The organism is Streptomyces chumphonensis, assembly GCF_014779715.1.
Classification (GTDB): Bacteria; Actinomycetota; Actinomycetes; order Streptomycetales; family Streptomycetaceae; genus Streptomyces; species Streptomyces chumphonensis.
The window spans coordinates 1-56821 of the sequence record NZ_JACXYU010000008.1 but is presented as its reverse complement, the minus strand read 5'-3'; the positions used below and the strand labels follow the sequence as shown (position 1 = coordinate 56821).

52 protein-coding genes, 1 tRNA gene, 1 pseudogene and 1 riboswitch (1 of these 55 cut by a window edge) are annotated in these 56821 nt (G+C 72.8%); of the genes and pseudogenes, 19 read left to right on the top strand and 35 right to left on the bottom strand.

The features are described 5' to 3' along the window. Both lpdA and IF129_RS16250 read right to left on the bottom strand, forming a co-directional pair. On the bottom strand, positions 1 to 640 hold the start of the coding sequence (lpdA, locus tag IF129_RS16255; protein WP_191210395.1) for a dihydrolipoyl dehydrogenase. The gene continues 764 nt to the left of window position 1, outside the view; 640 of the gene's 1404 nt are visible here — the first part of the coding sequence; it begins with the start codon at positions 638 to 640; the stop codon falls past the left edge of the window. Between the two features lie 94 nt (positions 641 to 734). Then, positions 735 to 1313 carry an HhH-GPD-type base excision DNA repair protein gene (locus IF129_RS16250; RefSeq protein WP_191210394.1) on the bottom strand — a complete coding sequence of 193 codons (579 nt, stop codon included), beginning with the start codon at positions 1311 to 1313 and terminating at the stop codon, positions 735 to 737. A gap of 209 nt (positions 1314 to 1522) precedes the next feature. Here IF129_RS16250 and IF129_RS16245 point away from each other — a divergent pair, with 209 nt between their 5' ends. Then, positions 1523 to 3577 carry a TerD family protein gene (locus IF129_RS16245; protein WP_191210393.1) on the top strand — a complete coding sequence of 685 codons (2055 nt, stop codon included), beginning with the start codon at positions 1523 to 1525 and terminating at the stop codon, positions 3575 to 3577. A gap of 215 nt (positions 3578 to 3792) precedes the next feature. Here IF129_RS16245 and IF129_RS16240 read toward each other — a convergent pair whose 3' ends face one another. The 5 genes from IF129_RS16240 to IF129_RS16220 all read right to left on the bottom strand — a co-directional run bounded on the left by IF129_RS16240 (position 3793) and on the right by IF129_RS16220 (position 8141). Further along, a complete protein-coding gene (locus IF129_RS16240; protein ID WP_191210392.1) occupies positions 3793 to 4356 on the bottom strand; it encodes a GNAT family N-acetyltransferase in 564 nt (187 codons plus the stop codon). 123 nt (positions 4357 to 4479) lie between these two features. After that, complete coding sequence (locus IF129_RS16235) at positions 4480 to 5649, bottom strand: FAD-dependent monooxygenase (RefSeq protein WP_191210391.1); 1170 nt, start codon at positions 5647 to 5649, stop codon at positions 4480 to 4482. Positions 5650 to 5689: 40 nt separating this feature from the next. Then, a complete protein-coding gene (locus IF129_RS16230) occupies positions 5690 to 6256 on the bottom strand; it encodes a TetR/AcrR family transcriptional regulator (RefSeq protein ID WP_191210390.1) in 567 nt (188 codons plus the stop codon). Between the two features lie 171 nt (positions 6257 to 6427). Next, positions 6428 to 7081: an NAD(P)-dependent oxidoreductase gene (locus tag IF129_RS16225; RefSeq protein WP_191210389.1), complete on the bottom strand. Its 654-nt coding sequence runs from the start codon at positions 7079 to 7081 to the stop codon at positions 6428 to 6430. A 91-nt stretch (positions 7082 to 7172) separates the two neighbouring features. Continuing rightward, the gene (locus IF129_RS16220) at positions 7173 to 8141 is read right to left on the bottom strand and encodes an EamA family transporter (RefSeq protein ID WP_191210388.1); all 969 of its coding nucleotides are present in this window, start codon (positions 8139 to 8141) and stop codon (positions 7173 to 7175) included. Between the two features lie 137 nt (positions 8142 to 8278). On the opposite strand from IF129_RS16220, the gene IF129_RS16215 reads away from it, so the two are divergent. Further along, positions 8279 to 8776 carry a MarR family winged helix-turn-helix transcriptional regulator gene (locus IF129_RS16215; RefSeq protein WP_191210387.1) on the top strand — a complete coding sequence of 166 codons (498 nt, stop codon included), beginning with the start codon at positions 8279 to 8281 and terminating at the stop codon, positions 8774 to 8776. A gap of 93 nt (positions 8777 to 8869) precedes the next feature. On the opposite strand, the gene IF129_RS26975 is transcribed toward IF129_RS16215, so the two are convergent. Further along, entirely contained in the window at positions 8870 to 10144 is a 1275-nt protein-coding gene (locus tag IF129_RS26975; protein WP_318153779.1) for a PucR family transcriptional regulator, read from the bottom strand. A gap of 140 nt (positions 10145 to 10284) precedes the next feature. Here IF129_RS26975 and IF129_RS16205 point away from each other — a divergent pair, with 140 nt between their 5' ends. From IF129_RS16205 to IF129_RS16195, 3 genes are all read left to right on the top strand, one after another. Continuing rightward, a complete protein-coding gene (locus IF129_RS16205; RefSeq protein ID WP_191210385.1) occupies positions 10285 to 10677 on the top strand; it encodes a DUF6153 family protein in 393 nt (130 codons plus the stop codon). 87 nt (positions 10678 to 10764) lie between these two features. Next, a complete protein-coding gene (locus IF129_RS16200; protein ID WP_191210384.1) occupies positions 10765 to 11403 on the top strand; it encodes a DUF305 domain-containing protein in 639 nt (212 codons plus the stop codon). 127 nt (positions 11404 to 11530) lie between these two features. Then, positions 11531 to 12280 (top strand): TSUP family transporter, encoded by a 750-nt coding sequence (locus IF129_RS16195; protein WP_191210538.1) that lies wholly within the window; start codon positions 11531 to 11533, stop codon positions 12278 to 12280. Between the two features lie 18 nt (positions 12281 to 12298). Here the strand turns inward: IF129_RS16195 and IF129_RS16190 are convergent, their stop codons facing one another. Further along, a complete protein-coding gene (locus IF129_RS16190) occupies positions 12299 to 12943 on the bottom strand; it encodes a hypothetical protein (protein WP_191210383.1) in 645 nt (214 codons plus the stop codon). 168 nt (positions 12944 to 13111) lie between these two features. On the opposite strand from IF129_RS16190, the gene IF129_RS16185 reads away from it, so the two are divergent. After that, positions 13112 to 14638: a helix-turn-helix domain-containing protein gene (locus IF129_RS16185; RefSeq protein WP_191210382.1), complete on the top strand. Its 1527-nt coding sequence runs from the start codon at positions 13112 to 13114 to the stop codon at positions 14636 to 14638. A gap of 133 nt (positions 14639 to 14771) precedes the next feature. On the opposite strand, the gene IF129_RS16180 is transcribed toward IF129_RS16185, so the two are convergent. Further along, entirely contained in the window at positions 14772 to 15215 is a 444-nt protein-coding gene (locus tag IF129_RS16180; protein ID WP_191210381.1) for a subtilase-type protease inhibitor, read from the bottom strand. Positions 15216 to 15611: 396 nt separating this feature from the next. Here IF129_RS16180 and IF129_RS16175 point away from each other — a divergent pair, with 396 nt between their 5' ends. After that, complete coding sequence (locus IF129_RS16175) at positions 15612 to 16463, top strand: amidohydrolase family protein (protein WP_224755090.1); 852 nt, start codon at positions 15612 to 15614, stop codon at positions 16461 to 16463. A 64-nt stretch (positions 16464 to 16527) separates the two neighbouring features. Here IF129_RS16175 and IF129_RS16170 read toward each other — a convergent pair whose 3' ends face one another. Next, positions 16528 to 17511: a helix-turn-helix transcriptional regulator gene (locus IF129_RS16170; RefSeq protein ID WP_191210379.1), complete on the bottom strand. Its 984-nt coding sequence runs from the start codon at positions 17509 to 17511 to the stop codon at positions 16528 to 16530. A gap of 142 nt (positions 17512 to 17653) precedes the next feature. On the opposite strand from IF129_RS16170, the gene IF129_RS16165 reads away from it, so the two are divergent. After that, positions 17654 to 18049 (top strand): RidA family protein, encoded by a 396-nt coding sequence (locus tag IF129_RS16165; protein WP_191210537.1) that lies wholly within the window; start codon positions 17654 to 17656, stop codon positions 18047 to 18049. Here the strand turns inward: IF129_RS16165 and IF129_RS16160 are convergent. Next, a pseudogene (locus IF129_RS16160) lies at positions 18013 to 19664 on the bottom strand (MDR family MFS transporter). The gene IF129_RS16165 and the pseudogene IF129_RS16160 sit on opposite strands and share 37 nt — an antisense overlap. A gap of 264 nt (positions 19665 to 19928) precedes the next feature. On the opposite strand from IF129_RS16160, the gene IF129_RS16155 reads away from it, so the two are divergent. Further along, positions 19929 to 20138 (top strand): hypothetical protein, encoded by a 210-nt coding sequence (locus IF129_RS16155; protein WP_191210377.1) that lies wholly within the window; start codon positions 19929 to 19931, stop codon positions 20136 to 20138. A gap of 146 nt (positions 20139 to 20284) precedes the next feature. Here the strand turns inward: IF129_RS16155 and IF129_RS16150 are convergent, their stop codons facing one another. The 7 genes from IF129_RS16150 to IF129_RS16120 all read right to left on the bottom strand — a co-directional run bounded on the left by IF129_RS16150 (position 20285) and on the right by IF129_RS16120 (position 24525). After that, the gene (locus IF129_RS16150; RefSeq protein WP_191210376.1) at positions 20285 to 21178 is read right to left on the bottom strand and encodes an RNA polymerase sigma factor SigF; all 894 of its coding nucleotides are present in this window, start codon (positions 21176 to 21178) and stop codon (positions 20285 to 20287) included. A 199-nt stretch (positions 21179 to 21377) separates the two neighbouring features. Continuing rightward, positions 21378 to 22187, bottom strand: a complete 810-nt coding sequence (locus IF129_RS16145; protein WP_318153778.1) for an RNA polymerase sigma factor SigF — start codon at positions 22185 to 22187, stop codon at positions 21378 to 21380. A gap of 139 nt (positions 22188 to 22326) precedes the next feature. Beyond that, positions 22327 to 22488, bottom strand: coding sequence for a hypothetical protein (locus IF129_RS16140; protein WP_191210374.1), 162 nt, complete (start codon positions 22486 to 22488; stop codon positions 22327 to 22329). A 326-nt stretch (positions 22489 to 22814) separates the two neighbouring features. Further along, positions 22815 to 22901 (bottom strand) — tRNA-Ser (locus tag IF129_RS16135). 10 nt (positions 22902 to 22911) lie between these two features. Beyond that, a complete protein-coding gene (tadA, locus tag IF129_RS16130; protein ID WP_191210373.1) occupies positions 22912 to 23427 on the bottom strand; it encodes a tRNA adenosine(34) deaminase TadA in 516 nt (171 codons plus the stop codon). 57 nt (positions 23428 to 23484) lie between these two features. After that, positions 23485 to 24015, bottom strand: a complete 531-nt coding sequence (locus tag IF129_RS16125; protein ID WP_191210372.1) for a tRNA adenosine deaminase-associated protein — start codon at positions 24013 to 24015, stop codon at positions 23485 to 23487. A 210-nt stretch (positions 24016 to 24225) separates the two neighbouring features. Next, the gene (locus IF129_RS16120; RefSeq protein ID WP_224755070.1) at positions 24226 to 24525 is read right to left on the bottom strand and encodes a hypothetical protein; all 300 of its coding nucleotides are present in this window, start codon (positions 24523 to 24525) and stop codon (positions 24226 to 24228) included. Positions 24526 to 24597: 72 nt separating this feature from the next. Here IF129_RS16120 and upp point away from each other — a divergent pair, with 72 nt between their 5' ends. After that, positions 24598 to 25233 (top strand): uracil phosphoribosyltransferase, encoded by a 636-nt coding sequence (gene upp, locus IF129_RS16115; RefSeq protein WP_191210371.1) that lies wholly within the window; start codon positions 24598 to 24600, stop codon positions 25231 to 25233. Positions 25234 to 25285: 52 nt separating this feature from the next. On the opposite strand, the gene IF129_RS16110 is transcribed toward upp, so the two are convergent. From IF129_RS16110 to IF129_RS16100, 3 genes are all read right to left on the bottom strand, one after another. Further along, on the bottom strand, positions 25286 to 25951 hold the full coding sequence (locus IF129_RS16110; RefSeq protein ID WP_191210370.1) for a LytR C-terminal domain-containing protein: 666 nt from the start codon (positions 25949 to 25951) through the stop codon (positions 25286 to 25288). Between the two features lie 150 nt (positions 25952 to 26101). Then, positions 26102 to 26398: a type II toxin-antitoxin system VapB family antitoxin gene (locus tag IF129_RS16105; protein ID WP_071268372.1), complete on the bottom strand. Its 297-nt coding sequence runs from the start codon at positions 26396 to 26398 to the stop codon at positions 26102 to 26104. Between the two features lie 196 nt (positions 26399 to 26594). Continuing rightward, positions 26595 to 28184 carry a M28 family metallopeptidase gene (locus IF129_RS16100; protein WP_224755087.1) on the bottom strand — a complete coding sequence of 530 codons (1590 nt, stop codon included), beginning with the start codon at positions 28182 to 28184 and terminating at the stop codon, positions 26595 to 26597. A 678-nt stretch (positions 28185 to 28862) separates the two neighbouring features. Here IF129_RS16100 and IF129_RS16095 point away from each other — a divergent pair. Continuing rightward, entirely contained in the window at positions 28863 to 29597 is a 735-nt protein-coding gene (locus IF129_RS16095; RefSeq protein ID WP_191210369.1) for a DedA family protein, read from the top strand. An 11-nt stretch (positions 29598 to 29608) separates the two neighbouring features. Here IF129_RS16095 and IF129_RS16090 read toward each other — a convergent pair whose 3' ends face one another. Then, positions 29609 to 30418 (bottom strand): ABC transporter permease, encoded by an 810-nt coding sequence (locus IF129_RS16090; RefSeq protein ID WP_191210368.1) that lies wholly within the window; start codon positions 30416 to 30418, stop codon positions 29609 to 29611. Continuing rightward, the gene (locus tag IF129_RS16085) at positions 30415 to 31428 is read right to left on the bottom strand and encodes an ATP-binding cassette domain-containing protein (protein WP_191210367.1); all 1014 of its coding nucleotides are present in this window, start codon (positions 31426 to 31428) and stop codon (positions 30415 to 30417) included. The genes IF129_RS16090 and IF129_RS16085 overlap by 4 nt, the downstream gene beginning before the upstream one ends. Before the next feature lie 186 nt (positions 31429 to 31614). Between IF129_RS16085 and IF129_RS16080 the strand changes: the two genes are divergently transcribed. Both IF129_RS16080 and IF129_RS16075 read left to right on the top strand, forming a co-directional pair. Next, a complete protein-coding gene (locus IF129_RS16080; protein WP_318153777.1) occupies positions 31615 to 32817 on the top strand; it encodes a PP2C family protein-serine/threonine phosphatase in 1203 nt (400 codons plus the stop codon). Between the two features lie 255 nt (positions 32818 to 33072). Further along, positions 33073 to 33204: riboswitch (cyclic di-AMP (ydaO/yuaA leader) on the top strand. A gap of 11 nt (positions 33205 to 33215) precedes the next feature. Continuing rightward, complete coding sequence (locus IF129_RS16075) at positions 33216 to 34268, top strand: M23 family metallopeptidase (protein WP_191210365.1); 1053 nt, start codon at positions 33216 to 33218, stop codon at positions 34266 to 34268. A 151-nt stretch (positions 34269 to 34419) separates the two neighbouring features. Here the strand turns inward: IF129_RS16075 and IF129_RS16070 are convergent, their stop codons facing one another. Further along, entirely contained in the window at positions 34420 to 35004 is a 585-nt protein-coding gene (locus tag IF129_RS16070; protein WP_318153776.1) for a TetR/AcrR family transcriptional regulator, read from the bottom strand. Between the two features lie 100 nt (positions 35005 to 35104). Between IF129_RS16070 and IF129_RS16065 the strand changes: the two genes are divergently transcribed. Both IF129_RS16065 and IF129_RS16060 read left to right on the top strand, forming a co-directional pair. After that, entirely contained in the window at positions 35105 to 35680 is a 576-nt protein-coding gene (locus IF129_RS16065; RefSeq protein WP_191210364.1) for a dihydrofolate reductase family protein, read from the top strand. A gap of 202 nt (positions 35681 to 35882) precedes the next feature. Beyond that, complete coding sequence (locus IF129_RS16060; RefSeq protein WP_191210363.1) at positions 35883 to 36626, top strand: DUF4097 family beta strand repeat-containing protein; 744 nt, start codon at positions 35883 to 35885, stop codon at positions 36624 to 36626. 54 nt (positions 36627 to 36680) lie between these two features. Here IF129_RS16060 and IF129_RS16055 read toward each other — a convergent pair whose 3' ends face one another. The 7 genes from IF129_RS16055 to IF129_RS16025 form a co-directional block, all read right to left on the bottom strand. Then, positions 36681 to 37250, bottom strand: a complete 570-nt coding sequence (locus tag IF129_RS16055) for a DM13 domain-containing protein (protein ID WP_191210362.1) — start codon at positions 37248 to 37250, stop codon at positions 36681 to 36683. Between the two features lie 89 nt (positions 37251 to 37339). After that, positions 37340 to 38056 (bottom strand): hypothetical protein, encoded by a 717-nt coding sequence (locus tag IF129_RS16050; protein ID WP_191210361.1) that lies wholly within the window; start codon positions 38054 to 38056, stop codon positions 37340 to 37342. 263 nt (positions 38057 to 38319) lie between these two features. Next, positions 38320 to 39279 carry an HNH endonuclease gene (locus IF129_RS16045; RefSeq protein WP_191210360.1) on the bottom strand — a complete coding sequence of 320 codons (960 nt, stop codon included), beginning with the start codon at positions 39277 to 39279 and terminating at the stop codon, positions 38320 to 38322. 123 nt (positions 39280 to 39402) lie between these two features. Beyond that, positions 39403 to 40701, bottom strand: coding sequence for a PrsW family intramembrane metalloprotease (locus IF129_RS16040; protein ID WP_318153775.1), 1299 nt, complete (start codon positions 40699 to 40701; stop codon positions 39403 to 39405). A gap of 41 nt (positions 40702 to 40742) precedes the next feature. Continuing rightward, positions 40743 to 41534: a tRNA (guanosine(46)-N7)-methyltransferase TrmB gene (gene trmB / locus IF129_RS16035; protein WP_381480523.1), complete on the bottom strand. Its 792-nt coding sequence runs from the start codon at positions 41532 to 41534 to the stop codon at positions 40743 to 40745. Between the two features lie 35 nt (positions 41535 to 41569). Then, positions 41570 to 42841: an L-2-hydroxyglutarate oxidase gene (gene lhgO / locus IF129_RS16030; protein ID WP_191210531.1), complete on the bottom strand. Its 1272-nt coding sequence runs from the start codon at positions 42839 to 42841 to the stop codon at positions 41570 to 41572. Between the two features lie 129 nt (positions 42842 to 42970). Then, positions 42971 to 44416, bottom strand: coding sequence for an MFS transporter (locus IF129_RS16025; protein ID WP_191210359.1), 1446 nt, complete (start codon positions 44414 to 44416; stop codon positions 42971 to 42973). A gap of 813 nt (positions 44417 to 45229) precedes the next feature. Here IF129_RS16025 and IF129_RS16020 point away from each other — a divergent pair. Further along, positions 45230 to 47410 carry an asparagine synthase-related protein gene (locus tag IF129_RS16020; protein WP_191210358.1) on the top strand — a complete coding sequence of 727 codons (2181 nt, stop codon included), beginning with the start codon at positions 45230 to 45232 and terminating at the stop codon, positions 47408 to 47410. A 43-nt stretch (positions 47411 to 47453) separates the two neighbouring features. Here IF129_RS16020 and IF129_RS16015 read toward each other — a convergent pair whose 3' ends face one another. Both IF129_RS16015 and IF129_RS16010 read right to left on the bottom strand, forming a co-directional pair. Beyond that, complete coding sequence (locus IF129_RS16015) at positions 47454 to 49349, bottom strand: sigma-70 family RNA polymerase sigma factor (RefSeq protein WP_318153773.1); 1896 nt, start codon at positions 49347 to 49349, stop codon at positions 47454 to 47456. Between the two features lie 411 nt (positions 49350 to 49760). Beyond that, positions 49761 to 50648 (bottom strand): TetR/AcrR family transcriptional regulator, encoded by an 888-nt coding sequence (locus tag IF129_RS16010; RefSeq protein ID WP_191210530.1) that lies wholly within the window; start codon positions 50646 to 50648, stop codon positions 49761 to 49763. Between the two features lie 544 nt (positions 50649 to 51192). Here IF129_RS16010 and IF129_RS16005 point away from each other — a divergent pair. Both IF129_RS16005 and IF129_RS16000 read left to right on the top strand, forming a co-directional pair. Continuing rightward, complete coding sequence (locus IF129_RS16005; RefSeq protein ID WP_381480512.1) at positions 51193 to 52566, top strand: NAD(P)/FAD-dependent oxidoreductase; 1374 nt, start codon at positions 51193 to 51195, stop codon at positions 52564 to 52566. A 241-nt stretch (positions 52567 to 52807) separates the two neighbouring features. Further along, complete coding sequence (locus IF129_RS16000; RefSeq protein ID WP_191210356.1) at positions 52808 to 54529, top strand: ATP-binding SpoIIE family protein phosphatase; 1722 nt, start codon at positions 52808 to 52810, stop codon at positions 54527 to 54529. A gap of 12 nt (positions 54530 to 54541) precedes the next feature. On the opposite strand, the gene IF129_RS15995 is transcribed toward IF129_RS16000, so the two are convergent. After that, on the bottom strand, positions 54542 to 55861 hold the full coding sequence (locus IF129_RS15995) for an MFS transporter (RefSeq protein ID WP_191210355.1): 1320 nt from the start codon (positions 55859 to 55861) through the stop codon (positions 54542 to 54544). Between the two features lie 181 nt (positions 55862 to 56042). On the opposite strand from IF129_RS15995, the gene IF129_RS15990 reads away from it, so the two are divergent. Then, positions 56043 to 56546, top strand: a complete 504-nt coding sequence (locus IF129_RS15990) for a MarR family winged helix-turn-helix transcriptional regulator (RefSeq protein ID WP_191210354.1) — start codon at positions 56043 to 56045, stop codon at positions 56544 to 56546. Positions 56547 to 56821: the final 275 nt, after the last annotated feature.

Here is a 56821-nt window from a genome sequence, read left to right as displayed (position 1 = left end):
CCTCCAGCGGCAGCATGCGGTCGAGGTACTCCACGACGGTGACCTTCACGCCGTAGTGGTGCATCACGTAGGCGAACTCCACGCCGATGGCGCCCGCGCCCGCGATGACGACGGACCGCGGGAGCTCCTCGGTCAGGATCTGCTCCTCGTACGTCACGACGCGCTCGCTGAGGCGTGTGCCGGGCAGCAGCCGGGGCGTCGCGCCGGTGGCGATGACGCAGTTCTCGAAGCCGAGGGTCGTGCTGCCGCCGTCGGTGTGCTCGACGCGCAGCGTGTGGGCGTCCACGAAGACCCCGCGCCCGTCGAACTCGGTGATCTTGTTCTTCTTCATCAGGAAGTGGACGCCCTTGGCCCGCCCGTCCGCCACCTTGCGGCTGCGCTGGAACGCCGCGCCGTAGTCGAGCGTGATCCCGCCCTCGGCGCGGATGCCGTACGTCTTCGCCTCGTGGGTGAGGAGATGGGCGAGTTCGGCGTTGCGCAGCAGGGCCTTGGTGGGGATGCAACCGACGTTCAGGCAGACGCCGCCCCAGTACTTCTGCTCCACGACGGCGACGCGCTTGCCCAGCTGCGCCGCCCGGATCGCGGCGACGTAGCCGCCGGGCCCAGCGCCGAGCACGACGACGTCGAAGCGCTCATCCATCGGTAGTCCTCTCCACGGTGCGGATGGCCGGATACGCCGATCATGCACCTTCGCGGGCCCGGCGCTGCGGTCTCCTCCCGGCGCTCCGCCGGTTTCAGGACTTCTTCGCCGCCCGCTTCATCTCCTGCTTGTACGCCCGCACTTGCTGGAGGGACTCGGGCCCGGTGATGTCGGCCACCGACCGGTGCGCCCCCTCCTCGCCGTAGCCGCCCGCCGCCTCCCGCCAACCGTCCGGCGTGACGCCGAGCTGCTTGCCGAGCAGGGCGAGGAAGATCTGCGCCTTCTGCTTCCCGAAGCCCGGCAGGTCGTTCAGCCGCTTCAGCAGCTCCCTGCCGCTGTCGGCGTCCCGCCAGAGCGCGGTGACGTCGCCGTCATAGTGCTCCACGAGGTACTGGCACAGCTTCTGCACCCGCCCGGCCATCGACGCCGGGTAGCGGTGCACGGCGGGCTTGGCGGCGAGCAGCTCGGCGAACGCCTCCGGGTCCTGCGCGGCGATCCGGTGCGCGTCGAGGTCGTCGTCGCCCATCCGCTGGGCGATCGTCCACGGGCCGTTGAACGCCCACTCCATGGGGACCTGCTGGTCGAGCAGCATGCCGACGAGGGCGGCGAGCGGGCTGCGGCTCAGCAGCGCGTCGGCGTCCGGCTGCTGGGCGAGGCGAAGCGACACATCCATCCCCCGATCATGCCCCCGCACCCCCACCCCCCGCACCCGGGGCCCCGTCCGGTGACTGCGAAGTGCTGCCCGACCCTTACGCAGCGTTGATCGGTGACGCTACGCTCTCCGTCACGCAGCGTGCGGGCTGTGTGATCCGATCGTGAACGGCGACGGGCCTCCGGTGTGCCCCGGGGTGGCCCGCATTCTTGGGGGGCACAGTGCGCGAGATGGTCAAAGGCGCGAACGTCGGCCTGGACGAGCTGAGCGAAAGCGTCGACGCGGTGGTCGTCCACCTCGGATGGAGCAGCGAGTCGGGTGAGGCCGATGCGGACGCCTCCGTGCTGCTCCTGGACGGAAACGGCAAGGTGCGCGGCGATGCCGACTTCTACTTCTACAACAACCCCACGGCCCCTGACGGGTCCGTGCAGCTTCTGGGGAAGCGACCGACGGACGACGGCAACGAGGACCGGGTCAGTCTGGACCTGGCGGCCATGCCCGGTGACGTGGAGCGCATCGCCATCGCGGCGAGCCGGTACGGCGAGGACTGCTTCGGGGACCTGAGCGCTCTGCGGCTGACCGTCACCGACCCCTCGGGCGAGGCGCTGCTGGAGTTCTCGATCCCCGACGCCGGGGTGGAGCGGGCGTTCGTCTTCGGCGAGTTCTACCGCCGCGACGGCCGGTGGAAGTTCCGGGCGGTCGCTCAGGGGTATGCCTCCGGCCTCGCGGGGTTGGCCATCGACTTCGGCATCGACGTCGACGAGGCCGAGGAGGCCGACGACGAGTCGGCGGACGGCACGGACGTCCCCTCTGCGGAAAGCGAGGTCGTCGCCGGGAGCGTGCCGGCCCGGGCCCCGGTGGAAAGCGGTGCGCCCGTACCCCCGCAACGTCGGCCCGAAGCGGCGCCTTCCTCCGTCACGACGGAGGAAGGCGAGGAACGCCCTGCCCGACGGCGGCCGCGTACCGCGAAGAAGAAGGTGACACTGCCCAAGGTCGCCAAGAAGTCGCTTGCCGAGAACGAGGCGTGGCGGCAGGCACGGTTGTTTCCCGCGTCGAGCCTGAAGAACGACCGAGAGCGCGAGATGCGCGCCACCTCCGTCCTGCTGTCGGTGATGACGCAGGTGCCCGAGTTCGGCCGTCGGCTCACGGCGGGCTTCGGAGCACCGGCCGGTCGGATGGAAACCTTCACCGAGGTCTCGCTTCCGCACGGCGACGCGCCGAAGCGACCCGACGGGGTCATCCGGGTGGAACGGGCGGGGCGCCTGTGGACGGCACTCGTCGAGACGAAGACGAACGGGAGCCCGCTGCGGGCGGAGCAGGTCCAGGACTACGTGGATGTGGCGGCCCGGAGGGGCTATGAAGCCGTGATCACGCTCTCCAACGACGTAGCGCTCGACGGCGGACCGCTGGGGGACGTCAAGATCGATCGCAGGCGGAAGCACCGGGTCACGCTCTGGCACCTCTCCTGGGCCGAGGTGACGCACCAGGCCCAGATGCTGATTCGGCACGAGGGTGTGGGCAACGCCGCTCACGCCTGGCTGCTCCAGGAGCTGCTGCACTATCTGCGGCACGACAACTCCGGCTGCCACGGGTTCCAGAACATGGGGCCCGCGTGGGTGCCGGTGCGCAACGGCATCGACACGGAGACGCTGTGCCACGGCGACCAGCGGGCCGTGGAGGTCGTCGAAAGCTGGGAGCGGCTGATCCGTCAAGTGTGCCTGCGGTTGGGGGGAGAGCTGGGGCAGCGGGCGCTGCCTGTCCAGCGCGTCCGCCGCAACAGCGACGCGGGGGCCCGTCGCGCCGCCCTCGCGGACCGGCTGTGCGCGGACGGTCGCCTGGAGGCCGAAGTACGGGTGGAGGGTGCTCCGGGGACCCTGGTCATCGTCGCGGACCTGCGCACCGGGAAGTTGCGGACGTCCATGGAGATTCCCCCCGCCGAGAGCGGCTACCCCCTCACCTGGGCGAAGCGCCTGATCCGCCAACTCTCCGACGCTCCGGCCGACCTGCACGTCGAGACGCTCCTCGAAGGCCGACCGAACGGTCCGCGGGGAACGCTCGAGCGGTTGCGACCCGAACCCGGCGACCTTCTCCCCCAGGAGTCCGACGTCCGGATCACGGGCTTCAAGCTGTCTCTCTTCAAGGGGATGGGCAGCTCACGCGGTCATGCCGAGACGGGCTTCATCCGCAGCGTGTACGACTCGGTGGACCGCTTCTGGAGCTCGGTGGTCGTGCCGCTGGAACGCCGTCCGCGACGCCGGGCCGCCGCAGGGTCCCGCGAGGACTGACAGCGAGGATGTGACGTGGCTTCTCCGACGGGCCTGACTCACGGACTGACCCGACGTCTCGACGGTCTTGTCCGGGATGTGTCGATCCGCACGGAGGAGCCGCCTCGCAGGCGACCGGACGGGCGTCCGTGACCTGATGGAGGCTCGGTCAAGAAGCCCCGCCACTCCGGCGTCCCCATGCGACCCCTGGACCGTCGAACCGGGTCGGTGGGGGATCACGCCTCGTAGGCGTCGGCGTCCCGTACGTACCGGCGTCCGGTGAGAGAGACGTGGGCGAGTTCGCCTTCGCCGGCGTCCCGCTCCACAGGCCCGCGGTCCTGGAAGCCCAGCTTCTCCAGCACACGCAGCGACGGCTGGTTGTCAGTGGTGACGTCCGCCCGAACCGAGGTGACACCGGGCAGCGCGAAGAGGTACGCGAGCAGCAGCTGTACGGCACCGGTGGCCAGGCCACGCCCCTGCTCGCCGGGGATGACCGTGTAGTAGATCTCCACCACCCCGTCCGTGTCCGTGGCGGTGCCCCCGATCGAGCCCAGGTACGAGTCGTCTGCCGCGTCCGCGATCGTCAGGGACAGCACCTCGTGATCGGAGCCGTAGGCGGAGATCACGTAGTCGAGCATGTCCTGCGCACCCTGCGGGGTCTTCTGCTCCGCCGTGAAGGCCATGTGGCGGGTGGCCTCGGGGTCGGTGAGGAAGGCCGCGAACGCCTCTCGGTCAGCGGGGCGGTGCCGGCGCAGGTTGAAGCCCTCGCCGGGCAGCAGTTCCGGACAGGGCAACGGCATGGTGACTCCACGAAGAACGAGCACGGGCGGACACGGTCTCAACGACTCCGAAGGGTACGTGCCACGCCCGCCACCCCAGCGGTACGTCCTGTCCGCTCAGCCGTGTGACCTCCAGAGGAGCGTCTACCGGGGAGTGGGGAGGGGGGTGGGTTTGCCGACGAGGGCGGTGGAGAGGACACGGTCGGCGCCGGGGAGGGCGGAGGCGCGCAGGAGGAGGCGTCGGACGCGGAGCTGCCAGGCGGACTCCGGCAGGAACCAGCGGGCGGCCTTGCGGGCGACGCGCTGCTTCTCCGTCACCACGGGACGCCAGGCGCGTTCGTAGCGGGCCAGCGCGTCGGTGACGGAGGGGGCGCGGTCCAGTTCCTCCGCGAGGAGGTAGGCGCCCGCGATGCCGAGGGAGGCGCCCTGGCCGGCGAGGAGCGAGACGGCGCCGCAGGCGTCGCCGACGAGGGTGACGCGGCCGTGCGTCCAGCGGTCCATCTCGATCTGGGCCACCTGGTCGTAGTACACCGCGTCGGCCGGCGGGCAGCGGTCGAGGGCGCGCGGCGCCCACCAGCCGAGGGTGCCGTAGGCGTGGCGGAGAGCGGCGCGCGGGTCCTCGGGGAGGGAGTCGGCGTCGGTGCGGTGGACGGCGAAGACGGCGGTGCTGCCGTCGCGCAGGTTGTAGAAGCCCATCTGACGGCCGGTGGTGTCGGTGAGCGCGAAGCGGTCGTGCACCCGGGCGTGGAGTTCGGCGTCGGTGAAGACGAACGCGGCCGTGTGGAAGCCCAGGTGGCGCAGGTAGTGGTGCTCTTCGCCGAAGACCAGACGGCGGACGGTGGAGTGGACGCCGTCGGCGCCGACGAGGAGGTCCGCGTCGAGCGCCGTCCCGTCGGTGAGGGCGAGGCGGACGCCGTCGGGGTGGACGTCGACGTCGGCGGGGCCGGTACGGTACCGGAGGTCGACGGCGGGGGAGAGGTGCTCGCGCAGGGCCGTCTCCAGATCGGGCCGCATCACGCTGACCAGTCGTCCGTCGAGCGCGTCGGCGAATCGGCGGTAGTCGAGCCCGGCGCGTCGACGACCCCGCTCGTCGACGTAGGCGGCCTCCCGGACGCGGTACCCGAGCTCGCGGATGCGGGGCAGGACGCCCATCGCGTCGGCGGCGTCGTAGCCGGGGCCGAAGAAGTCGATCATGTAGCCCTGGTCGCGTGGACCGGGGGCCTTCTCCAGGACGACGACGTCCCAGCCGTGCCGCTCCAGCCGCCCGGCGAGGGCGAGTCCGGAGATCCCGGCGCCGCAGATGACTGCCTTCATGTCTGGCCGTTCCTTTCGCCGGCCCGGCCGGCGGTGGGGTTCACGGGTGCAGGGCGCGCCGGAGCACGGGGGCGACGCGCGCGGAGGTCAGCTGCGCGTCGAGCGGCCGGTGCAGCATGACGCCGTCCAGCGCGGCGGTGAGGACGGCGGCGGTGTCCTCGGGCGCGGGGGCGCCGTGTGCGGCCAGCCAGCGGGCGATGCGGCGCCGGGTGGCGCCGAGGACGTCGGCGAGGGCGGCGCCCAGCTCCGGGTCGCGGGCGGCGGCCAGGTACACCTCGCTGAACAGGAGGGACGTGGTGTCCCGGCCGTCGTAGTGGTCCAGCGCGGCGAGCAGGCCGGTCAGGCCCTCGTCGAGTCCGTCCGCGCGGTCGAGGAGGGCGCCCAGCTCGTCGGCCAGCGCACGGACGGTCCCGAGCGCCGCTTCGGACAGCAGTGCCTGGAGTGAGGGGAAGTGGTAGTGGACGAGGCCGGGCCCCACGCCGGCCCGGTCGGCCAGGAGGCGGGTGCTGACGGCGCTCCAGCCGCGTTCCGCGATGAGTTCGGCGGCGGCCGCTTGCAGGCGCTCCCGCACCTCACGGCCGCGCCGGGCGGATGGCGACGCGTTCATTCCCGCTCCCGACTCCCGGTTCCGGACGCCCGAAACGGCCGCTGGGAGCAGCCGTTTGGGCGATCGCATTGGGCGACTGCCCAAACCATAGGCGTCCGGTGCCGGGGAGGGCAAGGGCGGACGTCCGGCCCCTGCGGCGGGCTCAGCCGAGGCGGCGCGTCCGCGGCGGACTCAGTAGGCGGCGGTGAACCGGACCCGCCGGTGCCGGGGGTTCTCGGCCTCGTCCAGCAGCGCCACGGCCAGGTCCTCCATGGAGATCCGGGAGTGGCCGTCGGCGTCGATGAGGAGTTCGTCGGCGCCCAGCCGGTACCGGCCCGTCCGCTCGCCGGGCTCCAGCAGGGAGGCCGGGCTCAGGTAGGTCCAGTCGACGCGGGTCTCGGCGCGGCAGATCGCGAGCTGCTCGTTGCAGGCCCGTGCGATGGGCACGAGGAACGGCGGGAAGTCGGGCTGGTCGAGGACGGTGCCGCCCGTCCCGGGCACGGTCAGGCCGCCCGCGCCGCCGACCACGAGGAGCCGCACGCCCGTCCCCGACGGGCCGGGCACCTCCGCGAGGGCGGACATCAGCGCGGCCGTGGTGCGGGGGAGTTCGTGCTCCTGCCCGGGGGCGGGACGCGTCGCGGTGATGACGACATCCTGGTCGGCCGCGAGCGCCGCGACGTCCTCGGGCCGGGCGGCGTCGCCCGTGCGGTGGACGGCGCCCGGGTGCAGGGAGGGGAAGCGGGTGGTGTCGCGGACGACGGCGGTGACGTCGTGGCCCCGGGACACGGCCTCGGCGACGACCCGGCTTCCCACGCCTCCGGCGGCTCCGAACACGGTGATGCGCATGGTGGTCAGCTCTTTCTGTCGATGACGGACGTCTCGGGTGGTTCGGTGGTGCGGGTGGCACAAGCGGTGCGGTGGTGCGGTGCTGCGGCCGTCAGCGGGCCGCCGCGGCCGACCCGGCCGACCCGGCCGACCCGGCCGGCTCGGCTCGCTCGGCCCGGGGCGCGGGCTGCCGCGCCGACGCCGCGACGACACGCTCCGCGTCCCGGCGCCGGGGCCGGGCCTGGGCGGCGACGAGCGCCGCGAGGACGACCAGCCCGCCGAGCACCTGCGGCGCGGTGAGCCGCTGGTCGAGGACGGCCCAGCCGAGCGCCGTCGCGACGAGCGGGCTGAGCAGTCCGAGGAAGGTGACGTTGGTGGTCGACAGGGCACGAATACCCCGGAACCACAGCGCGTAGGCCAGTGCGGAGCCGATGAGCGCGAGGTAGGCGTATCCGGCCAGGTTCTCCCCGGTCAGGGTGGCCGGGGGCGGGCCCTCGACGAGGAGGGCGAGCGGCAGCAGGACGACGCCGCCCGCGACGAGCTGCCAGCCGGTGACGGCCAGCAGGGGTGCGGGGGACGTCCACTTCTTGCTGAGGGCGACGCCGAGGGCCATGACCGCCGCGCCCCCGAGGGCGGCCGCGACGCCGAGCGGGTCGAGCCGGGCGTCGGCGCGCAGGACGAGCAGGCTCACGCCCGCGACCCCGGCCAGGCCCGCGAGGAGGACGCGCGGGGAGAGCCGTTCGCCGAGCAGTCCGGCCGCGAGCCCGGCGGCGATGAGGGGCTGTACGGCGCCCACCGTGGCCGCGACGCCGCCGGGCAGCCGGTAGGCGGCGATGAACAGCAGGGCGAAGAAGACGCCGATGTTGAGCGAGCCCAGGACGAGGGACCGCCACCACCAGGAGCCCTGCGGGAGGCGTCGGGTGAGGGCGACCAGCAGCAGGCCGGCGGGCAGCGCGCGCAGGACGGCGGCGAGGAGGGGGCGGTCCGGGGGCAGCAGCTCGGTGGTCACGAGGTAGGTGCTGCCCCACAGGGCGGGTGCGAGGGCCGTCACGAGCACGAGCGCCAGTCGATTGCTTAGCATTGAGCTAATATAACTTAGCGCTAAGATAAATGTCCACGGGGAGGCCCGGAACGCCTCGCCGGACGGGCGCAGACACGAGTCCATGGACACGTCCATGGGGAAGCGGAGGGCCGATGACCGGGGCATACGCTGACGTGGTGACCGATCACGTGGACCGGGTGCTCGCGCAGTGGCGGGCCCAGCGGCCGGACCTGGACGTCTCGTCGATGGCCGTCGTCGGACGGCTGTCGCGGCTGGCGCAGCTGTTCGGCGCCGAGATGCGCCGGACGTTCGCCGAACACGGCCTGGACAGCGCGTCCTTCGACGTCCTCGCCACCCTGCGGCGCAGCGATCCGCCGCACCGGCTGACACCGGCCGAGCTGATGCGGTCCGGCATGGTGACGTCCGGCGCCATCACCCAGCGGCTCGACCGGCTGGAGGGGCGGGGCCTGGTGGCCCGCACCCGCAGCGCGTCGGACGGCCGCAGCGTCGTCGTGGCCCTCACCGACGCGGGGCGGGAACTCATCGACCGGGTCCTGCCGGACCACGTCGCCACCCAGCGGCGGCTGCTCTCGGCGCTCGGCCCCGACCAGCGGGAGGCCCTGGCCGAGACCCTGCGGGTGCTGGCCGAGTCGCTGGACGAGACGCCCGGCTGACGCTGCCGACGCGCCCGGCCGGCCCGTCAGGACTTTCCACCCGGGTTCATGACGTGTCACAACCGGGTGCGGGAGACGTGGCGGTCCGACCGGTCACCGGTACCGGTCGGCGTCGTAGGCCGCCAGCGCCGCCTGCATCCGGGCCAGGTCACCGGGGCGGGTGGCGTCCAGCCCTGTCAGGGCCGTCACCCGCCGCAGCCGGTAGTCGAGCGTGTTCGGGTGGATGCTCAGCCGCTCGGCCGTGCCGCGCCGGTCCATGCCGCCCGCCAGGTACGTCCGCAGCGTCTCCAGCAGCTCCGGCCTGCCGACGAGGGGGGCCAGCAGGGCGGACAGCTGCGCCCGCGCCGGCCCCGGCCGTGTGAGCTGGTACTCCAGCAGCACGTCGGCCAACCGGTACAGCCCCGGTGGACGTCCCGAGGACTGTGCGACCTTCCGGACGTCCCCGGCCAGCCGCGCCCCCTCCCGGACGTCGTCCGGGGCCGCCACCACGGCACCCGCCGTGATCGTCGCGCCCGAGACCCGCGTCATGTGGCCGAGCACCCCGGCCGCCCAGGCGCCGGCTGCCTCCGGGACGTCGCCGGGAGCCGTATCGCCCGCCTCACCGGCCGGTTCGTGCTCCCACGGCAGCAGTGCCAGGCCGCCGTCCGCCGACAGGGCCGACAGCACCACCCCGCGCACGTGCCGCTCCAGCTCCACCCGCAGCCGACGCACCTTGCGGCGGCCCGCGACGACCGGGTCCACGCCGGGGGCCCGCTCGTCCCGGTGGCCGCCCACCGCCAGGCTCAGGACGAGGTAGCGGGCGGGCAGCCGGACGCCGGCCCGGTCGGCGGCGGCCTGCGCGGAGTCGCCGCCGAGCAGGGCGTCCAGCAGCGCCTGCCGCGCCGAGTGCTCCACGCCGGAGGCCGCCTGCCGCTCCTGCACGTATCCGCCGACCCCGGCCGCCGTCACCCGCTGGAGGTACTGCATGAGCAACCGGTTGAGCGCGAGGACCGCCTGGACGTCCTTCGGCCCCGCGCTCGGCGCCACCGCGTCCAGGCAGACCTGCGCGCCGAGGTGGTAGGCGCTGATCACGGAGTCCATGTGCAGCCCCTCCTCGGCGCGGCGCACCGCCGACTCGCGGATCCGGTCGAGCTGCTCGGGGTCCGGCAGCCGCCCGCTGCGCAGGACGTCCACGAAGCCCTGGACGCACTGGTGCGTCACGTGCAGGATCTCGCTGCGCAGCTCCTCCGGGGGCAGCGACGCGTAGGCCGGCAACTGCGCGGCGAGTTCGTCCACGACCTGTGCGGCGAGGTCCTGGGCCCGCGCGGCGAGGTACCGGTGCACGGGCACGCCGCCGAGGGCGATCTCCGCCGGTTTGGGATCAGTCACCACGGCACTGTGGCACGGAGTGACCGTGCCGTGGCGGAGATGAGGGCACGGTCACACGGCGCGGGCCCGCTCCGCCGACACGGCGCCGCGCTCCGGAGGGCCCCGCGGAGCCCGGCCGAACCGGCTCCTACGATGGTCGGGTGCACGGCAGCGGACCCTCGGCGACGCCCTCCCCCTCGCGGGTGCGGGCGCTGCTGGTGCTCGCCCTCCTCGCGGGGGTGCTGGGGATGCACGGACTGAACACGGCGCCGCCCGCCCCCGCCCCGGTGGCGCACTCGGCGCACGCCGAGGGCGCCGCACACGCCGCCCCGATGGAGACCTGCCCGTCGGCCGACGGACCCGCCCGGCACGCCCGGCACGCCGACGGCACCTGCGCGGCGGCCGGCACCGCGTCGGCGCCCCCGCTCCCGCCGCCCGCGTCCGGCCGGGCCGACACCGCCGCGACCCACGGGCCCGCCCCGTCCCCGCCCGGCGGCGCCGTCACGGCACGCGCGCCGCCGTCCCTCAGCGCGCTGCAACTCCTGCGCATATAGGCGACCCCGCACGGACCGGTCCGCGTCAGCGGTCGGCGCCGTGCTCCGGCACGTCTCGAAACCCTTCTCGCATCGCAGGAGTTCCCCATGACCGCACGTACCTCGGCCCGCCGCGCAGCCGCCCGCCGCACGGCGGGCGGTCTGGCCGCCCTCGTCGCCACCCTGGCCCTCACCGCCTGCGGCTCCGACGGCGACGGCACCACCGCGAACGACCGCGCGCCGGGCACCGAGCAGAAGGCGCAGCAGCACAACGCGGCGGACGTCGCCTTCGCGCAGGAGATGATCCAGCACCACCGGCAGGCCGTCGAGATGACCGAACTCGCCCCGGAGCGGGCCGGTTCCGCGGACGTCCGCGCCCTCGCCGTCGACATCGAGCAGGCCCAGGCCCCGGAGATCGAGACGATGTCCGCCTGGCTGCGCGGCTGGGGCGAGCCCGTCCCCGAGGCGTCCGCGGGGAGGGACCACGGCCCGCACGACGGCCACGACATGCCCGGCATGATGACCGGGGAGCAGATGGAGGAGCTGGCGGAGGCCGAGGGCGCCGCCTTCGACACCCTGTTCCTGCGCATGATGATCGAGCACCACGAGGGTGCCGTCGAGATGGCCGAGGACGTCAGGGCCGACGGTGCCCATGGGCCGACGCGGACGCTGGCCGAGGCCGTCATCGACGTCCAGACGGAGGAGATCGCGACCATGCGCGAGCTGCTCGGCACCGACGGCGACTGAGGGCGGCCGACGACGGAGCCCGTCCCCCGCACGTCTAGGATCACCAGCGGACGTAAGGGGGTCGGGCCCGTGTCGCTCATGACGAACGGTGACTGAACTCGGCGACATAGCCGTCGCCACGCTGGTGATGCTCTGCGTCGCCGCCGCGCTGGCCGGCTGGGTGGACGCCGTCGTCGGCGGCGGGGGCCTGCTCCAGGTCCCCGCCCTGCTGATCGGCTTCCCGCACCTGCCGCCCGCGTACGCGCTCGGCACCAACAAGGCGGTGGCGGTCGTCGGTACGGGGGCGGCGGCCGTCACCTACGCGCGCCGGGCGCCGGTCGACGTCCGGCTGGCGGCGAAGCTCGGTGGCGTCGCGGCGCTGGCGTCCGTCGGCGGGGCGTTCTTCGCGGCGGGCGTCGACAGCGCGGTGCTGCGCCCGCTGATCATGGTGCTGTTGTTGGCCGTCGCCGCGTTCGTCGTGCTGCGCCCGCAGTTCGGCAGCGCGCCCTCGGGCGGCCCGGTGACGCGCCGACGCGTCCTGCTGACGCTGCTCGTCGCCGGCGTGGGGATCGGCTTCTACGACGGGCTGCTCGGACCGGGCACCGGGACGTTCCTCGTCATCGCCTTCGTCGCGCTGCTCAACATGGACATGGTGACGAGCTCGGCCACGGCCAAGGTCGTCAACGTGGGGACGAACCTGGGCGCCCTGGCCATGTTCTCCGCCCAGGGCACCGTCCTGTGGCAGGTCGCGCCGCTCCTGGCCGTGTTCAACCTGGCCGGTGCCGCGCTCGGGGCGCGCATGGCGCTCCGGCGCGGCAGCGGCTTCGTCCGGGTGGTGCTGCTGGTCGTCGTCGTGACCCTCGTCGCGAAGCTCGCGTACGACCAGTGGTGGGCCTGACGCGACCACCGGCGCCCGTCAGCGCAGCTTGTGCGCCGCCGTACGCAGGGTGTCCCGGAAGTCGCCCACCGGCGCGGACTCCATCGGGCCCATCTGGCCCCACTGAACGACGGTCACGAACCTCCCGCTGCGGGCGACGCCGACGAGGTTCACGTCCCGGCTCGACCCGGGCATCTCGGTCTGGATGGCGTGGAACCGGCCGTGGTCGCGCTCGCGGACCGTGGCGCCGGGGTACTGCTCGGCCAGCCGCTCCGCGCAGTGCTCCACGGCGTCGCGCAGCTCGGCCGTCAGCCGCCTGGCGTCCCGGACGGTCGCGGCCTCGTGCACCGTCTGGTCGGCGGAGGTGTCCAGCTCGGTGAAGAAGTCGCGGTGCACCGAGCCGGTGTCGGGGACGCGGGTCCCCACGCAGAAGCGCTCGCCCCCGCTGCCGTCGGTGACCGGGCCCGCCGTCCACGGCGTCGGTGCCGGCGGGAGGTCCCCGGCCTCCAGCAGCGCGTACGGTGCGGCGTCCGGCTGGGCCGGCGGGGCCTCCCCGGCCTGCCGCGCCACGCGGACTCCGGCGTCGTCGGCCTGGGCCGCCCCGATCGCCGTCATCGTCAGGGCGGCGGCACCCGCCACGGCGGCGGTGGCGGCGGCGCGCAGGGAACGGGTCGTCAGTCTCATCGGCTCTCCTCGGTCGTGCCTGGTCATCGGGTGGGGCCCCGCCGAAGAGTCTGGGGGCGTTCGACCCCGTTCGGGGCGTGCCGGGGGACATCCGGGACGCCGGAACGCCGAGAGGTACGCTGAGCTGCGGGAACGGCACGGTTCCGGAACGGTCGGCGGGGGTGTTCAGTGGCCGGGCAACCGAGGGAGACGGCTGAGTTCGCGTCGGTGCTGCGCGAGCTGAAGGAGCGGTCGGGGCACAGCTACGGCTTCCTGGCCAAGCGGCTCCACATGAGCACCTCGACCCTGCACCGCTACTGCCACGGCGTCGCCGTCCCGGCGGACTACGCGCCCGTGGAGCGACTGGCCCGGCTGTGCGATGCGACCCCGGAGGAGACGGCGCGGCTGTTTCGGCGCTGGCAGGCGGCCGACGCCGCCCGCTCGGCCCCGGCGACCACCGCCGCCTCGCCCGCCCCGGGCCGCCATTCCGACGCCGATGTTCCGGACGACGCCCCCGACCCCGTACCGGTGCACGCCCCCGAGGCCTCGGACACCGCCCGGCCGGACGGCGCCGCACCGGACTCCGCACCGGACGCCGAGACCGCGCGGTCCGACACCGCGCCGCCCGACACCGCCCAGGCCGACACCGCCCAGTCCGACACCGCACGGTCCGACACCGCCCAGTCCGACACCGCCCAGTCCGACACCACGCCGCCCGGTGCCGGGGCCCGTCCCGCCCGCTCGCCCCGACGACGTGCCGTCTGGCTGGCCGTCGCCGTGGCGCTGGCCCTGGTGGTGGTCTCCGCGCTGGTGGCCCTGGTCCGGGCCGCGGACTCCGGCGCGGCGGACACCGCGGCGCCCGGCGCCCCGTCGGGACCGGCGGGGGCGCCGGGCGACGACGCGGGTGCCCCGGGCCAACGGCCGCCCGGCGGGGCCCCGGAGAGCGGCACGCCCGCAGCCGACGCCACCCGCCCGGGGGCGACGGAACCGGGCGGCACCACGTCGCCGCACCCGCCCGGCGGCGAGGCGGGGCCGTCCCGACCGGACGGGGGCGGCCCCCGGGAGGGCGACGGCCCCACGCCGCTGACGGTCACCACGCGTTCCCACGTCTGGGCGGGCCACTGCGATCACCGGTACCTGATCGACCCGGGGACGGCGTCGCCGACGGACGTCCCGGCGCCGCCGGTGGAGCAGGACGCCGCCGACTGGGCGACCGGGGTGGCCGCCGTGCACGGCGGCCGGACGAACGTGGAGGTCACCGTGCAGGGCGTGGGAGACGCGACGGTCGTCCTCCGGGACCTGCACGTGCGCGTCGTGGACCGGCGGGCGCCGCCGCCGTGGTCGGTGTACGCGATGTCGCCCGGGTGCGGTGGCGCCCTCACCCCCGCGCGGTTCACCGTCGATCTCGACGCCGACCGGCCGCTGGCGCAGCCCGTCGACGGCTACGACGCGGAAGGACCGGGGCGCACGCTGCCCGCCACCCGCTTCCCGGTGACGGTCTCGGCCGCCGACCCGCAGGTCCTGCGGGTGGAGGCGAGCGCGTCGCGCTGCGACTGCGACTGGTACCTGGAGCTGGAGTGGTCGGCCGGGGGCCGGGAGGGCGTCCTCCGCGTGGCCGCCGCGGGTTCGGCCGGGCGACCGTTCCGCACGAGCGGCGCGGAGGGGCGTCCGGTGTACGTCCACGAGGAGGGCCGGGGCTGGACTCGCGAGGAGTGACCGCCCGCGTCGGCCCGGACGCGCGGCTGAACCGGGGGCGGCCGCGGAGAGCGGGGGAGTTCTCCGGGCCGCCCCCGGGTGGCGTCCCGCCGCGGGGAGGCTGTGCGGGACGTTTCGGGGGTGCGTGCGCGCGTCAGAAGGCGAAGACGGCGTGGTCCTCGGCGCTCAGCACGCAGGTGTTGCCGTAGGTGCGCTCGAAGGAGACGCGCTGCCCCTTCCAGACGCCCTCGGCGGTGACGACGACCGGGTCGTAGACCATCGGGCAGAACCGGTCGGGGTTGGTGGGCAGGGCCGTGAAGTCGCCGTTCGCGGCGGCCAGCTGGGTGCAGGCCGAGGCGGCGTCGGGGTGGGTGCCGGCGTCGGGCGCGCAGGACAGCGTCACCGCCCGCTCCGGTGCGGTGGTGGCGGCGCTGTCGCCGTGGGCGAGCGTCAGCGTGAGGGCCGACGGGGCGGGCGGCGAGGTGGGCTGCGAGGGCTGCGAGACGGGAGTGGCATGGGCGATGCCACCGCCGAACGGTACGAGCACGGCCGCTGTTATCAGCGTGCCCGTAGCCGCCAGCTTCGCGGGGATCCGCATGGTGTGCTTCCTTCCGCATGGGTGGTGCATCCAGGTTTGTCACCGGATGCCGGTGTGACGGATTGCGCTCCGGAGTCTGCCGATTACTCCCGTCCTTTGCACGTCGACCCATCATTTTTGGAAACGTTGCGTACTCAATCAGTGGCCCGATGTGACGATGCGTCAAGGTCTTGGCCTGGCGTGCAGAAGGGGCGCGCGTCGGGCGGGGCTGTGATCGACCGGTCACGCTCCGCTCGGTAATCGGCTGGAAACAGCCCGCTGCCACCGTGGCGAGGGGGTGTTCCCGGAGCGCGGTGACGCCGTAGGGTCGGCTCCGTGTGCGATACACCGACCCTCGCCGATGCGGCCCGTCCCGCTGCCGCCGACCCGGCGGAGACCGAGCGTGTCACCGCGTTCCTGCGGGCCCTCGGCCTGCCCGGCCTCGTCGACGTGCACACCCACTTCATGCCGCAGCGGGTGCTCGACAAGGTGTGGGCGTACTTCGACGCCGCCGGCCCGCTGATGCCGCTGCGGTGGCCGATCACCTACCGCTACCCGGAGGACGAGCGTCTCGCGGTCCTGCGCGGCTTCGGCGTGCGCGCGTTCACCGCCATGATCTACCCGCACAAGCCCGGCATGGCCGCCTGGCTCAACGCCTGGAGCGCGCGGTTCGCCGCCCGGAACGCCGACTGCCTGCACACCGCGACGTTCTTCCCCGAGCCGGACGCGCCCCGCTACGTCGCGCGCGCCCTCGACGAGGGCGCGCGGGTGTGCAAGGCGCACGTCCAGGTCGGCGACTACGACCCCAGCGACCCGCTCCTGGACGCCGTCTGGGGGCTGTTGGCCGACGCCGGCGTCCCGACCGTGATCCACTGCGGCTCGGGTCCGGTGCCGGGCACGTACACCGGGCCCGGCCCGGTGGCGGCCGTCCTGGCGCGGCACCCCCGACTACGCCTGATCGTCGCCCACATGGGCATGCCCGAGTGCGCGGAGTTCCTCGACCTGGCCGCGGCCCACCCCGGTGTCCACCTGGACACCACGATGGCGTTCACGGACTTCACCGAGGCGCTGATGCCGTTCCCCGTCGCGCTCCGTCCCCGCCTCGCCGACGTGGGGGACCGCATCCTCTTCGGCAGCGACTACCCCAACATCCCCTACGGCTACGCGCACGCCCTCGACGCGCTGACCCGGCTCGACCAGGACGACGCCTGGCTGCGCGCCGTCGTGCACGACAACGCGGCCCGCCTCTTCTCCCTCCCGCCCGCCTGACGCACCGTCCGGGGCGCGCGTTCCCGCTCACCCCGCCCGCACGCAGCCCGCTCACCCCGCCCGCTCACCCCGCCCCGTGCGGCTCGGCGTAGCGTGCGGCCAGCGCGGCGGCGCGGTCCCGCAGCGCGCCGCGCAGCGGGGGTGGGCCGAGCGCCTCCGCGTCCGTCCCGAGCCGCCACAGCGCCCAGACGGCGTGCCGCAGGTCCTGGAAGGTCACCTCCAGTCGCAGCCGGCCCTCCTCGGCGGGTTCCTCGACGCGGACGGCCAGCGCGGTGTCGAGCAGTTCCTCCCGCCGTGCCGGTTCGATCCGCACCGGCACCGTGAGGTGATCGCCGTCGGAGAGGAACCGGGCGGAACGTTCCCGCCAGATCCGGTCCAGATCGATCCGGTTCGGCCGCTCCGCCGCCTCGGGCAGTTCCTCGGCGGCCAGCACCCGCGACAACCGGTACGTGCGGTCCGCGCCCGCCCGCGTGGCGAGCAGGTAGGTGCGTTCGCGCACGGTGACCAGGCCGATCGGGTCCACCGTGCGCCACTGCGGTTCCCGGCCCGTGGCCGCGTAGTGGAGGCGCAGCCTGTGCCCGACGAGCACCGCGCGCCGGACCTCGGCCATGGTGGGGCCGGGGACGTCCTCGGTCACCGCGCGTCGGGCGAGCAGGTCGGTCTCCGGCTCCACGAGGAACCGCTCGGCCGCGCCGCTCGCGGTGGCCCGGTGGCTGTCGGGCAGGGCGTCGACGACCTTCCGCATGGCCGAGGCGAGCGCGGAGCCGAGGCCGAACGCCTGCTCGCCGCGCGCCGTTCCGGCCGTCAGCAGCGCGAGCGCCTCCTCGTGGTTCAACCCGGTGAGTTCGGTCCGGAAGCCGGGCAGCAGGGCGAAGCCCCCGTGCCGGCCGCGTTCGGCGTAGACGGGGACGCCCGCCCCGGACAGCGCCTCGATGTCGCGCAGCACGGTGCGGGTGGACACCTCCAGTTCGCGGGCGAGCGTGGCCGCCGTCAACCGGCCGTGCCGGCGCAGCAGAAGGACCAGGGAGACCAGCCGGTCGGCGCGCACCCGAGAACTGTACGAAATACATGACGAAAGATGTCGTGATGAGCCGACAAACTCGTGCCCGCGACGTCCGGCCGGTGCCCACCGGGCTGTCGGACGTGCGTACGCGCAGACTCCCGACGAGGCGAAACGAGCTGATGTGACGATGGAACGCACGGCGGTCAACCCGGTGACGTGGTCGGTGGACAAGGGCTTCCACCAGGGCGAGCTGGTCTCGGGCCACACCCGGACCCTGTACATCTCGGGCCAGACCGCGACGAGTGCCGAGGGCGCCCCCCTGCACGACGGGGACATGGCGGCGCAGTTGGCGTTGAGTGTCGACAACGTGGCGGCGGTGCTCCGCGAGGCGGGCATGTCCCTCGCGAACCTCGTCCGGCTGAACGTCTACACGACGGACGTCGACCGGCTCTTCCCGCACTACGGCCTGCTGGCGGAGCGGCTGGCGGCGGCGGGGGTGGCCCCGACGACCACGATGCTCGGCGTGAGCCGGCTGGCGATCCCCGGTCAGTTGGTCGAGCTGGAGGGGACCGCCGTGGCCTGAGGCGGCGGGTCGCCCCGGCGGGCGGTGTCCCGTCGGGGCGACCCCAAGGTCGGTCCGGGGCGAGCTGCCGCCGCGCGCGCAGCGGACGGCACCCGAGCGTGGGACGCGGGGGCCGTCACGACGAGGTCTTCAACGGGACCTCCCGCACGCACACCACCAGCACCAGGGCCACCAGGGCGAACGGGGCGGCGGCCAGGTAGATGTCGCCGATGCCGTGGCCGTAGGCGTTCTCGATGACCGCCCGCACCGGCGCGGGCAGCGCGTCCAGGTCCGGGATGGCGCTGCCGTCGCCCCCGGTGGGCCCGCCGTGCGTCATGCCGGCCCGGGCCATGCCGTCGCGGACGTAGACCGTGATGCGCTCGGAGAGCACCGCGCCGAGGACGGAGACGCCCACCGCGCCGCCCAGCGAGCGGAAGAAGGTGATGGTGGAGCTGGCCGTGCCGAGATCGGCGAGCGAGACCTGGTTCTGCGTCGCCAGCACGAGGTTCTGCATCATCATGCCCACGCCGAGGCCGAGCAGGGCCATGAACGTCCCGACCTGCCAGTACGGCGTGTCCTGACGCATGCCGCCGAGCAGGCCGAGCCCGGCGGTGGTGAGCGTGGCGCCGGTCACCAGCCACCGCTTCCAGCGGCCGGTGCGCGTGATGACCAGGCCGGAGATCGTCGAGGAGAGGAAGAGGCCGCCGATCATCGGAATCGTCAGGACGCCGGACATCGTCGGCGACTCGCCGCGCGCGAGCTGGAAGTACTGGCTCAGGAAGACGGTCGCGCCGAACATGGCGACGCCGACGAACATCGACGCGAGGGCGGTCAGCGTGATCGTCCGGTTGCGGAAGAGGCGCAGCGGGATGATCGGCTCGGCCGCGCGCGACTCGACGCGCACGAACGCCAGCGCGAGGACGAGTGAGCCACCGGTCATCAGGGCCGTCTGCCAGGACCACCACGGGTAGTTCGTGCCGGCCAGGGTCACCCAGATCAGCAGCAGCGAGACGGCTGCGCTGACCAGGAGGGCGCCCAGCCAGTCGATGCGGGCGCCCGCGCGGCGGACGACGGGCAGCTTCAGCGTCTTCTGCAGGACGACGAGCGCGATGACGGCGAAGGGCACGCTCACGTAGAAGCACCAGCGCCAGCCGAGCCCGGGAGCGTCGGTGATCACGCCGCCCAGCAGCGGCCCGCCGACCGTCGCGACTGCGAACGTCGCGCCGAAGTAACCGCTGTAGCGGCCGCGTTCACGCGGGGGGACCATCGCGGCGAGGATCGTCTGGGCGAGGGCGACCAGCCCGCCCATGCCGAGGCCCTGCACCGCGCGGAAGGCGATGAGCTGCCCGGTGCTCTGGGAGAGCCCGGCGCCCGCCGAGGCGAGCACGAAGATCACGATCGCGGTCTGTACGAGCGCCTTCTTGCTCGTGAGGTCCGCCAGCTTGCCCCACAGCGGAGTGGAGGCGGTCATGGTCAGCAGGGAGGCCGTCACCACCCAGGTGTAGGCGCCCTGGCCGCCGCCGAGGTCGGAGACGATGCGCGGCAGGGCGTTGGAGACGACCGTCGAGGACAGGATGGCCACGAACATGCCGAGCAGCAGGCCCGACAGGGCCTCCATGACCTGCCGGTGCGTCATCGCCGGGGCGCCGCCGCCCGGCGTCCCGCCCCGGGCCTCCTCCGCCGCGTCCACCGGCTCGGGGGCTATGCCGCCCTCGGCCGTCCCTGTCCTCGCCATGCACCCTCCACTATTCGTTGCTCTAAGCAACTATAGGAGCGGGGTCGCCGAAGCCCAAACGCAATCCGGGCAGGAGAGGCAAACAATCCTTAAAGCTCCGGTCCGTGGCAGCCGGAGGCGGTGGCTGGGTGCGCCGGCTCACCGCTGTTCGCTAAGGTCGCGCGTATGGCTCATCACCCCCAGTCGCCGGGCGGCTCCCCGGGCAACCAGGACCCGGCCGGCAGCACGCAGATGTTCCGCGCCTTCGTCGACGAGGGCGGCCCGCGAAGAGCGGCCGCCGCCCAGCCCTCCGGCGGCAACCGCACCGCGCTGATCGTGGGCGTCGTCCTGGCGCTCGCCGCCGTGGCCGCCGTCCTGTGGGTCGTCCTCGGCTGAGCCCGAGGCCCGGCCCCGACCCGACACGCCGGGCCGGTGAGCGGCCCGCCCGCCGCAGCGTCGTCGCGCGGCGGGCTGCTCCCGGCCCCCGGCTCCCGTCCCTCCCGGTCCTGTCGCGCCTGCCGGTCCCGCCGTGCCCCGCCGGCTCACTCCTCGGCGATCAGGCCGTCCCGCAGCTGCGCCAGCGTCCGCGTCAACAGCCGGGAGACGTGCATCTGCGAGATGCCGACCTCCTCGCCGATCTGCGACTGCGTCATGTTCCCGAAGAACCGCAGCATGATGATCTGCCGCTCCCGGGCGGGCAGGCGGGCCAGCAGCGGCTTCAGGGACTCGCGGTACTCCACGCCCTCCAACGCGGTGTCCTCGTAGCCCAGCCGGTCCGCGAGCGACCCCTCGCCGCCGTCCTCCTCCAGCGCGGGGGAGTCGAGCGAACTGGCGGTGTAGGCGTTCCCCACGGCCAGGCCGTCGACGACGTCCTCCTCGGTCACCCCGAGGCACACGGCCAGCTCGGCGACGGTGGGCGACCGGTCGAGCTTCTGGGACAGCTCGTCGCTCGCCTTCGTCAGCGCCAGCCGCAGCTCCTGGAGGCGCCGGGGCACCCGCACGGACCAGGACGTGTCGCGGAAGAACCGCTTGATCTCGCCGACGACCGTCGGCATCGCGAACGTCGGGAACTCCACGCCCCGTTCGCTGTCGAACCGGTCGATCGCCTTGATCAGCCCGATCGTGCCGACCTGGACGATGTCCTCCATCGGCTCGTTGCGGCTGCGGAACCGCGCCGCCGCGTACCGCACCAGCGGCAGGTTCAACTCGATCAGGGTGTCGCGCACATAGGCCCGCTCCGGGCTGTCCTGCGGGAGCGACGCCAGCCGCAGGAACAGGGAGCGGGACAGGGTACGGGTGTCGAGTGCGGTGACGTCGGGCGGCGGTGGCTCGGCCACGGCGCCGGACGTCTCGGACAACGCGGTGTGCTCCGCGTCGGTGCCGATCTCCTCGGTGTCCTCGGTGAGCACCTTGGAGCTGCCCAGTTCTACGGACATGCCACCCCCTTGGGTCGCGGACGGGTCGCAGCGGCCCCTCGCACGCGAGGGCTGCACCTCAAGCTCAATACCGGTGGTGCCGCCACGGCAAACGCAGTTCTTGCAGAATGTCACAAGTCAGCAACACGACGTAGCGCCATGTCGATAAAACAGCACAGCTCCATGAGTGCGCAACCCAGTCGTGTGTCGCTCGAACTGATTAGGCGTCGATGGTGTTTGCGGCACGCAGACGGGCGAAGCTCCGCGAGAGCAGCCGGGACACGTGCATCTGGGACACCCCCAGCTCCGCGCTGATCTGCGACTGCGTCAGATTGCTGTAGTACCGCAGCAGCAGAATCCGCTGCTCCCGCTCGGGCAACTGCACGAGGAGGTGGCGGACGAGGTCGCGGTGCTCCACCCCGGCGAGCGCCGGATCCTCGTAGCCGAGCCGGTCGATCAGCCCCGGCAGCCCGTCGTCCCGCTCCTGGGCGGCCTCCAGGGACGTCGCCCGGTAGGCGCGGCCCGCCTCCATGCAGGCCAGCACCTCGTCCTCCGTGACGCCCAACCGCTCGGCGATCTCGGGCGTCGTCGGATTGCGCCCGTGGAGCACCGTCAGGTCCTCCGCCGCCGCGCTCACCTGGGCCCACATCTCGTGCAGCCGGCGCGGCACGTGCACCGTCCGCACGTTGTCGCGGAAGTACCGGCGGATCTCCCCGATGATCGTCGGCATCGCGAACGTCGGGAACTGCACGCCCCGCTCCGGGTCGAACCGGTCGATCGCGTTGATCAGGCCGATCGTGCCGACCTGGACGACGTCCTCCATCGGCTCGTTCCGGTGCCGGAACCGGGAGGCCACGTAGCGGACGAGCGGGATGTTGGCCTCGATCAGGGCCCCCCGCACCCGGTCGTGCTCGGCGGTGCCCGGTTCCTGCCCGGCCAGCTGTTCGAAGAGCATCTGTGTCAGCGCCCGAGTCCTCGCGCTGCGGCTCCCGCCGGCCTGAGTCCCCGCCACCTCCGACCACCCCTTCACGGTTCACATCCGGCAAAAGCGGTCATAGCATCACCATCAGGGTGAGCTGTGTGCAAGCACCGGGAAAATCCGTGTTGGTGGCCGTGCAACCGAACGGCCCCTCGGCCGTCAACCGCCCGCAGGGCCGTTCGGACCAGCGTCAGTTGACAAGCTGCGTCATGAACTCGCCGACGCCCTTGGCGGCGTCCGATATCCCCGTGAACCCCACGCCGACCAGCTCGGCGGCCCGGTCCGGCGACTGAATGATCGTGTACAGCACGAACACCAGGAGAACGCCCAGGACGACCTTCTTGATATCCACCGTGCGCCGCCCCCTCCAGGCCCCGTGACGCGCCCGCCGCGAGCGCCTCGCGTCCCCTGAGCGCAGTCGCGAGAGTCTAACCGCCACCCCGTTCGAACGGCGCCCCGCGCTCGACGCCGCGCACGCCCGCCGGACCCGCGCTCCGCGCCGTCCGCCGACCCACCCCACCCCGCTTCACCCGCCCCGACCCGTTGCTCCGGCAACCCCGGCAACCCCGGCAACCCCGGGCCCCCGGTCCGCCGCCGGGCGACGTCCCGACGGGCGGGCGGACACGACGAAGGGCCGGACCCCTGCGGGGCCGGCCCTTCGTTCGTCCTGCTCACAAGCGGTAGCGGTGGGATTTGAACCCACGGAGGAGTTGCCCCCTCACTCGCTTTCGAGGCGAGCTCCTTCGGCCGCTCGGACACGCTACCGGGAGAGAGCTTAGCCCACGCCCGGGCCCGTGCCGAAATCGGTTCCGGACCGGTCCCGGAAGAACGCCGTCAGCACCCCCCCGCACTCCTGCGCGAGGACGCCCGCGATCACCTCGGGGCGGTGGTTGAGCCGGCGGTCGCGGACGGCGTCCCACAGGGAGCCGGCCGCGCCCGCCTTGGCGTCCCGGGCGCCGTAGACGACGCGGTCCACCCGGGCCAGCACCAGGGCGCCCGCGCACATCGTGCACGGTTCGAGCGTCACGACCAGCGTGCAGCCCGTCAGCCGCCACTCGCCGACCGCCCGGGAGGCGGCGCGCAGGGCCAGGACCTCCGCGTGGGCGGTCGGGTCGCCGGCGGCCTCGCGCTCGTTGTGCCCCCGGCCGAGGACCGTCCGGCCGTCCGGCCCCAGGACGACCGCGCCCACCGGGACGTCGCCGCCCTCCGGGGCGCGCCGGGCCTCGGCCAGGGCGAGCCGCATCGCGGGGAGCCACGGGTCACGGACGGGGTCTGCGGAAGGGGGCGCCATGCCCTCCAGTGTCGCCCCTTCCGCACACCCGCCCCACGCCGGTGCCGCGGCGCCGGGCTACCGGACGGCCTCCAGCACGTCCGTGCAGCCCAGCGCCTCCGCGATCTGCGCCATCGCCTCGTCGGCCGAGAGCAGGACGACGTCCTCCGCGCCCATGCCGAGGTCGGCCAGCAGCTCCGCGTCGCCGACCGGCCCCTCCGGCACCGTCTCGGCGCCGGAGCCGGACACGTCCCCGTCCGGCTCCGGCTCGCCGTCCTCCGTGCCGTCGAGATCGGTCAGGCTGTCGAGGTCGTCGACGGCGCGGGGCTCGCGGCCGAGCATCTCGTCGGTGAGCAGGATCTCCCCGTACGCGCTGCGCGCCGCGGCGGCGGCGCCGGACACGAAGATCCGCGGGTCGTCCTCCCCGTCGACGCGGACGACGCCGAACCAGGCGCCCTCCTGCTCGATGCAGATCAGGACCGTGTCGTCGTCGACGGACGCCTCGCGGGCGACGTCGGTGAGATCGGCCAGGGTTTCCACATTGTCGAGTTCTGTGTCGCTCGCTTCCCAACCCTCATCGGTACGAGCGAGCAGTGCGGCGAAGTACACCGTGACTCTCCCACTGGTTTCCAACGTTCCCGAGGTTCAAGTGGGGCGACGCCCCGCTCATTCGGAATCGTGACAGAAACAGGGGCTCCGAGAGGAGTCTTCGGGCGTGCGTCGGCGCAGGTGTTTGCCGATCGCCCGAGTGCCCGCCCCGCCGCGCGCGGCGCGGCGGCGTCCCCCGAGCCCCGCCGGCGTCGGGAGGCCGCGCCCCTCTCACCAGCGGAACGTGCGCATCCGCATCTGCTCGCGCATCCGGGCGGCGCGGGCACGCCGGGGCTGGACGCGGTCCCGCAGGGCCTTGGCCTCGGTCAGTTCCCGCAGGAAGAGGGCACGCTTGCGGAGCCGCTCTGGATCGGACACGCGGTCCTCACCGGTGTGGCGCGCTCCGGACCGCTCGGCGGACCCGGGGCCCGCCCGGTCCGCCACCGGCCTGCCGCGCTGCGCACGGGGCTCCGGTGCGGCGGCGTGCTCGGCCGGGCGCCGCGCGTCGGGGGCGTCGGATGCGTCGGGCATGGGCCTCACCTCCGGCATATGCGTCCACTTTCCCCGGAACACCCGTTTCACGCCACCGGTAGGGTCGAGGGCATGCGGACCCACGTCGTCGACCATCCCCTCGTCGCCCACAAGCTCAGCACGCTGCGCGACAGGCGTACCGATTCCCCCACCTTCCGGCGCCTCGCCGACGAGCTCGTGACCCTGCTCGCCTACGAGGCCACGCGCGACGTGCGCACCGAGCGGGTCGACATCGAGACGCCCGTCACGGCGACCACCGGTGTGCGGCTGTCCCGTCCGCGACCGCTGGTCGTGCCCATCCTGCGGGCGGGACTCGGCATGCTGGAGGGCATGGTGCGGCTCCTCCCCACAGCCGAGGTCGGCTTCCTGGGCATGATCCGCGACGAGGAGACGCTGCAGGCGTCCACGTACGCGACCCGGATGCCCGAGGAGCTGTCCGGGCGGCAGGTCTACGTCCTGGACCCCATGCTCGCCACCGGCGGCACGCTCGTCGCGGCCATCCAGGAGCTGATCTCGCGCGGCGCGGACGACGTCACGGCGATCTGCCTGCTCGCCGCCCCCGAGGGCGTGGAGCTGATGGAGCGGGAGCTGGCCGGCACACCGGTGACCGTGGTGACGGCCGCCGTCGACGAACGGCTCAACGACCAGGGCTACATCGTGCCGGGCCTCGGCGACGCCGGTGACCGGATGTACGGCACGGCCGACTGATCGGCGCCGGGCGCCTCGGCCGCGCGGAGCGGTGGCGGGGCGGGCCGCGGTCTCAGCAGCCCGTGGGGGAGGGCTCCGGCGCGGGGCTGGCCAGCGCCGCCACGGTCTTCGCCGCCGTCTTCGGCGCGGTGAGGCTGCGGAACGCGTCGCCCAGCACCAGATCCACGCTGTCGGCGGCGGCGCCCTCGCGGGCGGCGTTCGTGCGGGTCTCGGCCTTCGCCAGATGGGCGGTCAGCAGCGTCAGGGCCCCGTCGGCCTCCGCCTTCTCCGTGCCGATGAGCAGGCCCGGCCCCTTCACCGTGCCGTCCAGCTCGGGCGGGGCGTTGTCGACCGCACCGATGGTGAAGCCGCGCTTCTCGAGCTCGTCGGCCGTCCGCTGCGCCAGACCGGTACGCCGGGTCGCGTTGAGCACGTTGACGGTGACGGCCGCCGGCTCCGCCACCTTCTCGGCCGTCCCCGCCACCGGTCGGACATCCTGCGCGGAGGCGGACGGGGAGGGCGTGCACCCGGCGGCGTGCGCCGTGTTGAGCGGCGCTGAGTCCCCGGAGAAGACCGAGACGAGCTCCAACGTGCCCCACGAGAGCAACGCGAGCGCGGTGACGCCGGTGACGGCGCTCAGAACGATCCGGTGCCGGCCGCGGCGACGCCGCATGCGCGGGTAACGGTCACCCGTGATGCGGTACTCCCCACCCAGGCCAGGGGGCGTCAGCATGCTCATGGCCGAAGAGTATCGCCGCCGGGCTGAAGTGCGTACAGGCTGACTTACGTACGGACGTGGGTGCGCCCCGAAAGAGTCACCGCACTACGGGAAAAGGCGCAGTCCGCTCCGGCCGACGCCACCGGCGGCGGTGGTCCGCCGCAGACCGCGTCAGTCCAGTTCCAGAACGCGGGCGTGCAGCACCTGACGCTGCTGCAGCGCCGCCCGCACGGCGCGGTGCAGCCCGTCCTCCAGGTAGAGGTCGCCCTGCCACTTCACGACGTGGGCGAAGAGGTCGCCGTAGAACGTCGAGTCCTCCGCGAGAAGCGTCTCCAGGTCGAGCTGGCCCTTGGTCGTGACGAGCTGGTCCAGGCGTACCGGGCGTGGGGCCACGTCCGCCCACTGCCGGGTGCTGTCCCGGCCATGGTCGGGGTACGGCCGACCGTTTCCGATTCGCTTGAAGATCACACGGAAAGCCTACCGGGCGGGCGGCGCGGGGCGCAGCCTCGCGGGCCCCCGCGCGGCCCGCGTTTCCACGCGTCCGCCGCGGCTGGGAGCCGAGGCGGGGCAACGGGGCCGCAGGGCGTGCGGACCCGCCGCACGGCGCGGGCGCCGTACCGGTCACGACCGGTACGGCGCCCGCGGTGCGAACGATCGGCGGAGGTCAGCTGGTCTCGCCGCCGTGGTGGTGGTCGTGCCCGCCGTCGGTGTCGGCGCCCTCTCCGGACGGCACGAACGGCACGGCGCGGCCGAGGGACGAGGTGTCCCAGGCGTAGCGGCCGACCGCGTCCGCGATCACCCGGACGTTGACGTCGAGCGCGTGCCGGTTGACGTTGTCGATGTCGTCACAGGCCAGGTGGTAGCACGCGTCGTAGGCCACGCCGGCCTCTCCGCCCCACAGCTCCACCTGCTCGTCGGTCTTGAGGCCCTCGGCGCCGGTGAACGTCCCACCGGAGGGGATGCCGACCTCGATGAACGGCCCGTAGTCGGAGCGGCCCGAGAAGTCCGTGCCACGCGGCTCCTCACCGCGCGACCGGATGAACTCGTTGATGCCGTACTCGATCTGGGCCGAGCCCTCCGGGCCCGCCGGTGCGCCGACGCCGTCGGAGTCGTCACCGTCGTAGACGAACAGGCCGTAGTTGGGCGAGGCGATCATGTCGAAGTTGAGGTACAGCGCGATGTCCTCCTGCGCGTCCTCCGACAGGTCGCCGACGTAGTGCTCAGCGCCCAGCAGCCCCAGCTCCTCGGCGCTCCACAGCGCGAAGCGCACCTTGTTCTCCGGCTGCTTCGGGTGGTCCCGGTGCCACTGCTTGGTCTCCTTGGCGTACTGGAGGGCCGTCTCCAGAACTCCCGCCGAGCCCGAGGCGTTGTCGTTGATGCCGGGGCCGTCGGCGACGGAGTCGAGGTGCGCGCCGACCATGACGACGTTGTCCGCGTCGCCGCCGCGCGTCTCGGCGATGACGTTGGCCGTGGTCCGCTCCTCCTGGAACTCGATGACCTCCAGGTTGACGGACACGTCACCCGCCTCGACCGCGTCGGACAGTGCCTCGCCGTCGGCCTTCGTGATGCCGCCCGTCGGAATCACCCCGACGTTCGGGTCGCCGAGGGTGCCGTTCAGCTCCCCTTCGGTGTTGTTGTAGATGACCGCGCCGATCGCTCCGGCCTCGGCCGCGGCCGTCTGCTTGGCAGCGAACGTGCAGCCGCCCCGCTGGATGAGGGCGATCTTGCCGCTGAAGTCGCCGGCCGCGAAGTCGTCCGCGGTACAGCCGGTGGTGCCGTCCGCGTCGACCGGTACCTGCGCGACGGACCCCTCGATGCCGCCCTCGGGCGTGCTCTCGGTGTACGTCATCAGCTTGATCGGGACGTCCCGCTGCTCGGGTGAGAGCACCGTCAGCTTCTCCGCGACCGTCTCGCGGTAGGTGAACTCGAAGTCCTGGTACGTCACCTTGTACCCGGCCGCGCGCAGCAGCGTTCCGGCGTACTTGGCGGACAGGTCGTAGCCCTTGCTACCGGCGGCGCGGTTGCCGTCGCTGATGTCGGCGATGGCCTGGAAGGCCCTCATGTGGCGGAAGGCGCGGTCGCCGGTCGTCTTGCGGACGAGCTTCTCGGCGAGCTTGGTTCCCTTGTCCTCCGGGCTCTGCTTGGCCGCGGCGGGGGTGGCGGTGGTGGTGAGGAGCAGGGGGGTCGCCACGGCGACCGCCGCGATCGCGGCCAGAGTGCGTCGTCTGCTCTTGGGCGAAGAAGGCACAGACAGTTCCTTCCGGTGGGGTACGGCAGGTGGCTGTTCGGCGGCGGGGGAGTGTTGTCCGCGATACGGACGCGCGCTGCACGGAAACGTAGCGTCCGAACGCGCGGATGGGAACGCTTGTGGCACGGGTGACTTGACTCCGTCGTCCGGACCACCACTCCTGCGCCGTGACGCCCGGACAGCCGGGGCAACGTCTCGCACAGACGTACCCGTCGGCACCGCTTCTCCCACCCTGGGGGCCGGTTCGTTAGGCCGTTTCGGCCTCGCCGCCCTCCGGGTGCCCCCGCGCCGGCCGAACCGAGTGGGCGCTCCTTCGGCAGCGAGGGGCGCGGCATGGTGAGGAGGGGGCGTTGCCGGGCGGTGCTCGCGGCGGGCTCGCGCGCCAGCCGCCCGAGCGGTCAGTTCGCCTGCCGTCGCCTGCCGGAGGGACGTCCCGAGCGGTGCCGCCGCACGGGTCTTCGCCTCCGTTATCCGTCTCCATGGCCGTCGTATCGGCCTTGAGGATGCGCAGGGTCTGACCGACACCGCGCGCGACCTGAGCCATCGGCCTGAGACTCCCCGCGCGTACGAGCGCGTAAGGTTCCGCAGGGAGTGCTTCCGCAAACGCGGGAGGCGCCCGCCCTGCCCGCACCCTGCGGGTACGTCCGCCTGCCGCGCAACGCGCTCTGACCGAGGACCTGTGCCGTGACCTCACTCGCGCTCGGACCCAGCTGGCTCGACCCGGATCACCTGATCGCGTCGTTCGGACTCATCGGCATCCTGATCATCGTCTTCGCGGAATCCGGGCTGCTGATCGGCTTCTTCCTACCGGGGGACTCCCTCCTTTTCACCACCGGCCTGCTCGTCGCCACCGGTCAGTACCTCAGCTACCCGCTGTGGCTGGTGTGCACGTTGATCGTCATCGCCGCCGTGGCGGGAGACCAGGTGGGGTACCTGTTCGGGCGCAAGGTCGGCCCCGCGCTCTTCCGCCGACCCGACTCCCGGTTCTTCAAGCAGGAGAACGTGGCGAAGGCCCACGTCTTCTTCGAGAGGCACGGTCCCCGGTCCATCGTCCTGGCCCGTTTCGTGCCGATCGTGCGGACCTTCACTCCGATCGTCGCCGGTGTGAGCCACATGCGCTACCGCACGTTCGTGACGTTCAACGTCGTCGGCGGTGTGCTGTGGGGCGCCGGTGTGACCGTGTTGGGCGCGATGCTCGGCCGGATCGACTTCGTCCGCGCTCACGTCGAACCCATCCTGCTCGGCATCGTCCTCCTCTCGGTCACCCCGATCATCGCGGAGGTCTGGCGGGCTCGTCGGCAGGGCCGCCGGGCCGCGCGCAGTGCCGCCGGCAATCGGCCCGAGGACGCTGCCCCGGTCCTCACCGACGGCGTTCACGACGGACGGGGTGGGTCGACGGGAGCCACCACCGGTCCGTGAGCCGACCGCCCTCAGGCGCGAGCGCGGTAGGCGCGCAGGGCCAGCGGGATGAAGACCGCGGCTATGCCCGCTGCCCAGATCAGCGACCACAGCACCGGCCCGGCGATCTCCCCGCCCACCAGCAGGCCGCGGAAGGCGTCGGACAGGTGGGTGACCGGGTTGATGTCGACCCACGCCTGCAGCCAACCGGGCATCGTCTCGACGCGGACGAACGCGCTGCTGGTGAAGGTGATCGGGAAGATCAGAGTGAAGGCGAAGACCTGCACCTTCTCCGGGTCACCGGCGAGCATGCCGATGAGCACGGCGCTCCAGGACACCGCGAGTGCGAACACCAGGAGCAGCAGGCCGCCCCCCACGAAGCCCTCAAGGCCGCCGGTGATCCGGAAGCCCAGCACCGCCCCGAGGGCCAGCATCAGCAACATCGCCCACAGTTGCTTGGCCAGGTCGGCGGCGATCCGTCCGAAGAGGGGGGCAGAGCGGGCTATGGGCAGGCTGCGCAACCGGTCGAAGACGCCCTTGGTCAGGTCGCTGTTGAGCGACATGGCCGTGTACATGGTCATGAAGAGGGTGTTCTGGACGATGATGCCAGGGAGGGCGTACTGCAGGTACTCCTCCGGAGAACCGGCCATCTGCCCGCCGAAGACGTAGGTGAAGAGAAACACGAACATGATCGGCGTGATGCTGTAGTCGACCAGTTCGAGTGGGTTGTGCTTGACGGACACCAGGCTGCGCCAGGCCATCGTCCCCGTCTGCCGCAGGCCGGCGCCCGGGCGGACCCGGCCCCCCTTCGTGAGGGGCGCGGTGATCGTCGTCGCCGTCATGACCCGCCTCCCGTACTGCCCACCCGCTCGAACGCCGCGTCGTCCGGCGAGCTCGGCTGTTCCTCCGGGCGCTGCGCGGGCTCCGCCCGGTGCCCGGTCAGGGCGAGGAACACCTCGTCGAGCGAAGAGCGGCGCAGCGCGAGCTCGCCTATCGGTATGTCCGCGCGGTCCAGTCGGCGCACGACGGCCGGCATCAGCGCCGGGTCCTTCACGGGCGCGATGATCATCCCGGACTCGACGTGGGTCTCCCCGCCGGCGGCCTCGGTGACGAGGGCGTGCACCCTCTCCAGGTCCTGGGGCCGCAGGGGGCGCAGCTGGAGGACCTGGCCGCCCACGGCCGACTTCAGCTCGTCCGGCGTCCCCTCGGCGATGACCCGGCCCTTGTCGATCACGACGACCTCGTCGGCCAGCTTGTCGGCCTCCTCCAGGTACTGGGTGGTGAGCAGCGCCGTGACGCCCTCGGCGACCAGCCCCCGCAGCATGTCCCAGACCTCGCCCCGGCTGTGCGGGTCCAGCCCCGTCGTCGGCTCGTCGAGGAAGAGGATCTGCGGACGGCCGACCAGGCTCGCCGCGAGGTCCAGCCGACGGCGCATTCCGCCGGAGAAGCCCTTCACCGCGCGCCCACCGGCCTCGCTGAGCTGGAACCGGTCCAGGAGCTCGGCGGCCCGGCCCTTCGCCACGCGTCGCGGCATGCCGAGCAGGCGTCCGATCAGCAGCAGGTTCTCCGTGCCGGTGAGGTTCTCGTCGACCGCCGCGTACTGGCCCGTCAGGCCGACGGCCGCCCTCACCCTGCCCGGCTCCCGCGCGACGTCGTGCCCCGCGACCACCGCGCGGCCGCCGTCCGGCCGGATCAACGTGGCGAAGATCCGGACGGCCGTCGTCTTGCCCGCGCCGTTGGGGCCGAGCAGCCCGAGCACGCTGCCCGTCCGCGCCTCCAGGTCCACCCCGTCGAGCGCCTGCGTCTCCTTGAACCGCTTCTTCAGGCCCTCGGCCTGGATCGCGTAACTCATCAGCAAGTCCCTCCGTCCTCCACAACAACTGTGACGCAGGCCACCCACATTCCTCCACAGATGACGCAGAGAAGGCATAGCGAATGATTTGGTGAAAAGATGACCCAAGCGCGGGGATCCGGGTCGGCCCCACCGAATGGACCGGCCCACTCGCCCCCGTCGGCAGGAATGGTCACAGTGGGGCCCGTGGGTAGGCGACGACGAGGGTCCGGTGCGGGCGGCGCGGCCGACGCGGCCGGCACCCGCGGGAGCGCGTCGCCGGACGGCGGGGAGGCGGAGTCCCGGCCGCGGGAGTCGCTCGGACGTCGCCTGTCCCTGTGGCTGCCCCCCGTCCTCATCGCCGCCGGCTCCGCCGCGCAGGCCCTCACCCCGGCCGACTTCGTGTTCGCCGCCCTGTTCGCCGCCGCCCCCCTCGTCGCGGCGCCCCTGTACTCGGCCCGCGCCACCGCCATCACCGGCCTGGTGGCGACCCTCGCCCTCGTCTGGCTGCTGCACATCAACGAGGGCATCGACCTCTTCGAGGGCACCCTCCGCGTGGCCACGGTGGCCACTGTCGCGGTCCTCGCGGTGGCCCTCAACCGCGTCGTACGGCGCGGTGAGAGACGTCTGGCGTCGGCCCGCGGCATCGCCGAGGCCGCCCAGCTCGCCCTCCTCCCGCCGCCGGAGCACGAACTCGGCCCCCTGGTGATCGCCGCCCGCTACCAGGCGGCCCGCGAGGACGCGAGCATCGGCGGTGACCTCTACGCCGTGCAGGCCACGCCCCACGGCGTCCGCCTCCTCGTCGGGGACGTGCGCGGCAAGGGCCTGGAGGCGGTCGGCTCGGTCGTCATCGTCCTGGGCGCCTTCCGGGAGGCCGCGGACACGGAGCCGGACCTCGCACAGGTCGCCGTCCGGCTGGACCGGGCCCTGCGCCGGGAAGGCAGACGGCGCACGGGCACCGTCGACTCCGTGGAGGGCTTCACCACGGCCGTGCTGGTCGAGGTGACGGACGACGCGCGGCTGCGCGTCGTCAACTGCGGGCATCCCACGCCGTGGCTCATCCACCCGGACGGGCGGCTGGAGAGTGTGGAGCCCGCCGAACCCGCCCTGCCCCTCGGCCTGGCCTCCCTGCCCGCCGAGGGCCCCCTCCCGCCGCCGGTGGGCCAGGTGCCCTTCCCGGTCGGTGCGACCCTGCTCATGAACACCGACGGACTGACCGAGGCCCGCGACCCCCACGGCGTCTTCTACGACCTCTCCGACCGCTTCGTCGCGCGTGAATGGACGCGCGGCGGGCCGGACGGGCTGCTGGACGCCGTGCTCGCCGACGTCGCCCGGTACACCGGCGGGCCGCCGTCCGACGACCTGGCCCTCCTGGCCGTCACCTACCGTGACGGCGCGGAACGCCTGTGATGACGACTTGGCCACGATCCCCGGCTGTTGGGCAACCTTTTACTCGGCGGTTATGCCCGTTTCTGTCCCCGGGGGCGGCGAAAGTCCTGGCGGGAGCGGTCTCTTGTTGCCGAGAACGCTTGGAATATGTGCCGCGAGTCTATTAACGTTCGATAACGCAGCGCGGTCGTCACTGCCGCCACAGAGGCGGCACCGTGCGCCTTGGCCGAATCCTGACAGTGCATCAACTGGCAACACGGCTGCACCACAACTGCACAACCCGCAGCACCAGATGCACTCAAGGAACCGGGGAACCACTCTTTGGGGTGAATCGGGCATCCGTGCCCGTAGGAGACCTTCCTGCTCCGAACCCGTCAGCTAACCCGGTAGGCGAGAAGGAAGGAAAGGAGAACGCCCCCGTGGCGTCGAGCAGGCATGCCACCGAGACCGCGTACGCAGGCGAAGCCTCGGACGACTTTCAGGTCTTCGGCCCGTCCGTCGAGGACGGCACCACGTTCACCGAGTGGAATCCCACCGAGGACACCGTGCGTCCCGTCCGCGGACGTCACCGCGTCGCCCGGCAGCGTTCCGGCATGGCGCGCAGCAGCGCCGTCCTGGGAGTCGGCATGGTCGCCGCCATCGGCGCCGGCGGCATCGCCACCGCCGGTCCCAAGACCAGCGCTCCGCTGACCATGCCCGACCTCTCCGGCCTCACCGACGACATACCCGGAGCCGAAGCCTTCCTCCCGGAGGACGACCTCTCCGAGGCCGCCCCGGCCGCAGCGCCGCTCACCCAGGCCACGCTCACCGCCGCCGACGTCGAGAACGGCCACACCGACGCCGGCGAGGCGCTGCGTGCCCGCATCCTCGCCCAGGCCGACCACCAGCAGTCCGCCGCCGACGCCACGGCCCGTCAGGAAGCCGTCGCCGCCGCCGCGAAGGCCGCCGCCTCCGAGGCCGAGAAGAAGGCCGAAGCCGAGGCGAAGGCAGAGGCGGAGGCAGAGGCAGAGCGTGAGCGCAAGGCCGAGGAGGAGCGCAAGCGCAAGGCGGAGGAGGAGCGGCTGCGCAAGCTCGCCGCGAGCTACGCCCTTCCCCTGGCGAACTTCCAGCTCACCTCGAGCTACGGCGAGTCCGGCAGCATGTGGTCCAACAACCACACCGGCCAGGACTTCGCCGCCCCCAGCGGCACGCCCGTCAAGGCCGTGCACAGCGGCACCATCAAGGAGGCCGGCTGGGCCGGCTCCTACGGGTACCGCATCGTGCTCGAACTCGAGGACGGCACCGAGATCTGGTACTGCCACCTGTCGTCGATGACACGCACCAGCGGCGAGGTCACCACGGGCGACACCATCGGCCGCGTCGGTTCCACCGGCAACTCCTCCGGCCCCCACCTCCACCTGGAAGTGCGTCCCGGCGGCACCGACACCGTCGACCCCCTGGCCTGGCTGCGCGGCAAGGGCCTCAGCATCTGAGGTCGCGCGGCGCGGGTGAACGCCCGGCCCCGCGCGCCCGTACTGCTCGGCACACCCCCCGGCGACGGGGGACACCCCACTCCGACGGCCCTGGCGGACCACCCCCCGACGCCAGGGCCGTCGGCCTGTCCGGAAGCCCGACCGGGCGGCCTCACCGCTCCGGGACGATGACGTCCACGAGTGATCCGACGAGGTCGTCCAGCGGGCTCTCGGCCGCGTCCAGTACGCCGGGCAGCGTGAGGTACTCCACCAGGAGCCCGGTCATCGCCAGGTAGAGCATCACGACCGTCGACCGGTCGCCGGGGAAGCCGCCCTCCACGTGCGCCCGGACGTTCTCCTCCAGGTTCGCCCGGTAGTGCTCGGTGAACACCTCGCGCAGCTCCGGGCGCCGCGTGGCCTCCAGGCGCAGTTCCAGCATGGCCAGGAAGCCGTTGCGGTCCGACCGGGCCCGCTCCACGATGTCGCGCATCAGCACGGCGTCCAGTGCCTTGGAGGGCGGTCGGCTCATGCGCTCCGCGAGGTACTCGGGGTCGGGGGTGAGGCGGACGAACAGGTGCTGCCCGGCCTGCCGCAGCAACGTGTCCCGGTCGGCGAAGTAGTTGGACGCCGTCCCCTTCGGCACGCCGGCCCGCTCGTCCACCGCCCGGAACGTCAGCCCGCGCGCTCCCTCCTCGGCCAGCACGTCGATGGCGGCGTGCAGCAACGCCGCGCGCCGTTCCGGGTTCGTGCGCACCACGGCGGTCCTCCTCGGGAAATCCACTTGCTGAACCACTACAGGCATACCACTATAAACGCAGTGATTCACTCTGCTCCATCCCGCTCACCGAGGAGACCTCATGCGCGCACTCACCTACTACGTCGGTCTCTCCCTCGACGGATTCATCGCCGGACCCGGTGACGAGGTCGACTTCTACCCCCTCGCCGACGACCACATCGCCCACATGGACGCGGAGTACCCGGAAGTGCTCCCCACCCACGTCCGCGCCTCCCTCGGCACCGCGGACCGCCCGAACCGGCACTTCGACACCATCGTCATGGGCCGCCGCACCTACGAGCCCGCCCTCCGGGAGGGCATCACCGACCCCTACGCCCACCTGCGCACCTACGTGTGCAGCCGGACGCTCCCCGACTCCCCCGACCCGGCCGTCACGATCACCGACGAGGACCCCGTCGCCCTGGTGCGCCGACTCAAGGCGGAGGACGGCCCGCTGGGCGTCTACCTGGCCGGGGGTGGCCGCCTCGCGGGAGCCCTCCTCCCGGAGATCGACCGGCTGATCGTGAAGAAATACCCCGTCGTGGCCGGTTCGGGTGTCCCCGCGTTCACCACCGCGTTCAGCCCCACCGCGTTCACGCTCACCGACAGTCGCACCTTCTCCAACGGCTGCACCGTCCTCACACTCGACCGCGCCTGACCCCTGCCGGGCCGTGCCGCGGGGGCGGGCCCGGACCGGCCACCGGGTGTGGACGCCCCGAGAAACCACCGTCCACGCCGGGGGTTTGCCCCATGGCGGCGCCCGCACGGCCGCGGCTAGCGTCGACGACGCGTCGGCGTCCGGCCCGGCCTGCCCGACGCTCCGCACCCGTACGGTGACCTATCGATCAAGGGGGAGTTCCATGCCTCAGCGGCTTCGCGGCCTCGGCGTCCTCATCGCGGCCGGTCTCGCCACCGGTGGCCTCACGGCCTGCGGCCTCGTGCAGGGCGAGACCTTCGAGGACGAGGCCGCGCTGTCCGGAAGGATCACCTCGGTACGGATCGACAACGACGCGGGCAGCGTCACGGTGAACGGCACCGACGACGGCAGGCTCACCGTCCACCGCGAGATCGAGTACCGCGGCGACGAGCCGGACGGGGCCACCCATCGGATCGAGGACGGCGAGCTGTACCTCGGAGGGTGCGGAAACCGCTGCTCGGTGCGGTACACCGTCGACGTACCCACGGGCGTGCCCGTGCGCGGCGAGGTGTCCAGCGGCACGATCCACGTGGCCGACGTGGGCGCCGTGAACGTCACGACGGACTCCGGCCGCATCGAGCTGAGCCGGGTGACCGGCCCGGTGCAGGTGCGGACGTCCAACGGGCGCATCACCGGGGAGGACATCGAAGGACCCCGCATCGCGGTGGAAACCTCCAACGGGGACATCACCCTCACCTCCCGCTCCGCGTCGGACGTCCGCGCCAAGACGTCCAACGGAGACGTCACGGTGACCGTGCCGGAGGCCGACTACCGGGTGACCGTCCGAACGAGCAACGGCGACACGGACATCCAGGTGCCCGACGACCCGTCCGCGGCCCACCGGCTCGACCTGAGCACCAGCAGCGGCGACATCAGCGTGCTCCGTGCCCCGGAAGCGTGGCGATGACGGCGGCTCGGCGGCCGAGCGGGCCGCAGGGCCCGACCGCAGGGCCCCCGCACCTCAGACGCGCGCCAACTCCGCAGCTCCGAAGGACACGTTGAACCGGTCGCACCAGATGCTGACGCTGCTGTAGGCGTCCAGATCCGCATCGGCGGGGAGCGTGTAGTTCTGGTTCCCCTTGTTGCCCTTCAGCTTCCCCAGGTCCAGGTACGCGCCGTCGTCGAAGACGCCCCAGCCCTCCTCGCCGGGCAGCACCTCGGCGTCGGTGATCCACACCTTCAGGTCCGGACCGTTGCTGGTGTCGAGCCCCTCCAGACGCAGGACACGTTCACCGTCACCCAGGTCCACGATCTTCACCGTGCCCTCGGTGGCGTGCTCGTGGGTGATGAACCGCCCTTCGGCCAACGTCATCGGACCCGCCGGCTCCTGCGGCTCCTCCGCGGCGTCCGGCTCTTCGGCAGCCCCCGGCTTCTCCGACTCCACGACCACCGGATCGGAGGACGGCAGCGCCTCGTTCACCGTCTCGTCCGTCCACAGCTTCCACGGCTGGAACAGGTACAGCCCCACCGCCGCCACCGCGAGGCCCAGCACCAGCCCGCCCGCGACGACCGGTCTGCGCAACCACCCCATGTCGCATCCCTCCCTGAAGATGTCCGTGCCCCGGCAACGCCGACGCCGCCCTCGAAGTTCCCCGCGCGACCGTGCCGCCCGTCGGCCCGCTAGGCCAGCGGATTGCCCACCACGAAGCCCTCCTCGACGAGCAGCACGGACGCGACGCCACACAGCCGGTGGTCGGCCGCCACCCGCCGCACCCACTCCTCGGGCGAGGCCCCGAGCACCTCCCGAAGCCGAGGCGAGGCCGCCAGGAGCCCGCTCATCACCCGCCGCTGCTCCCCGGCCTCCCGAGGCGCACCCCCGTCCCCGGCCAGCAGCCCCCGCGAGGACACGTAGACGTGCGCGCCACACCTGGACCCCAGCACCGGAAACCGGTCACGGGGCAGCTCCACCCTCCGGTAGTTGACGCGTTCCGAAGCGTCGACGACGCCCAACTGTCCCTCGTCCAGCCACAGCAGGACGACGTCCGCCACCCGGTCCGCCGCCGGGAACGGGGAGTACGCCACGTACCCGGCCACGCTGACGTGCCCGGAGTGGCCCACCGCCAGACCCCCCACCCGGACGGGCACCATCGGCACCGTCCCGGAGACCCCGCCCAACGCGAACTTGTGCCGCAACTGGGCCGGTGCCGCGTTCGACCCCACCGCCAGCACCGGAACCCTGCCCTCCGCGACGAACGCGTCCTCCTCCACGCGTCCGAGCGGCAGCAACTCGTCCCCGCACAACACCACCGGCTCCGTCACCGACCGCCCCGGATACACCAGCGGATCCAGCAACGGAACCCCACCGAACCCCAACTCCTCCAACCCCCGCCCGCTCACCCGGACCTCCACTCACCGCCGCCGTCGAAGGGCATGGCCCGCGCTCGGCCAGGCCCTACCCTGTACGACCGCAGCCAACACCCCAGCGCGTCCATCCGGTCAGGAACTTTCACCGAGGGCAATCTCGTACACGAGCTCGCACCGAACTGCGGGCATCACCATGTCAGCTGTCTCAACCGACCGAGCGTCCTCGCAATCGGTCGACGCCTTTAGGTGTGATATATGGGTGGCGATCAATTTCGAGCCGACGTGTATCGCACGCCTTACTTGTTCTGGCTTCTTTCTCGATGAAGATCCCAGTGCTTGGTCAGCCACTCTATGTGGATCGGATCGAGCGGCGCGTAAAGCGACTGGCCGTGGAGACGCGCGTATGAGGGGTAGGTGGCGGTAAGTGGCGCAACGTCAATTACCTGCTTCCCCGGATGCACGGTGAGTTCTCCAAGGTCAAAGAGCCTGTGAATATCGCGTCGCAACAAGAGGCCACCACGTTCGTGATGTTGGCCTACGGCGGCGTAGCTGTAGAGGTGTGCGGCCTCTAGCGCAGGTATGGGTGTGGGGCCGCTGAAGGCACATACCGCCCCATGGAGTTCCAATAGTCGACGTCGGAAGGTTGCTTGGCCGATACGGGCGCGTACAGTCCTTTCTTTGTGGCCGCCGACTACGTGGTCTCTCACCGAGTTCAGGATGGGCGTGGCAAGTACTCCTGCCTTGGCCGTGATAGCCGCAGTGAAGGCGGCCCAATCGAGGAGACGAAAACTATGCTGAGACTTGGGGTTCACGCATAGGTTTCTTAGCTCGCTGCCCGACAAGCATCCTGGTAGCTCCAGCCAGCCGGTGTCGTGGCGAGATCGGAAGGTTTGAACCTCTTTCTCGTGAACGGTCGGCTGGTCGAACTCGCTTTTACACCTGTAGCACGTGTACTTGGGTCTCTTGGTTTGGCGTGTTTGAATTCCGTTGCCTTTGGAGCAGTAAGGGCATCGATAAACGAACTTGACTTCGGTGTCTCTGGTGATCTCTTCGATCACGGAGAGGCCGATGAGTTCCTTCTTGTTCCATAGGACGATGATGTCCCCAACCTGGACGTTGCCATGGTGAGGTACGGTGTCGTCCCAGCTGTAATAGACGTCAGGGACGTCGTCATACCCGTCGTTGCCGCCGTGCCGTCTTCTCTCAGTGACGGTCAGTGCGAGCCATGCCCTGGTCTCCGACATCGCGTCCTCCACTCCACAAAACCGTGATCGTGCTGCTTAACGTCATATGCTGGTCGGTGCGCGTTGTTTAGCTGAAGCTCGCGCCTGCGAAGCCTTCAGCTGCGTTTCCTCCTACCCATGGCGGGGATAACCGGCTCAGCGCCAGCCGGTGTGGGGGAGGGGGTAGGGGCGGGGGGAGGCGGTTTGGGTGGGCGGGCTGGAGAGGGAGCGGCGCGTCAGGGTGTGGTGGAGGAGCTCGGCCTCGCGGGAGGCGAAGTCGTCCGGGGGTTCCGTGCGCTCGGCGCGGGCGCGGAGGAGGGCGAGGGACGTCAGCGCGGCGTGGTACTCGGAGACGGTGCGGGCGGCGGTGGGGCCGTGGGCGCGTCGGGCGCGGCGGCGGGCCTGGGCGCGGGCGTGCATGGAGCCCAGGGTCCAGGGTTCGGCGGGGTGGAGCCAGCCCTGTTCGGCGTAGGCGTGGAGGGTCTCGCGGACGGTGCGCAGGTCGCGGCCCCGGTACCAGACGGTGAGCCAGATGAGCGTGCCCAGGACGGGCAGCATGAAGAGGGCGTAGACGAGGAGGAAGTGCAGGCCGTTGGTGGAGGCCGAGCCGTTCCACAGGGCGTGCAGCAGCATCGACGTCAGCAGTCCGACGACCGGCAGGAGGACGCGAAGGGTCCGGCGATGGGTGGCGAGGGCGGCCGCGACGCCGAACCCGAGGCCCGTCAGCGCGGTGAAGAGGGGGTGTGCGAAGGGGGACATGACGATGCGGACGAAGAAGGTCTGGGCGGTGGTGGCGGCGAACCCGTCGTCGGAGTAGAGCTGGTCGCCGGCGTAGGCGGTGCCGAGGTAGAGGATGTTCTCGGTGAACGCGAAGCCGGTGGCGGTGACGCCCGCCGTGACGATGCCGTCGATGACGCCGCTGAAGAACCGGCGGCGGTGGAGGAAGAGCAGGAGGACGGCGGCGGCCTTGGCCAGCTCCTCGACCACGGGGGCGACGACGGTGGCGCCCAGGGTGTCGACGTCTCCGTCCGCGATGACGCTGGTGGCCAGCCATTCGGCTGTGAAGGTGTTGGCGATGACGGCGACGAGGGTGGCGGCGCAGGCGCCCCAGGCGAACGCGAAGGCGAGGGTGCGCCAGGGCGCTGGGTCGACGCTGTCGACCCAGCGGAACGCCGCGATCAGCAGCGGCACCGGCAGGATCGACAGCATGATGCCGATGAGGAAGCCCTCGCTGCCCGTCTGCTCGCGGACCAGGGCCAGAATGACCAGCCCGCACAGCGCCAGCAGGATGGCGATCGTGACCGCGCGCAGGACGCGGCTGTGCCACCACGGCGCGCGGCGCGGGGCGTACTGCCACTGGGCGGGGGTCGCAGGAGCCGCCGGGGACGCGAGGGTGGTCGCGGCCGGGGGCGTGCGCGGGGGTGGCGGGACGTCTCCGGGGGCGTGTGGGTGCACTCGCTCGACCTTAGTCGACCGTTCGGGGGACGCGTGGGGCGTTATCGCCGTCGGAAGAGGAGGTCGCGAACGGTGTGGCCCTTGTCCAGGCCCTGGCCCTCGAAGCGGGTCAGGGGCCTGATGGCGGGGCGGGGGGCGTAGCCGCCGTCGGGGCGGGTGTTCTCGAACGCCGGGTGCGCGGTGAGGACGTCGAGCATCTGCTCCGCGTAGGGCTCCCAGTCCGTCGCGCAGTGCACGAGGGCTCCGGGCGCGAGGGGGACGGCGGCGAGGTCGAGGAAGTGCGGCTGGACGATGCGGCGCTTGTGGTGACGCTTCTTGGGCCACGGGTCGGGGAAGTAGACGCGCAGCCCCGCCAGCGAGGCGGGGGGAAGCATCTTCTCCAGCAGGATGACGGCGTCGCCGTTGGCCACCCGGATGTTGCCGAGGCCGTCGCGTTCCGCGAGGCGCAGGAGGTTGCCCTGACCCGGGGTGTGGACGTCGGCGGCGAGGAGGCCCGTGCCGGGCTCGGCGGCCGCCATGCGGGCGGTGGCCTCACCCATGCCGAAGCCGATCTCGAGGACGACGGGGGCGGTCGGGGGCAGGGTGTCGAAGAGTGTGGGCAGGTCCAGGACGCGTTGCCCGTCGATGTCCAGCCCCCAGCGGGGCCACAGGCGGGTGAGCGCGTCGCGCTGGGCCTGGGTGACGCGGCTGCGGCGGGGCTGGAAGCTGCGGATGCGCCGGTCGTGGTGGGCGCCCGCCGGGTCGGCGGCGGGCCCGGTGCCGGGCTCGAACATGGGGGCGCGGCGGTTGTCGGGCGGGCGGGGTGCGGCGTTCTCGGACACAGTACGCACGATTTTACCGGCGGCTTGGCACGGCCCGCCGGGCGACGTCACCCCGCGAGCGTGGCGAGTCCGGCGAGGACACGGCCGGCGATCTCCCGGCCGATCGGCAGGGACGCGGTGGCCGCGGGAGAGGGTGCGTTGAGGACGTGCACGGTGTGCGGGGCCTCGTCGATGAGGAAGTCGTCGACGAGTGTGCCGTCCCGCAGGACGGCCTGGGCGCGCACGCCGGCGGGTGCCGGCCGCAGGTCCTCCTCGGTGATCTCCGGCAGGAGGCGCCGGACGGCCGTGGTGAAGGCCGCCTTCGACAGGGAGCGGTGCAGTTCGCCCGAGCCGTAGCGCCAGTGGCGGCGGGCGATGCGCCAGGAGCCGGGCCAGGCGAGGGTGGCGGCCAGCTCGCGGGGGTGCGCGGTGCGCCAGTCGTACCCCTCGCGGGCGAGCGCGGGCACGGCGTTGGGGCCGATGTGGACGCCGCCGTCGATGCCGCGGGTGAGGTGGACGCCGAGGAAGGGGAACGCCGGGTCCGGCACCGGGTAGACGAGGCCACGCACGAGATCGGCGCTGGAGGGGACGAGCTCGTAGTACTCGCCGCGGAAGGGGACGATGCGGGCCGGTGGCGCGTCGCCGGCGAGGCGGGCGACGGAGTCGCTGTGCAGGCCCGCGCAGTTGACCAGGGCACGTGCGCGCAGGACGGCACCGGAGGCGGTGCGGACGGCGACGCCGACGCCGTCCCGCCGGTCGATCGCCGTCACGCGGGAGGCGTAGCGGACCTCGGCACCGGCGTCGCAGGCGAGCCGGGCCAAGGCGGCGGCGACCGCCGGGTAGTCGCAGATGCCCGTCGTGGCGACGTGGATGGCGGCCTGCCCGGTGACGTGCGGCTCGCGCTCGGTGATCTGCGCGGGACCCAGCTCGCGCAGCGGGATGCCGTTCTCCCGCCCGCGCTGGGCGAGGGCGTGCAGACGGGGCAGCTCGTCCCGTTCGGTGGCGACGATCAACTTTCCCGTCACCTCGTGCGGAATGTCGTGCTCCGCACAGAACTTGACCATTTCCGCCGCGCCCTGCGCCGCGAACCGCGCCTTCAGCGAACCGGGGCGGTAGTAGATCCCGCTGTGGATCACACCGCTGTTCCGCCCGGTCTGGTGCAGGGCGGGGCGCGCCTCCTTCTCCAGCACGACGACGCGGACGCCGGGCCGGGCGCGGGTGAGGGCGTAGGCCGTGGAGAGGCCGACGATCCCGCCGCCGACCACCAGGACGTCGCAGTCGTACCGGCGGGGGCGGGCGGTCGGCTTGTCGTCGTTCTCGGACACCACGTCTTCCATCATGCTGGTCGGCACTGACACTGTGCAGCGGCACCCGTCACGCCCGAGCCCACCGCCTGGGCGGCGGGGGGCTCGCCGGACGTGTGCGCGGGCCGCCGCATCACCGCGATCCCTTCCCGCTTTGCACGCGTCTCACGCCGGTGCCGCCAGCAGTGGACGGGCCCGCTCGCGGAATTCGACGACGCGCGGGTTGTCGCCGTACGGCTCCATCCGGTGCAGCAGGTCCCTGACGTACTCGGTCGTGCGGGCGGAGGATATGCGGCCGGCGACCTCCACCGCGCGGGTGCCGGCCGCGCAGGCCGCGTCCAGGTTGCCCGACTCCAGTTCGGCCACGGCCGAGACGAGCAGCCGCAGCCCGTGCGAGCGGACGAACTCCTCCGTCGGCCTCGACAGGGCCTGTTCGGTGAAGCGCCGCACCTGGCGCGGCGCGCGCAGGTCGCGGTAGCACTCGGCCGCGTCGGCGGCGAGGCGGTCGGCCGAGTAGAAGTCGAGCCATGACGGGTCGGGGTCGCCGTCGCGGGAGCGCTCGAGCCGGCTCTCGGCGGCGGAGAGGGCGGCGGCGCAGGCGGGGGCGTCGTCGGCCTTGGCATGGGCGCGGGCCTCCACCAGGTGGAAGAAGCTCATCACCCGGTCCGTGGCGACGGAGCGGTTGCGTTCGAGCGCGGCCTGCGCCAGGTCCACCCCCTCGTCGGCGAAGCCCCGGTACGTCGCCTGGAGGGACATGGAGGCCAGGACGTAGCCGCCGAGCGGGACGTCGGCGGCGGCGCGGGCGAGACGCAGGGCCTGGATGTAGTAGCGCTGGGCGGCCTCCTGCTGCCCGGTGTCGAAGGCCATCCAGCCGGCGAGCCGGGTCAGCTCGGCCGTCGCCCCGAAGAGCGAGCGCCCGACCTCGTCGGAGTAGGCGCCGAGGAGCAGCGGTGTCGCGTCCACGCGCAGGCACTCGGGGACCATCGACGAACGCCAGTCGCCCCCTCCGTACTTGGAGTCCCAGCGGCGGGCCTCCTCGGCCGCCTCGCGCAGCTTCGCGACGTCGCTGTGGCCGACCCGGACCAGCTCGGAGCCGGGCGGACCGCTCCGCCGCGGCCCGTTCGGGGCGGCCCTGGCCTCCCGGGCGACCGAGCTGTCCGCCGGGTTGATCAGCCAGCGGGAGGCCGGGGTGGCGTAGGCGCTGACCGCGAAGGAACCGGCCAGCGACTGCCAGACGCTGCCGTTGCCCCGACGACCGGCGAGATCCAGCCGGTAGAGGTCCGTGGCCGACTTCACGGCCGCACCGACGTCCCGGGGGAAGGCCAGCCCGATCTCCGGCGCCGGATCGGCGTCGGCGAGCCCGATCTCGTGCAGCGGCACCGGCCGCCCGAGTTTGCTGCCGATCGCCGCGGCGATCAGGTGGGGCGCGGCGCCCTGAGGCACCATTCCCTTCGACACCCACCGCGCCACCGACGTCTTGTCGTACCGCAGCGACAGACCGCGTTGCGCGCCGAGATCGTTGACCCGGCGCGCGAGTCCGGCGTTGCTGATTCCCGCGAGGGCGAGAACGGTTCCGAGCTTCTCGTTCGGTCCGCGTGGCTCCCTGGACATGCGCGCACCCCTGACACAACGACGCCCGCCCCGCCGCACGCGGAACATGCTCGGGGCATTCGTGAACCCAGAGTAGTTCGCCGGATCCCTACCGTTAAGGGGTGGCATCCCCGTTGGCGGGATTCCTCCCCGTACAGGAGTGCGTTCGTGATATTGACCGTTGCGTGACACGACGTGCGACCGTGACGGCGCCGTCTCGTCGGTCGAGAGCCCCGGCCGTGTGGCCGTGCGCCCGGCCGTGCGCTCTGTGCCGGGCGGGGGCCCGGCGTTTGGATGGGTTCTGCGTGGGTCGGCCTGCTGGACGCGCACCAGTGGGCTGGGGGAATGCCGCCACCTTGCTCCCCGCGGGTGGCGGCCCGGTCCGGGAGGAATCCATGCCTCCCGGACCGCCGGTGTGTTCAGAACCGTGCGCGCACGCGGACGTCGGGGTGGTCCGTCCGGTCCATGTACCTGGCATATACGTTGCGTTGTGTGAAGCGCGGAATCTGGGACAAGTGCCTTCTGCGCAAGCCAAGTTGGCTTGAAATCGCGGTTTGAGGAGACCCTTCGGCGGGATCACGGCAGCCGAACACGTCCACAACCGAGCCCCCTTACCACCGCCCACCCCGCCTCCGCGTGGCAGCATGGGGCCAGGCGAGAGCCGAAACAGGAGGTGCGGGCCGACAGTTGCGTGCCCGCGGTACACACGGAGGGGCGTCGGCACGGGGCATTCCGGAACGCCGGCCGTCCTCGGCCGTGCGGGCCGGCGAGCGCCTCCGGGCGGACCGGGCGTGGACCCCGTGGCAGACGGCCCATGGGCGAAAGGCGGCGACGATGCGGTGGTTGGTGGGGTGGAGCAGCACCGCAGCGGGCCGGGCGAGCATGCCGGGACTCTCCCCGAGCACCCTTCACCCCGTCGGAGGGCAGGAACTGTGGGGCGGTGACGACCCGCTGTGGGCCGTCGGCGACTGGCGGCCCGACGAGGTCCGCGTCGTCGACGCCGGGTCCGGCACGCGACTCGCCGTCTTCGGCTGCTGCGGGGCGCGTGACGCCGAACTGCGCGCCGGTCTTCTGGCCGCGCGCGGCGGCGCGCTCCGTCAGCTCACCGCCTGGCCCGGCTCCTACACCGCCGTGGTCCGCATCGGCCGCCGCGTGGCCGTCACCACGGACCTCGCCGGCGCCCGGCCCGTCTTCCACACGCCGTTCGCCGGGGGCACCGCCTACGCGACGGCCGCCCTCACCCTCGCCGACCTCGTCGAGGCACAGCTCGACGTCGACCACCTCGGCGCCCTGCTCGCCGCTCCCGACGCCCCCGAAGCGCTCGGCGACTCGACTCCCTACACCGGCGTCCACCGCGTCCCGCCCGGACACGCCCTGATTCTGCGCGAGGGCGGCAGCCGGGAGGTCACCGGCTACGAGCCCGCCGTGCCGACGGTCGTCGCCGCGCTGCCCGTCGACGCCGACGAGGCGGTCGGCGGCGTCCGCGACGCTCTCGTCGAGGCTGTCCGGGTGCGCCTGGCCGCCCCGCGCCACGTGCCGGCCACGGCCTTCGACGCGAACGACACCCCCGGTGACGGCGCCCGACGGCGCCCGCACCCCGACCGCGATCCCGGCCCCGTACCCGGCATGGGCCCCGGCGAGCGCCGCCCCCGGCGCGGCGGCACGGCCCCCGGCCTCGGCGCCGACCTGTCCGGCGGAGCCGCCTCGGCCACGCTGGCCCTCCTCGCCGCAGGGCTGCCCGGCATCCCCGGCACCGTCGCCGGCACCCCCGGCACCGCCGCGGGTCAACGTCTCCTCGCCGTCACGTTCAACGACCTCACCGCCATCGACGAGGCCGCCCGCTCCGGCGAGCTCGAACGCGCCCGCGCCGTGGCCGACGACCCCCGGCTGCACCACGTGGTCGTCCCCGGCGCCGAAGAGGCACTGCCCTATGCCGGACTGCACGACGTCTTCGGACTCCCGCTCCCCGACGAGCCCGGCCCTTCCCTCGTCGACCTCGCCCGCCACCGCCTCCGACTGACGTCCGCCAGCGCCGACCAGCTCACCGGCTACGGCGCCCGGCAGGTGCTCGACGCGCACCCCGCCCGTCTCGCCGACCTCCTCCTCGACCGCCGCCGACGCCACCTCCTGCGCCCGGCCGCCGCGCTGGCCGTCGCGGAAGGAGCTCCGCGCGGCCGTTCGGTCCTCGTGCCGCTCGCCGTCTACCGCGCCGCCCGCCGACTCGCGCGCACCTCCCAGCGGGACGGCGTCCTCACGGCCGCGCGCCGACTCCGCGAACGGGACGTCGCCGTCTACGACACGAACGGCGAACCGGGTGGGGCCCTCCACGCCTCGCTGGCCGCCCTCACCTGGTGCCGTCCCGGCCCCGCCGCCCGGTGGATGACCGGCGAGGCGCTGGCCGAGGTCTCGGTTCGCCTGGAGGCCGCGGCCCTCCGTGCGAGTGGCGCACCCGGCGGACGCCCCGGCGTCGCCCGCGCCCGGGACGCCCTCGCCCGACAGGCCGCGGACTACCGGGTGCTCGAACAGATCGCCGCCGCCACGGGTCAACGCCTGCACGCCCCCTTCCTCGACAACCAGGTCGTCCGCGCCGCCCGGGCACTCCCCGAAGCCCTGCGCGTCCGCCCGGGCGCCCGGGCCGCCGTCCTGCGCACCGTCCTCGCCGGAGCCGGCGTCGCCGAACTGCCCCCCGGCTGGGGCGCCACGTCCCACACCGCCCATGTCCACGCCGTCCGACGCGGACTGCGCACGCACGCCGACGACCTGCTGGACCTCTTCGACGACTCCTACCTCGTGCGCGCCGGACTCCTCGACGCCAGGGTCGTCCGGGGCGCGCTGCACTCCGCCGTGCAGGGCGACGAACTGCCCCTGGACGGCATCGCGGAACTCGTCTCCGCCGAACTCTGGCTCAAGCGGCTCATGGAACGTCGCGGCACCACCTGGACCGGCAGCGTCGCACCCCGTCGTCGCGCCGTCTCCCGGGGCGTGCCCTCCCGGCCCCTGGCCGTCTCACCCTGAACCACACCGGTGGCCGACCCCCGCGCGCCGCCCACCGGTTCCGTCAGCGGCAGGAGACCACGGACTGCGCCCAGTCCGCCTGCGCCACGTGACCGTACGGGCCGACCGGCTCCACGGTCAGGCGCAACGTCTCCACCCCGGGCACCGGAACGTCCACACGTACCGGCGGCTCGCCGCCGCTCACCACGCCGGACCGCCACAGCTCCCGTCCGTCACCGGAGACGACGAAGCGCACCGCGCCCAGCCCCATCGTCAGGTCGTCAACCCCGGCCAGCGCCTGGTACCCGACGCACGCCCCGCCCAGGCGGACGAGGACGGAGGAGGGGGCCTGGACGGTGATGCCGTGGGCGTAGCGTCGTTCGGCGATGCGCAGGCCGGAACGCGGCCACACCGGGCTGCTCCGCGCCAGGAGCAGGGCCGGATGCTCGGGAGCGGAGGTGCCGCTCAGAACGTCGTACGGCAAGTCCGCCAGGGGGTAGCCGGCGGGGGCGGGCGACGGCGAGGGTCTCGGGGACGGGCTCTGCCGCGTCGGAACGGGTTCCGGCGAGGGAGGCGGTGGCGCCACCGTGCGGGATGGTCGAGGGCTGGGCTCAGGGTCGGGCGGTGGCGGCACCGGAACGGCGACGGGATCCGGCTCGGGCTCCGGCTCCGGGACGTCCGGGGGCGCGGGTTCGGGCGTCCGGAGGGGTGTGCTGGGCGCGGCCGAGGGCGCGGCCTGCGGGGGCGGCGGCTCGGCCTGCCGTGGGCTGCCGGCGAGCGCGAGCACCAAGGCGGCGGCCGCGGCGGCGGCCGCCAGCGCCCCCGCTGCGATCCCGGCCTTCGCCGGAGCGCCCAGCCCCTCGGCCACGGCACCGCCGGCCCCGGCCGAGCCACCCGAGCCCGCGACACCGCCGGCCGCTGCGGCACTGCCCGCCGCCGCGACGGCTCCCGCACCGCCCATCGCCCCGGAGGCCGCCTTGACGGCATAGGAGGCGGCGAACCAGCCGATGACGGCCACCGGCAGCAGCGCCCGCAACCGCGTGTTGACGTCGCCCACCTCCAACGCGGCCGTGCGGCAGCGGGCGCACTCCTCCAGATGCCGGCGCAGCCCGCGCTCGGCCCGGGTGCGCAGACCGCCCCGGGTGAACGCGCCGATCCGGTCGGCATAGCGGGCGCACTCCGCGTCCGCGGTGAGCGACCGGCTGACGTGTGCCTGGAGGTACGCCTGCTTGAGCCCCTCCCGCGCCCGGTGGGCGAGGACCGCCGTCGCGTTGGCGGACAGCCCGAGCAGAGGCGCCACCTCGCTCGGAGGGGACTCCTCGACCGTGGTGTGCCACAACACCGTCTGCCATCGCTCGGGCAGGGTGCGGAACGCCTGCACGACCATGGAGTGTTCGGCCTCGTGCATCGCCTGGACCTCGGCACCGAACGTGAGCGTCTCGTCCGCCGCAGCGCCCCGCCCGCCGGCCGCCGCCACGGAGAACGCCGCGAAGTCCTCGACGAGATGCTCACGCCGCGTCGTGCGCGCCCAGGCCGCCGCAGCGTGCCGGACGGAGGCGAGCAGGTACGCGCGGAGGGCCGTGTGCGGCCCGCTGCCCCGCCGGACCGCTTGGAGCGTCCGCGCGAAGACCTCGTTGGTGAGGTCATCCGCCGTGTCCGCGTCCCGGCAGCAGCTCCGCGCGTAGCGTCGCACGGCGTCCGCATGGCGGCGGTAGACCTCGTCGTACGCGGCGGTGTCCCCGTCGCGCATGCGGGTCACCAGCTCGTCGTCCCCCACCGGCTCCGCGAGGGCTCGTCGCACACTCCCTTCTCCGCCCACGTCGTCCTCGAAGGCGCGCCCGCCCGCCGAGCCGCCCGACGGCCCGCCACCGGGCGGCTCGGCGGCGCTGTCCGAGCGCGGGCCTTCGCCGCCCGGCACCGGGCCGCTGCGCGTGCGCTGCCGCGGCATCCTGGGGGGCACCGGGGCGCCGGCGTCCTTGCGGTGCCGGCCTCTCCGGGCTGACGCCCCACCCTGGCCAGGGACCTGTGGACCCCGGGAGTCGCCTGCCTCGGGCGCGGGCTGCCGGCCGTTCCCCTCCTGACCGCCGGAGCCCTGCTCTGCTTCGCCCCGCCCCTCACTGCCCATCGCGGAAGCTCCCGTACGCCCTGACCCAGCTCGACACCGGGTCAGCCTGGCACGCCGGAGGACCCCAGAGGCTGCTCCGAACGGGGAATCACCCGACCGGGGCCTTCTCGCACAGGGGAGCCTTGCCGCCTCACCCGATCAGGTGAGGCGTGGTGCGGGCGTGGAGGGCCCCCGTCCGTCTCCACGCCCACCGTTCCGGACCAGCGACGGCTGGCGGTAGCCCACGGCAGGCCCTCGGCCCCGGGGTCAGGCACTCGGACGGGACCGCAGGCCTTCCAGCAGGATGTCCAGCAGCCGATCGGATGCCTGCCGCTGCTGATCGGCGTCCGGCAGGGCGGGCGCCGCCGTGGCGATGACGAGCAGCATGTCGGCCACCGTCACATCGGCTCGGAGCTCGCCCGCTTCGCGGGCCCGGCGCACCAGCTCGCCCACGACGCTGAGCAGTTCCAGCGAACCGCTCGCCTCGGCGATGGGCTCGTCGGCCTCGCGTATGTGCCTGTCGCCCGTGAGGGCCAGGGACGGCTCGCCGCCCTGGACGGCCGATAGGTGCCGACGCTGCTGGGGCACGCGGGGCTCGTCCTGTACCTCGTCCGCCCCCGGAGACGGGTTCGGCGCGGCGGCGAGCCCCGTGCGAGCGCCCCCGTCCGCCCCGGCGCCTGCTCCGACGGACTCGTCGACCGAGCTGGAACCGAGGGCCGGCTCGACCCCGACCCGGAGTATCTCCGGAGGCAGCAGACGCCCGGCGCCGGACGCCGCCGACGTCCGCAAGAACCGTGCCAACGCCGGCCAGGGCTCCCCCTCATGGCGCAGCGCCGTCCTCGCCTGCTCGGTCAGTCGTGCGGTCTCCTCGTCGGCGATCCGCCGGACCAGGACGTGCTTGCTCGGGAACCGACGGTAGACCGTGCCCACCCCGACCCGGGCGCGGCGCGCCACGTCCTCCATGGGAGCGCCGTAGCCCAGCTCGCCGAAGACCTCCCGCGCGGCCCGGAGCACGTGCTCCAGGTTCCGTTGGGCGTCGACCCGCAGGGGAGCCGCCCGGCCAGCTCCCTCGGGGGCGCCGGGCGACGCGTCGGAGTCGGGGTCGTGGGCACCGGGCTCCGTCGCGACGCCGTCGAGGTGCCTGGTCCCTCCCATACCGCTCGCCTCGCTCCTGTCCCCGGCCGGCACGACGGCCATGGCTCCTCGCGCCGCGCGTGAGGCGTCAGCGCTTCGGGCGCCCCGCTCCGCGGCAGTGTCCTGGGCGCCCTCGGCGCCGTCACCGCTGTGCACACCGTGGACGCCGTGCACGTCCTGGACGCTGTGCATACCTTGAATACGCATATGTCTTCCCCCCGGAAAATATGAAGTCTCCCCCCGGAGACTCCCCGCCTGCTTGCCGGGTTCAGTCACTCCCCGTGGCAGCCCGGCTCTCTAAGAACATAGTTGAGCCCAGGTCAATACAGAAGAGGGCACCTCCTCGCCCACCCGCTCATTCGGATGACCCCCTCCACGCGCCCGCGTCGGCCCCCCGCGTAACCGCGTGAGAACCCCCGGTGACCTGGCTTTCTCCCACCTCCATGGGGCCTGCTGCCGGCTGGTGACCCATGCGTCCACTCGTCGTACAAATCACGCAGCCCTGTGGACAAACGCAGCTCGGCAGGTGCGTCATGGACGGGTGACGCATGGACAGGGGCCCCAGGTGGCGAAGGAACCGGTGCGCATTCTGGTGATCGGCGGCGGATACGTCGGCATGTACACCGCGCTGCGCCTGCAGAAGAAGTTGAAGATTGAACTGAAGAGGGCGCGGGAGGGCAAGGGCGGCGTGGAGATCGCCGTCGTCAGCCCCGAGCCCTACATGACGTACCAGCCCTTCCTGCCCGAGGCCGGCGCCGGCTCCATCTCCCCCCGCCACGTCGTCGTCCCCCTCCGCCGGGTCCTGCGGGACTGCCGCATCATCGTCGGGGAGGCCCGGCAGATCGAGCACGCCGATCGCGTCGCGACCGTCGAGACCGCCGCGACCGGCGAGGAAGGCGGCGGTCCGCTCCGCCTGCACTACGACGAACTCGTCCTCGCCCCCGGCTCCGTCTCCCGCGCGCTGCCCGTCCCCGGCCTGGCGGACGTCGGTATCGGCTTCAAGACCGTCGAAGAGGCCATCGGCCTGCGCAACCACGTCCTCGAGCAGCTGGACATCGCTTCCTCGACCCGGGACCCCGAGATCCGGGACGCCGCGCTGACCTTCGTCTTCGTGGGCGGCGGCTACGCCGGCGTGGAGGCGCTGGCCGAACTGGAGGACATGGCCCGCTACGCCTGCCGGTACTACCACAACCTCCGGCCTGAGGAACTCAAGTGGATCCTGGTCGAGGCCACCGGCCGCATCCTCCCGGAAGTGGGGGACGAGATGGGCGGGTACGCGGTGCGGGAGCTACGCGCCCGAGCGATCGACGTCCGGCTCGACACCCGGCTGGAGAGCTGCGAGAACCGTGTCGCCGTCCTCAGCGACGGCTCCCGTCACCCCTGCCGCACGCTCGTGTGGACGGCGGGCGTCAAGCCTCACCCGATCGTGTCCGCCACGGATCTGCCCCGCACCGAGCGGGGACGCCTCAGCTGCACCGCGACGCTCCAGGTGGAAGGCGCCGAACACGCCTGGGCAGCCGGAGACGCCGCCGCCGTCCCCGACCTCACGGCGGAGGAACCCGGTGTCGAGTGCGCTCCCAACGCCCAGCACGCCGTACGCCAGGCCCGCGTCCTGGCCGACAACATCGTCGCCGTCCTGCACGGCCGGCCGCAGACCGCCTACCGTCACGCCTACGCCGGTTCCGTCGCCTCCCTGGGGCTGCACAAAGGCGTGGCGCGCGTATACGGTCGCAGGCTCAAGGGGTATCCCGCCTGGTTCATGCACCGCGTCTACCACCTCAGCCGCGTCCCGACGTTCAACCGGAAGGCGCGCGTCCTGGCCGAATGGACGCTCGCCGGCTTCTTCAAGAGGGAGATCGTCTCCCTCGGCTCTCTGGAACATCCCCGTGCAGAGTTCGAGATCGCCGCTGGTGACGGGCACCGCCCCGGCAAGCCGTGACGGATGTCAGTGCCGTCGACCACACTGGGCATGTGACGATGGGTGGGTCCACGACATCATTGCGTGACCACGACGAGCTCCGTCCGGAGCGTCCTGATCACCGGCCCACCCGTCCCCGACCCGCATCGAACCCCCTCCACCCGTCCGACCACGGAACAACCCGGACGGCCGGCCGCTCGGCCCGTTGCCCAACCGTCCGCACCCGTACGACCCGTCTCAGCAGAATCGGATCTGAACCGCAGTGAACTTCACGCGCTGGAGCGCCCGACTGCCCGGCACGCCGCGACGCTCCGCCGTCGCGCGCGCCGCACGGTCCGCCGACTCCGTGCCCGCCTCCGGCCGCCCCGGTCGCGAGGTGCCGTCCGCCCGCGGCGAGCTCACGGACCCCGACCCTGACGCGCCCGCCGACGGCCCGGCCGTGGGTCCCCTCGACGCACTGTCCGTGCACGACCTCCTGGGCCAGGTGCCCGCTCTCGTCGCCCTCGTCCAGGGCGCCGATCACCGCATCGGCTACGTCAACGCCGCCTACGTTCGGGCCTTCGGGGAGCGGCCTCGCGGCGAGAGGGCCAAGGAAGCGCTGCCCGAGCTCGTCGAACTCGGCCTGCTGCCCCTGATGGACCAGGTGCTGCGGAGCGGGAAGCCGCGCACCGTCAAGTCGCGGCGCGTTCCGGCACGCGCGGGAAAGCACAGCTTCTACACGTTCACCTGTACCCCGGTCGAACTCGCGCACGGAGCAGGCGGGCGCGAGGGGCGCGGAGTGCTCGTCTTCGCAACCGATGTCACCGATCAGGTGGAATCCGCAGAACGGCTGCGGGCCAGCGAGGCCAGGCAGCGCGAGGCGGCCGTCACCCTCCAGCGGAGCCTGCTGCCCCAGGAGCTGGAGCAGCCCGACGACCTCCGCGTCGCCGCCACCTATCGGCCCGGCGGCACCGAGGCCGCCGTCGGAGGCGACTGGTACGACGTCATCACCCTCGGCGGCGGCCGTACCGCTCTCGTCATCGGGGACGTGATGGGGCGTGGGGTCCGGGCCGCCGCCGTGATGGGTCAGCTGCGCACCGCCGTCCGCGCCTACGCCCGGCTCGACCTCCCGCCCCACGAGGTGATGCAACTGCTGGACGGGCTGGCCGCCGACATCGATGCCGGGCAGATCGCGACCTGCCTCTACGCCGTACACGATCCGGGCGAGGAGCTCCTCACCTATGCGTCCGCCGGTCACCTGCCCGTTCTCGTCCGTGACGCCGACGGGCACGTCCACAGTGCCCACGAGCCGACGGGCCCGCCGCTGGGCACCGAGGGCTGGCAGCACACCTCGGCCACCATGCCATTCCCCGCGGGTGCCACAGCCGTCCTCTACACCGACGGTCTCGTCGAGCGCCGCGACGCCGACATCGACGTCGGCGTCGCGGCGCTCGAACGCGCCTTCGCCGGAGCGACCGGATCGCCAGAGATCATCTGCGACCGGCTGCTGCGGGCTCTCGGCATCACGGCCGAGCACGACGACGACGTCGCCCTGCTCGTCTTCCAGAATCCCCGCCGCGACGGCCAACACGCCGAGCTCTTCCGCAACGCCGCACTCGACCTGCTCGGAGGCGTGGAGGCGGCCCCGCGTGCCCGCGCCTTCGCCTCGGGGGTTCTGACCTCCTGGCGCTTCCCGCGCGAGCTGCACGACCTCGGCGTCCTGGCCGCGAGCGAACTCGTCGCCAACTCCCTGCAGCACGGTGTTCCGCCCATGCGGCTACGCCTGCGGCGCACCGATCGCCGGCTCGTCGTCGAGGTCACCGACGGGGACGACCACCTTCCCCGTCGCCGACAGGCCGAGCCCGTCGACGAGACCGGGCGCGGCATCTCCATCGTCGCCACGATCGCCGCCTCCTGGGGCGCCCGCCTCACGCCGGGGGGCGGGAAGGCGGTCTGGTGCGAGTTCACGCTGCCCACCGTCGAGTCGGTGGCCACCGCGTCCTGACCGGACGTCGGGTCACACGGTGACGCCGACCGGCTGACCGGCGGGGCCCGGCCCACCGGGCTGCGGGGACCGCAGCACGACCTGCGTGACCCGCAGCGCCGGGTCGTCCTGTACCGGCGTCAGCCGCCGACCCAGGCGGAGTGCCAGCAGCGCGATGCCCAGGGAGCACATCACCAGCAGGGCGATGTAGGCCGGGTAGGCCCCTTGAGCTGCCATAAGCCCACCCACCGCGGGACCGACTGCCACGCCCAGCTGCTTGACCAGCGCGAACGCCGAGTTGTACCGACCGACCATCGGCTGCGGTGCGAGGTCGGCAACGAGCGGTGCCACCGTGGGCGACAGCATGGCCTCGCCCAGGCCGAACAACGCGTACGTGCTGATGAACAACGTGACGGCCAGCGCGGGAGTCTGGGGCACGAGCCCGGAGGCCCCGGCGGACAGCCACGCCACCGCCCACACCACGCCGACGAGGGCTACGACCCGGCTGCGTCGGCGCCCGTGAACCATCCGCAGCACGACGAACTGGGCCAGCATGATCACTACGGTGTTGGCGAAGAGGGCGAGGCCCAGCGTGGACGTCGAGATGCCGGTGACCTCGACGCCGTAGGCCGCCAGCCCCGACTCGAACTGGCCGTAGCAGGTGAAGAACAGCACGAAGCCCAGGACGCCCAACAGCACCATCGCCCGGTCCTCGAGCAGAGCGCGCCACCCCGACGCGGCAGGAGCCTGCCCGTCTGCCGTGGGGGGATCGCCCAAGACCGGCGCACGCGGTACCCGAACGGTCCACAGGACGCCGCCCAGCACCAGGAACATCACGGCCTGAATGCTGAAGAGCAGGGTGAAGCTGGCCGGGGCGTGCTCGTCGACGATCAGCCCGCCCAACAGCCCGCCGGCTCCCATGCCGAGGTTGATGAGGAAGAACTGCGTAGCGAAGGCCCGCGACCGGGTCTCCGTGGTGGAGCACCAGACGATCATCGTGGCCAGTGCGGGCTGGAGTACCGCGACGCCCGCACCCAGGACGGCCGCGGCGGTGAGCACCGTCGCCGCCTGTTCCGTCAGTCCGAACCCCGAGGCCCCGACGGCTGCGGCCCCCGTGCCCGTGAGGGCGACGGGCAGTGGCCCCCGCCGGTCGATCACCCTGCCCACCAACGGCAGCACCAGCAGTGCCGCCGCGGCGAAGACCGCGAGCACGGCGCCGGCCATGGAGGGGCCGAGCTCGCGCACATCGGCCACGTAGATGAAGAGGTACGGCACGGTGAATCCGCTGCCGAACGCGCTCAGCGCGTTCCCGAGCTGAATCCGGCGCAGCGTCGCGCCCGTCGCGGTGGTCACGCTCACCTTCCCAAGGTCGTCGAGTGGTCGGGGGCGCGTCCTCGGGAGGTGAGGACGTCACACACCAGGCAGCCCCGGTCGGCGGTGAGACCGAGCGGAGCTGAGGGTTGAAGAATTCGAAGCTAAAGAGTACATAGGTCAAGCCTTCGACGCTAATCGATTGCGTGGCATACTCGACCCCATGCCCGACCTTCCGCCGCTCGACGAACAGATCGCCATCTATCAGCGCGAGTTCCGTGACCTGGACCCGCAGGTGGAGCGCGTGGTCAACGCCCTGTGCCGGCTCGATCGGCGGCTGAGCGTCGCGTACGACCGTCAGTTGGCGACCCTCGGGCTCAACAGCGCGGAGTGGGAGGTCCTGAAGGAGCTCGTCATGGCCGGCCGGCCGTACCAGCTGTGGCCGGGGACCCTCGCCAAGCGCCTGGGCCTCACTCCGGCGGCGATGACCCATCGCGTCGACCGCATGGTGGCGACAGGCCTCGTCACCCGGGAACGCGACGAGGAGAACCGTGTCCGCGTCATCATCGGACTGACGGACGAAGGGCGCGAGAAGTGGCTACAGGTCATGCGCCAGGCGACCTCCTTCGAGGAGGAGCTGCTCGAGGACCTCTCCGGCCCGGAACGCTCCCACCTGGGGGACCTCCTCACTCGGCTGTTGGAACGGCTCGAGACGCGATTGTCCTGAGGCGAGTTGACACCGGCATGGCCGCTCCGTACAGTTCTGCGGGTTGTCAACGGCCACTGCGGTCGACGGACAGCACTTCTGCCACTCGGTGGCGACCACTACCCAGCACGGTGAACCCTCATCCGGGGTCTGTTTCGGCATGCCGGAATATCCCTGGATCCGCTCGATTTTGAGCGGTGCGGGAAATCCTCTAAAGTAGCGGTCACGCCGGAAGGCGGGCCCCGCCGACAGGGGAATTCGGATGCGAATCCGGCCGGAAACGGCAAGGACGAAGA

What these genes read in the sequence shown, in the direction of transcription:
- IF129_RS16250 (WP_191210394.1), bottom strand. Translation starts at nt 1,313, where the DNA reads ATGGATGTGTCGCTTCGCCTCGCCCAGCAGCCGGACGCCGACGCGCTG.
- IF129_RS16245 (WP_191210393.1), top strand. Translation starts at nt 1,523, where the DNA reads ATGGTCAAAGGCGCGAACGTCGGCCTGGACGAGCTGAGCGAAAGCGTC.
- IF129_RS16240 (WP_191210392.1), bottom strand. Translation starts at nt 4,356, where the DNA reads ATGCCGTTGCCCTGTCCGGAACTGCTGCCCGGCGAGGGCTTCAACCTG.
- IF129_RS16235 (WP_191210391.1), bottom strand. Translation starts at nt 5,649, where the DNA reads ATGAAGGCAGTCATCTGCGGCGCCGGGATCTCCGGACTCGCCCTCGCC.
- IF129_RS16230 (WP_191210390.1), bottom strand. Translation starts at nt 6,256, where the DNA reads ATGAACGCGTCGCCATCCGCCCGGCGCGGCCGTGAGGTGCGGGAGCGC.
- IF129_RS16225 (WP_191210389.1), bottom strand. Translation starts at nt 7,081, where the DNA reads ATGCGCATCACCGTGTTCGGAGCCGCCGGAGGCGTGGGAAGCCGGGTC.
- IF129_RS16220 (WP_191210388.1), bottom strand. Translation starts at nt 8,141, where the DNA reads ATGCTAAGCAATCGACTGGCGCTCGTGCTCGTGACGGCCCTCGCACCC.
- IF129_RS16200 (WP_191210384.1), top strand. Translation starts at nt 10,765, where the DNA reads ATGACCGCACGTACCTCGGCCCGCCGCGCAGCCGCCCGCCGCACGGCG.
- IF129_RS16195 (WP_191210538.1), top strand. Translation starts at nt 11,531, where the DNA reads ATGCTCTGCGTCGCCGCCGCGCTGGCCGGCTGGGTGGACGCCGTCGTC.
- IF129_RS16190 (WP_191210383.1), bottom strand. Translation starts at nt 12,943, where the DNA reads ATGAGACTGACGACCCGTTCCCTGCGCGCCGCCGCCACCGCCGCCGTG.
- IF129_RS16180 (WP_191210381.1), bottom strand. Translation starts at nt 15,215, where the DNA reads ATGCGGATCCCCGCGAAGCTGGCGGCTACGGGCACGCTGATAACAGCG.
- IF129_RS16165 (WP_191210537.1), top strand. Translation starts at nt 17,654, where the DNA reads ATGGAACGCACGGCGGTCAACCCGGTGACGTGGTCGGTGGACAAGGGC.
- IF129_RS16155 (WP_191210377.1), top strand. Translation starts at nt 19,929, where the DNA reads ATGGCTCATCACCCCCAGTCGCCGGGCGGCTCCCCGGGCAACCAGGAC.
- IF129_RS16150 (WP_191210376.1), bottom strand. Translation starts at nt 21,178, where the DNA reads ATGTCCGTAGAACTGGGCAGCTCCAAGGTGCTCACCGAGGACACCGAG.
- tadA (WP_191210373.1), bottom strand. Translation starts at nt 23,427, where the DNA reads ATGGCGCCCCCTTCCGCAGACCCCGTCCGTGACCCGTGGCTCCCCGCG.
- IF129_RS16120 (WP_224755070.1), bottom strand. Translation starts at nt 24,525, where the DNA reads ATGCCCGACGCATCCGACGCCCCCGACGCGCGGCGCCCGGCCGAGCAC.
- upp (WP_191210371.1), top strand. Translation starts at nt 24,598, where the DNA reads ATGCGGACCCACGTCGTCGACCATCCCCTCGTCGCCCACAAGCTCAGC.
- IF129_RS16110 (WP_191210370.1), bottom strand. Translation starts at nt 25,951, where the DNA reads ATGAGCATGCTGACGCCCCCTGGCCTGGGTGGGGAGTACCGCATCACG.
- IF129_RS16090 (WP_191210368.1), bottom strand. Translation starts at nt 30,418, where the DNA reads ATGACGGCGACGACGATCACCGCGCCCCTCACGAAGGGGGGCCGGGTC.
- IF129_RS16085 (WP_191210367.1), bottom strand. Translation starts at nt 31,428, where the DNA reads ATGAGTTACGCGATCCAGGCCGAGGGCCTGAAGAAGCGGTTCAAGGAG.
- IF129_RS16065 (WP_191210364.1), top strand. Translation starts at nt 35,105, where the DNA reads ATGCGCGCACTCACCTACTACGTCGGTCTCTCCCTCGACGGATTCATC.
- IF129_RS16060 (WP_191210363.1), top strand. Translation starts at nt 35,883, where the DNA reads ATGCCTCAGCGGCTTCGCGGCCTCGGCGTCCTCATCGCGGCCGGTCTC.
- IF129_RS16055 (WP_191210362.1), bottom strand. Translation starts at nt 37,250, where the DNA reads ATGGGGTGGTTGCGCAGACCGGTCGTCGCGGGCGGGCTGGTGCTGGGC.
- lhgO (WP_191210531.1), bottom strand. Translation starts at nt 42,841, where the DNA reads ATGATGGAAGACGTGGTGTCCGAGAACGACGACAAGCCGACCGCCCGC.
- IF129_RS16025 (WP_191210359.1), bottom strand. Translation starts at nt 44,416, where the DNA reads ATGTCCAGGGAGCCACGCGGACCGAACGAGAAGCTCGGAACCGTTCTC.
- IF129_RS16020 (WP_191210358.1), top strand. Translation starts at nt 45,230, where the DNA reads ATGCGGTGGTTGGTGGGGTGGAGCAGCACCGCAGCGGGCCGGGCGAGC.
- IF129_RS16010 (WP_191210530.1), bottom strand. Translation starts at nt 50,648, where the DNA reads ATGGGAGGGACCAGGCACCTCGACGGCGTCGCGACGGAGCCCGGTGCC.
- IF129_RS15990 (WP_191210354.1), top strand. Translation starts at nt 56,043, where the DNA reads ATGCCCGACCTTCCGCCGCTCGACGAACAGATCGCCATCTATCAGCGC.